This window comes from Chromobacterium sinusclupearum, from assembly GCF_002902845.1.
In the GTDB taxonomy this organism is placed as follows: Bacteria; Pseudomonadota; Gammaproteobacteria; order Burkholderiales; family Chromobacteriaceae; genus Chromobacterium; species Chromobacterium sinusclupearum.
Window position 1 is genome coordinate 1 of record NZ_PPTF01000013.1, and the last position, 47,025, is coordinate 47,025.

Annotated in this window: 63 protein-coding genes; 34 read left to right on the plus strand and 29 right to left on the minus strand. The window is 58.4% G+C overall.

Going from position 1 to position 47,025, the window contains the following annotated elements; translation table 11 throughout:
* Positions 1–139 precede the first annotated feature (139 nt).
* From C2134_RS02755 to C2134_RS02850, 20 genes are all read right to left on the minus strand, one after another.
* Positions 140–1,312: a tyrosine-type recombinase/integrase gene (locus C2134_RS02755; protein ID WP_103317379.1), complete on the minus strand. Its 1,173-nt coding sequence runs from the start codon at positions 1,310–1,312 to the stop codon at positions 140–142.
* 750 nt (positions 1,313–2,062) lie between these two features.
* The gene (locus tag C2134_RS02770; protein WP_199179863.1) at positions 2,063–2,371 is read right to left on the minus strand and encodes a hypothetical protein; all 309 of its coding nucleotides are present in this window, start codon (positions 2,369–2,371) and stop codon (positions 2,063–2,065) included.
* Entirely contained in the window at positions 2,368–3,468 is a 1,101-nt protein-coding gene (locus tag C2134_RS02775) for a hypothetical protein (RefSeq protein WP_103317386.1), read from the minus strand. The genes C2134_RS02770 and C2134_RS02775 overlap by 4 nt, the downstream gene beginning before the upstream one ends.
* Positions 3,461–3,718, minus strand: a complete 258-nt coding sequence (locus C2134_RS02780) for a hypothetical protein (protein WP_103317388.1) — start codon at positions 3,716–3,718, stop codon at positions 3,461–3,463. The genes C2134_RS02775 and C2134_RS02780 overlap by 8 nt, the downstream gene beginning before the upstream one ends.
* A gap of 2 nt (positions 3,719–3,720) precedes the next feature.
* Positions 3,721–4,050 (minus strand): hypothetical protein, encoded by a 330-nt coding sequence (locus tag C2134_RS02785; protein ID WP_103317389.1) that lies wholly within the window; start codon positions 4,048–4,050, stop codon positions 3,721–3,723.
* Positions 4,051–4,052: 2 nt separating this feature from the next.
* Entirely contained in the window at positions 4,053–4,334 is a 282-nt protein-coding gene (locus C2134_RS02790) for a hypothetical protein (protein ID WP_103317391.1), read from the minus strand.
* A gap of 25 nt (positions 4,335–4,359) precedes the next feature.
* Positions 4,360–5,058: a DUF2786 domain-containing protein gene (locus C2134_RS02795; protein ID WP_103317392.1), complete on the minus strand. Its 699-nt coding sequence runs from the start codon at positions 5,056–5,058 to the stop codon at positions 4,360–4,362.
* Between the two features lie 2 nt (positions 5,059–5,060).
* Positions 5,061–5,330, minus strand: coding sequence for a hypothetical protein (locus C2134_RS02800; RefSeq protein ID WP_103317394.1), 270 nt, complete (start codon positions 5,328–5,330; stop codon positions 5,061–5,063).
* A complete protein-coding gene (locus tag C2134_RS02805) occupies positions 5,327–5,677 on the minus strand; it encodes a hypothetical protein (RefSeq protein ID WP_146042077.1) in 351 nt (116 codons plus the stop codon). Before C2134_RS02805 ends, C2134_RS02800 begins: the two co-directional genes overlap by 4 nt.
* Positions 5,677–5,805 (minus strand): hypothetical protein, encoded by a 129-nt coding sequence (locus tag C2134_RS22035; protein WP_255408066.1) that lies wholly within the window; start codon positions 5,803–5,805, stop codon positions 5,677–5,679. The genes C2134_RS02805 and C2134_RS22035 overlap by 1 nt, the downstream gene beginning before the upstream one ends.
* Positions 5,802–6,113, minus strand: coding sequence for a hypothetical protein (locus C2134_RS02810; RefSeq protein WP_103317397.1), 312 nt, complete (start codon positions 6,111–6,113; stop codon positions 5,802–5,804). Before C2134_RS02810 ends, C2134_RS22035 begins: the two co-directional genes overlap by 4 nt.
* Complete coding sequence (locus C2134_RS02815) at positions 6,110–6,382, minus strand: hypothetical protein (protein WP_103317399.1); 273 nt, start codon at positions 6,380–6,382, stop codon at positions 6,110–6,112. Before C2134_RS02815 ends, C2134_RS02810 begins: the two co-directional genes overlap by 4 nt.
* Complete coding sequence (locus tag C2134_RS02820) at positions 6,379–7,131, minus strand: P-loop NTPase family protein (protein ID WP_103317401.1); 753 nt, start codon at positions 7,129–7,131, stop codon at positions 6,379–6,381. The genes C2134_RS02815 and C2134_RS02820 overlap by 4 nt, the downstream gene beginning before the upstream one ends.
* A gap of 4 nt (positions 7,132–7,135) precedes the next feature.
* On the minus strand, positions 7,136–7,528 hold the full coding sequence (locus C2134_RS02825) for a hypothetical protein (protein ID WP_103317403.1): 393 nt from the start codon (positions 7,526–7,528) through the stop codon (positions 7,136–7,138).
* A 64-nt stretch (positions 7,529–7,592) separates the two neighbouring features.
* Positions 7,593–7,721 carry a hypothetical protein gene (locus tag C2134_RS22040; protein WP_255408067.1) on the minus strand — a complete coding sequence of 43 codons (129 nt, stop codon included), beginning with the start codon at positions 7,719–7,721 and terminating at the stop codon, positions 7,593–7,595.
* 74 nt (positions 7,722–7,795) lie between these two features.
* On the minus strand, positions 7,796–7,981 hold the full coding sequence (locus tag C2134_RS02830; RefSeq protein WP_103317405.1) for a hypothetical protein: 186 nt from the start codon (positions 7,979–7,981) through the stop codon (positions 7,796–7,798).
* A 645-nt stretch (positions 7,982–8,626) separates the two neighbouring features.
* The gene (locus C2134_RS02835; protein WP_103317406.1) at positions 8,627–9,145 is read right to left on the minus strand and encodes a hypothetical protein; all 519 of its coding nucleotides are present in this window, start codon (positions 9,143–9,145) and stop codon (positions 8,627–8,629) included.
* Positions 9,142–9,924 (minus strand): hypothetical protein, encoded by a 783-nt coding sequence (locus C2134_RS02840; protein ID WP_146042078.1) that lies wholly within the window; start codon positions 9,922–9,924, stop codon positions 9,142–9,144. Before C2134_RS02840 ends, C2134_RS02835 begins: the two co-directional genes overlap by 4 nt.
* On the minus strand, positions 9,921–10,253 hold the full coding sequence (locus C2134_RS02845; RefSeq protein WP_103317410.1) for a hypothetical protein: 333 nt from the start codon (positions 10,251–10,253) through the stop codon (positions 9,921–9,923). Before C2134_RS02845 ends, C2134_RS02840 begins: the two co-directional genes overlap by 4 nt.
* A 47-nt stretch (positions 10,254–10,300) precedes the next feature.
* Entirely contained in the window at positions 10,301–10,828 is a 528-nt protein-coding gene (locus C2134_RS02850; protein ID WP_103317412.1) for a helix-turn-helix domain-containing protein, read from the minus strand.
* Positions 10,829–10,864: 36 nt separating this feature from the next.
* On the opposite strand from C2134_RS02850, the gene C2134_RS22145 reads away from it, so the two are divergent.
* The 33 genes from C2134_RS22145 (at position 10,865) to C2134_RS03000 (ending at position 39,887) form a co-directional block, all read left to right on the plus strand.
* Positions 10,865–11,071 (plus strand): Cro/CI family transcriptional regulator, encoded by a 207-nt coding sequence (locus tag C2134_RS22145; protein WP_146042079.1) that lies wholly within the window; start codon positions 10,865–10,867, stop codon positions 11,069–11,071.
* Between the two features lie 109 nt (positions 11,072–11,180).
* The gene (locus tag C2134_RS02855; protein ID WP_103317414.1) at positions 11,181–11,780 is read left to right on the plus strand and encodes a toxin YdaT family protein; all 600 of its coding nucleotides are present in this window, start codon (positions 11,181–11,183) and stop codon (positions 11,778–11,780) included.
* Between the two features lie 113 nt (positions 11,781–11,893).
* On the plus strand, positions 11,894–12,157 hold the full coding sequence (locus tag C2134_RS02860) for a hypothetical protein (RefSeq protein ID WP_103317416.1): 264 nt from the start codon (positions 11,894–11,896) through the stop codon (positions 12,155–12,157).
* The gene (locus tag C2134_RS02865) at positions 12,151–13,044 is read left to right on the plus strand and encodes a hypothetical protein (protein ID WP_103317417.1); all 894 of its coding nucleotides are present in this window, start codon (positions 12,151–12,153) and stop codon (positions 13,042–13,044) included. Before C2134_RS02860 ends, C2134_RS02865 begins: the two co-directional genes overlap by 7 nt.
* Positions 13,031–13,690 carry a hypothetical protein gene (locus C2134_RS02870; protein WP_146042080.1) on the plus strand — a complete coding sequence of 220 codons (660 nt, stop codon included), beginning with the start codon at positions 13,031–13,033 and terminating at the stop codon, positions 13,688–13,690. Before C2134_RS02865 ends, C2134_RS02870 begins: the two co-directional genes overlap by 14 nt.
* A 71-nt stretch (positions 13,691–13,761) precedes the next feature.
* A complete protein-coding gene (locus tag C2134_RS21105) occupies positions 13,762–14,259 on the plus strand; it encodes a hypothetical protein (protein WP_146042081.1) in 498 nt (165 codons plus the stop codon).
* 151 nt (positions 14,260–14,410) lie between these two features.
* Complete coding sequence (locus C2134_RS02875) at positions 14,411–15,148, plus strand: hypothetical protein (RefSeq protein WP_103317421.1); 738 nt, start codon at positions 14,411–14,413, stop codon at positions 15,146–15,148.
* 137 nt (positions 15,149–15,285) lie between these two features.
* A complete protein-coding gene (locus C2134_RS02880; RefSeq protein ID WP_103317422.1) occupies positions 15,286–15,939 on the plus strand; it encodes a hypothetical protein in 654 nt (217 codons plus the stop codon).
* Positions 15,940–15,949: 10 nt separating this feature from the next.
* Positions 15,950–17,959, plus strand: a complete 2,010-nt coding sequence (locus C2134_RS02885; protein WP_103317423.1) for a phage terminase large subunit family protein — start codon at positions 15,950–15,952, stop codon at positions 17,957–17,959.
* Positions 17,956–18,177 (plus strand): phage head-tail joining protein, encoded by a 222-nt coding sequence (locus C2134_RS02890; RefSeq protein WP_043621522.1) that lies wholly within the window; start codon positions 17,956–17,958, stop codon positions 18,175–18,177. The genes C2134_RS02885 and C2134_RS02890 overlap by 4 nt, the downstream gene beginning before the upstream one ends.
* Positions 18,178–18,180: 3 nt before the next feature.
* Positions 18,181–19,716 carry a phage portal protein gene (locus C2134_RS02895; RefSeq protein WP_103317425.1) on the plus strand — a complete coding sequence of 512 codons (1,536 nt, stop codon included), beginning with the start codon at positions 18,181–18,183 and terminating at the stop codon, positions 19,714–19,716.
* Entirely contained in the window at positions 19,709–21,745 is a 2,037-nt protein-coding gene (locus C2134_RS02900; RefSeq protein WP_103317427.1) for a prohead protease/major capsid protein fusion protein, read from the plus strand. Before C2134_RS02895 ends, C2134_RS02900 begins: the two co-directional genes overlap by 8 nt.
* A gap of 48 nt (positions 21,746–21,793) precedes the next feature.
* A complete protein-coding gene (locus C2134_RS02905) occupies positions 21,794–22,138 on the plus strand; it encodes a DUF2190 family protein (RefSeq protein ID WP_103317428.1) in 345 nt (114 codons plus the stop codon).
* A complete protein-coding gene (locus tag C2134_RS02910; protein ID WP_103317430.1) occupies positions 22,138–22,458 on the plus strand; it encodes a hypothetical protein in 321 nt (106 codons plus the stop codon). The genes C2134_RS02905 and C2134_RS02910 overlap by 1 nt, the downstream gene beginning before the upstream one ends.
* Positions 22,455–22,874: a hypothetical protein gene (locus tag C2134_RS02915; protein WP_103317432.1), complete on the plus strand. Its 420-nt coding sequence runs from the start codon at positions 22,455–22,457 to the stop codon at positions 22,872–22,874. Before C2134_RS02910 ends, C2134_RS02915 begins: the two co-directional genes overlap by 4 nt.
* Before the next feature lie 9 nt (positions 22,875–22,883).
* A complete protein-coding gene (locus C2134_RS02920; RefSeq protein ID WP_103317434.1) occupies positions 22,884–23,636 on the plus strand; it encodes a phage tail tube protein in 753 nt (250 codons plus the stop codon).
* A 58-nt stretch (positions 23,637–23,694) separates the two neighbouring features.
* Entirely contained in the window at positions 23,695–24,057 is a 363-nt protein-coding gene (locus C2134_RS02925) for a hypothetical protein (protein ID WP_103317435.1), read from the plus strand.
* A gap of 59 nt (positions 24,058–24,116) precedes the next feature.
* A complete protein-coding gene (locus tag C2134_RS21450; protein ID WP_158248682.1) occupies positions 24,117–24,491 on the plus strand; it encodes a hypothetical protein in 375 nt (124 codons plus the stop codon).
* Between the two features lie 17 nt (positions 24,492–24,508).
* Complete coding sequence (locus C2134_RS21455) at positions 24,509–24,748, plus strand: DUF1799 domain-containing protein (RefSeq protein WP_043621547.1); 240 nt, start codon at positions 24,509–24,511, stop codon at positions 24,746–24,748.
* A 3-nt stretch (positions 24,749–24,751) separates the two neighbouring features.
* The gene (locus C2134_RS02935; protein WP_103317438.1) at positions 24,752–28,396 is read left to right on the plus strand and encodes a phage tail tape measure protein; all 3,645 of its coding nucleotides are present in this window, start codon (positions 24,752–24,754) and stop codon (positions 28,394–28,396) included.
* 2 nt (positions 28,397–28,398) lie between these two features.
* Complete coding sequence (locus C2134_RS02940) at positions 28,399–28,758, plus strand: hypothetical protein (RefSeq protein ID WP_103317440.1); 360 nt, start codon at positions 28,399–28,401, stop codon at positions 28,756–28,758.
* A 76-nt stretch (positions 28,759–28,834) separates the two neighbouring features.
* Positions 28,835–29,326, plus strand: a complete 492-nt coding sequence (locus C2134_RS02945; protein WP_158248683.1) for a DUF6232 family protein — start codon at positions 28,835–28,837, stop codon at positions 29,324–29,326.
* A gap of 62 nt (positions 29,327–29,388) precedes the next feature.
* The gene (locus C2134_RS02950; protein WP_103317443.1) at positions 29,389–29,865 is read left to right on the plus strand and encodes a DUF1833 family protein; all 477 of its coding nucleotides are present in this window, start codon (positions 29,389–29,391) and stop codon (positions 29,863–29,865) included.
* A gap of 13 nt (positions 29,866–29,878) precedes the next feature.
* Complete coding sequence (locus C2134_RS02955) at positions 29,879–30,262, plus strand: hypothetical protein (protein WP_103317445.1); 384 nt, start codon at positions 29,879–29,881, stop codon at positions 30,260–30,262.
* Positions 30,253–34,764, plus strand: a complete 4,512-nt coding sequence (locus C2134_RS02960; RefSeq protein WP_103317446.1) for a host specificity factor TipJ family phage tail protein — start codon at positions 30,253–30,255, stop codon at positions 34,762–34,764. The genes C2134_RS02955 and C2134_RS02960 overlap by 10 nt, the downstream gene beginning before the upstream one ends.
* A 2-nt stretch (positions 34,765–34,766) precedes the next feature.
* Positions 34,767–35,126, plus strand: coding sequence for a hypothetical protein (locus C2134_RS02965; RefSeq protein WP_103317448.1), 360 nt, complete (start codon positions 34,767–34,769; stop codon positions 35,124–35,126).
* Complete coding sequence (locus C2134_RS02970) at positions 35,123–35,326, plus strand: hypothetical protein (RefSeq protein WP_146042082.1); 204 nt, start codon at positions 35,123–35,125, stop codon at positions 35,324–35,326. The genes C2134_RS02965 and C2134_RS02970 overlap by 4 nt, the downstream gene beginning before the upstream one ends.
* On the plus strand, positions 35,313–37,961 hold the full coding sequence (locus tag C2134_RS02975) for a pyocin knob domain-containing protein (RefSeq protein WP_103317451.1): 2,649 nt from the start codon (positions 35,313–35,315) through the stop codon (positions 37,959–37,961). Before C2134_RS02970 ends, C2134_RS02975 begins: the two co-directional genes overlap by 14 nt.
* A gap of 17 nt (positions 37,962–37,978) precedes the next feature.
* Entirely contained in the window at positions 37,979–38,347 is a 369-nt protein-coding gene (locus C2134_RS02980; protein WP_103317453.1) for a hypothetical protein, read from the plus strand.
* On the plus strand, positions 38,344–38,634 hold the full coding sequence (locus C2134_RS02985) for a DUF5658 family protein (RefSeq protein WP_103317454.1): 291 nt from the start codon (positions 38,344–38,346) through the stop codon (positions 38,632–38,634). The genes C2134_RS02980 and C2134_RS02985 overlap by 4 nt, the downstream gene beginning before the upstream one ends.
* A gap of 18 nt (positions 38,635–38,652) precedes the next feature.
* Positions 38,653–38,931 (plus strand): phage holin family protein, encoded by a 279-nt coding sequence (locus tag C2134_RS02990; protein WP_103317456.1) that lies wholly within the window; start codon positions 38,653–38,655, stop codon positions 38,929–38,931.
* Positions 38,932–39,051: 120 nt separating this feature from the next.
* Positions 39,052–39,471 carry a glycoside hydrolase family 24 protein gene (locus tag C2134_RS02995; RefSeq protein ID WP_233196340.1) on the plus strand — a complete coding sequence of 140 codons (420 nt, stop codon included), beginning with the start codon at positions 39,052–39,054 and terminating at the stop codon, positions 39,469–39,471.
* Positions 39,468–39,887 (plus strand): hypothetical protein, encoded by a 420-nt coding sequence (locus C2134_RS03000; protein ID WP_103317460.1) that lies wholly within the window; start codon positions 39,468–39,470, stop codon positions 39,885–39,887. Before C2134_RS02995 ends, C2134_RS03000 begins: the two co-directional genes overlap by 4 nt.
* Before the next feature lie 97 nt (positions 39,888–39,984).
* Here C2134_RS03000 and C2134_RS03005 read toward each other — a convergent pair whose 3' ends face one another.
* From C2134_RS03005 to C2134_RS03035, 8 genes are read right to left on the minus strand one after another with little or no spacing between them, the layout of a single operon-like run.
* Entirely contained in the window at positions 39,985–40,953 is a 969-nt protein-coding gene (locus C2134_RS03005) for a DUF2971 domain-containing protein (RefSeq protein ID WP_103317461.1), read from the minus strand.
* A 49-nt stretch (positions 40,954–41,002) separates the two neighbouring features.
* Complete coding sequence (locus C2134_RS03010) at positions 41,003–41,299, minus strand: HigA family addiction module antitoxin (protein ID WP_103317463.1); 297 nt, start codon at positions 41,297–41,299, stop codon at positions 41,003–41,005.
* 51 nt (positions 41,300–41,350) lie between these two features.
* The gene (locus tag C2134_RS03015) at positions 41,351–41,629 is read right to left on the minus strand and encodes a type II toxin-antitoxin system RelE/ParE family toxin (protein WP_103317477.1); all 279 of its coding nucleotides are present in this window, start codon (positions 41,627–41,629) and stop codon (positions 41,351–41,353) included.
* A 31-nt stretch (positions 41,630–41,660) separates the two neighbouring features.
* Complete coding sequence (locus tag C2134_RS03020; protein WP_146042083.1) at positions 41,661–42,098, minus strand: hypothetical protein; 438 nt, start codon at positions 42,096–42,098, stop codon at positions 41,661–41,663.
* Between the two features lie 60 nt (positions 42,099–42,158).
* Positions 42,159–42,434, minus strand: a complete 276-nt coding sequence (locus tag C2134_RS21110; protein ID WP_146042084.1) for a hypothetical protein — start codon at positions 42,432–42,434, stop codon at positions 42,159–42,161.
* A gap of 30 nt (positions 42,435–42,464) precedes the next feature.
* The gene (locus C2134_RS03025; protein ID WP_146042085.1) at positions 42,465–43,247 is read right to left on the minus strand and encodes a hypothetical protein; all 783 of its coding nucleotides are present in this window, start codon (positions 43,245–43,247) and stop codon (positions 42,465–42,467) included.
* Positions 43,248–43,252: 5 nt separating this feature from the next.
* Positions 43,253–43,954: a hypothetical protein gene (locus tag C2134_RS21115; RefSeq protein ID WP_146042086.1), complete on the minus strand. Its 702-nt coding sequence runs from the start codon at positions 43,952–43,954 to the stop codon at positions 43,253–43,255.
* A gap of 5 nt (positions 43,955–43,959) precedes the next feature.
* On the minus strand, positions 43,960–44,307 hold the full coding sequence (locus C2134_RS03035) for a DUF2345 domain-containing protein (RefSeq protein WP_103317470.1): 348 nt from the start codon (positions 44,305–44,307) through the stop codon (positions 43,960–43,962).
* Positions 44,308–44,365: 58 nt separating this feature from the next.
* Here C2134_RS03035 and C2134_RS03040 point away from each other — a divergent pair, with 58 nt between their 5' ends.
* Entirely contained in the window at positions 44,366–44,992 is a 627-nt protein-coding gene (locus C2134_RS03040) for a hypothetical protein (RefSeq protein ID WP_103317472.1), read from the plus strand.
* Between the two features lie 350 nt (positions 44,993–45,342).
* On the opposite strand, the gene C2134_RS21120 is transcribed toward C2134_RS03040, so the two are convergent.
* Positions 45,343–46,413, minus strand: coding sequence for a hypothetical protein (locus C2134_RS21120; protein ID WP_146042087.1), 1,071 nt, complete (start codon positions 46,411–46,413; stop codon positions 45,343–45,345).
* Positions 46,414–47,025: the final 612 nt, after the last annotated feature.

Below are 47,025 nucleotides of genomic sequence, written 5' to 3' on the forward strand. Positions count from 1 at the left end.
TCTGCATGGGGTGCAGAGGGTCGGAAGTTCGAATCTTCTCACCCCGACCAACAAAGCACAGTAATTTCAAGCATTTAGAGCCAGCGTTAGCTGGCTTTTTTATTGTCTTTTGTCGTTGATATTAGAAGAACTTCTAATATCATGCGCTTGTCTCCTTGGTTTTCGCCTTCTTTTTCTCCTTTGGAAGCTGCAACTGCACCTCGCTGACGGGTGTTTCCCTTAGCTTGATGTACGCTTCGGTCATGGCTTCGTCTGTATGGGCTGCGCCGATGGAAATTTGTTTGAGCGAGTAGCCGATTGCCTTGGCGTCGGTCATCGCCTTGGCTCTCAAGTCCTTCAGCGTGGCATTGCTGACGCCAGCGCGCTTGCATCCGCGTTCCCATGCGGTGCCAATGCCGTGGGCGGTGTAGGGCTCTCCGCGCTTGTTGCATATCACATATTCAGACTGCGCAATGCTTGGATATTTGTTCAGTGGCCAGGCCCGCTTGGCATTTTGTAGAACTTGCCAAACTTGCGGTGTCATCGGAACAAAAACCCTAGCGCCAGAAGATTTCTCAGTTTTGGTTGGCATGAATAAAATGCCATGCTCGCTGATGTCGCGCCATTTCAGTAGTCTAATCTCAGTGGTTCTTTGATAAAGCAGGTAGCAGAGGTCTACATAGCACTGCACTATTTGTCCACTACTATTGATTCTTCCATCTTTGCCAAATAAGAGTCCATCTCTAATGGCATGATATTCTTCGTCAGTAATATATCGCATGCGGCGTTTGACTTTTTCAATTGACACCTCTCTGACGGGGTTGTCGTTTCGATAGCCTTTCCTGCATGCCCAGCGGAAGAAATCTGATAGGCGGGAGTGATAAACCTCTGCCATGCGCCGCCCTTCCCATTGGTCAAGAAAGTCTGCTACGTCAACAGGCATGACTTCTCTGACATTAAATTCATGAAAGCCAGATTCGATTACTGTAGAATAGTTTAGTAACTGCTTGTTTCCAGTTTCATGGATTTTAACTCTAGCTGGTTCGGTTGGTTTTTCTGAATCGCGCTTTGCAATAACGCTCCCCATGTATTTTCTAAACGCTTGCGGAAAGTCTCCCTCATCCCCTTTTCTGTGGTTATGATCAAGAATTATTTGGGCAAGTCTTCGAGCTTCTGTTTCTCCATCTTTTATGGGGCATAGGCTATGCCATTTTTTGGCTTTGCCATCTTCAGGGTTGATTAGGCTTTCTGATGCGTATAAATAATATCGTTTTCCTTTGGGGTATATCCGAGAATTTGTCAATCCCTTGTTCTTTTGTCTTGGTCGGCTCATTTTCTTCTCGGTCGGATGCTGGGGCGAGTAGTCTTTGGATTGATATCATTCGATGGCTGTAGCAGGCCGCATTTCTTATTTAGTAAAGCTTGGTATGTTTGTTCGGTCATGATGGGGCCTGCATTGTCGCATGGGACTTCTACCCCGAAATGGCGCCTAAACCATCGTGCTTGTGCTGTTTTAGTTTGCAATCCGGTAAGGATTCGAAGTTGATTTTGATCCATTCGAATGCCTAACATTTTATGATTTTCCCTTTTTAAAAAATTAGGCCACTGTGCGGGTGGCCTGTAGTCGTTTGAGCTGGCTGCGCAAGTTATGGATCGCGCGCCTGTCGCTGGGGCTGGTTGGTATGCCTGTTCGCCGCCCGTTTGGGAGAATCAGGACGGCGTGTTTGCGCCCTGGTCTCAGCAACCCGCCGGTGGCGAGGATTGGCGCGATCAGTGCCATGACTTCCTTGTTCATCGGGTTGGCTCCTGTTCTTCTGCTCCCTGGTTTATCCACTTGTCTATGCATGACAGGCATAATCGATACTCGCCCCAGAATGAGCTATCTACCCTGGCGCGCTCGTGACGGTAGCGTTGTCCAGGCTCAATGTGATGGTCTTGCTTGCCCGTGAGAGTGAAGCAGAGGTGCCGCTTTCTGGCAGTCCTAATTTTGACGGTGCGGAGGATTATTTCCGCCTCGTCGCCCTGGAACGGGTCGTATGCAAGGTAATCCGCGTCGGAATATTTTTGCTGAATCGGGAGCTGGTCAGGGGGTGGCATGGTCTTTCCTCATAAGTTGAATGAGGATGGTCTGATTGGGGTGGCGGTAATTCAGAAGCCATGGCGGCGTTTTTACGACTCGTCCATTGTCGGTTACAAGCACGCGCGTTCCAATTTCTGGCATGTTCGGGTAATGCTCGTCGTATTCGTTGAGCAGTGCCGCCAGGCGCCCTTGCCACTCGTCCGGCATTGCTTCCAGAAGCACGCGCGGGATTGTGAGCCAGCTGGCGCGGCCAATGCTGAACCATTCGGCCAGCGCATTGTGCCCCTCAAGGTGTTGATGACCATCCATCATTCGCCTCCTTGCGCCGGCTGCGGCGCGGCCATTCGGTCCGCGCGCTCAATTTCGGCGACGAGCAGCGCGGCGGCGTTGATCCAGTTGCGGCGCTTATCCTGGCTGGGCTTCCACCATGTTTCATCCCATGGCCAAGGAGGTGGCGGGTCTCCTGCAGGATATGCAAGGGTGTGCATGGCGTAGCAGCCGGCAGCGCAAGCTAGGACGTATTCGCCGTATTGGTCATCATGCGCCGGTGTCCAGCCCTCGACCTCGATCTGCCGGCGGCGCTCGGCGGCTATCTCCTCGATCACGGATGGCAGCTGCCGGGCCGGCTGCGGCGCGGCGGAGAGTATGGTGCTCAGACCGCGCAAGACTTCCTCCAAGCCGCAAGAACATTGAATGTGTTTACCATCTTCGTCCAGGTCGAAGATGGCGCAAGTTACTCCATGTTCGCCAACGTCCCGTATGAAGCGATGTGCCTTTCCTGCCACGTCGCGCCACTCGTCAGACAGAACCGGCGAGGGCTGCGGCGCGTCACCATATACTAGCGGACGGATGGTGACGTCACCGCCGCGGCTTATCCAATGTGCTGCTTGTTCCGCGGCGGCAGTTTTGTGCCGGGTAATGGTTTTATGCTGGCCATGAGAGGGGTTGTTTGTGGCTACCTCATATGCCACTGCCTCGCCGTTCTGCTCGGAGGCTTGCTGCGCGGAGATGCCCAGCGCCCGCATTGCCAGCTCGAAGAACTTGTCGAAGAACTTCGGCGTCAGGTCGGCATAGTCTGGGCGCTCGTCCATCGGGAAGCCGATGACCTCATCCAGATAGCTTGTCAGCGCCTGGGTGCCATCGTGGACTGCCTGGTAGTCGTCTTCATGATGGCGGCGCACCAGATCGGGATCGCAGCCGCGAATAGCGGCGATGATGTGCCGACACAGCAGATCATGGTTGTGCGCCTTCATCGCGCCATCGCGTCGGCCCTTGGCATTGCTCATCAGGTAGTGGACGCAGTCGCGCTCCATGCCGACGAACAGCGCCCGCTTGAAAAGGGTCCACGCCGACACGATGACAGCGCGCTCGGCATCCGCCAGTTGGGTAAGGGTTTGTACTTCAGCCATTGTTGACACTCTCCAAATAGACTGCGTTCATTGCTGCTGCGTAGCCGTCTGAGTAGCCGCGCAATCCGGCCATTTGCTCCGGCGTGAAGTCCAGGCCGTCTACTCGGTTGGTTACGAGCTGCATGATTGCGAAGCTCCACTCGGTTTTTGTCTCGACAGCGTGTGTTTTCAGCATGTACTCGTCTGCTGCGCCTCTGAATTCCTCATTCAATTTGGCGTGCATTTTTTCCAATTTGCTCTGTCTTGCCATGGTCACTCCTCTGCTTTCTGGCGCGCGGCGATCATCATGTCGGCGTAGGCCCAGCGCCAGGCTATGTAGCGGCCGATGTCGCGCTGTCGGTCCCATTGCTCAGCGGCCGTTCGTGCGCGGGCCATGTGATCAGCCAGAGCTGCCACTTCGGGGTGGACGTCCTTCACGTCCAACCAGTCGCCAAGGCCTTCCAGCTGCTGGCGCAGTTCCTCGCTATTCAGCTCGAACTTGCTGGGGATGCTCGGGCGCTCGCGGTCCGGCTTCCATTCAAACCAGGCAGGGATATCTGCCGGCGCCTGGGCTGCAAAGTAATCGCGCAGTTCTGTGGTCATGGTCAAAACTCCGTGGTGGCGAACAGTTGGGGGAACGTCTCACTGGCATCGACCAGCTGCTGCAGGCGTTGGCGGAAGCTGATGGTTGGGCTGCGCCTGTCGTCGTCGATATGGAACTGCTTGGCGTCCAATTCCTGCGCGTTCAGCTCCTGCACATTCTCGAAATCCTCCGGCAAGGCGATTTCCCCGTAAAACTGGATCGCGTCCTCTTTGCAGCGCGCTGCGACCCAATCGCAGTCGTTCATTTCGAACACGTAGACGCCGTTGATGTGGTTTTTTGTCAAGGTTCACTCCTCGCCCTGGCGGGCATTAGTTGGCGCCAAGCAATGCTTGCGGTGGCGTTGATGTGCCGTGCATGGCGTGGTGCAGCTTGACCCTTTCGCCGGCCTCTCTGCCTGCTCGATATGCGGCGTGGTCTTGGCTTGAAAAGTCTCGACCTTCGTTGCGGTCGCGGCCGGCCAATTCCTCGATATCGCTGTATTGCTTGCGCATGTAAGCCCCCAGGGCGTCGCTCTTTCTCTCTGGCGCGATTTGTTTGGCTGTCTGATACACCATCCTTACCCAGCCATCGCAGAACAGATCCGCGCGGCGGGTTTTGCTTGCCCTCCGTAAGTAGCGGCATTGTTCTTCAATGAAGCGCAGGCGCTGTGATTTCAGCTGTCTGAGAAGAACGGTGAAAGCGTATTTTGCAATCTCGGCGCTGACCTCTTCTCCGACAAAAGTCCATTGCCCTTGGGATGTGCGGGATGGGAAAAACAGGATTTCGCAGCCGAAGGCTTCCGCCATGGCCATGGCCAGCCCGCTTTCGTAGTCTGCTGGCCTTCTCTTGGCGCTGGCTTTGGCGTGGATTTCCTTGATTTCGGCGATCTGGATATCGCTATCCGTTACGCCGAACTTGTTCATGAGCACCCTGGCTTGCTTGAGGGCGGTTGCTGCCTCGTGTTCATTGGCGCTTTTTGAAAGCGCGAGGCATTTCCTGATCTTCGAGATTGCGGATTTCTTGTCCATCTTTACTCCAGCGGCAGCGCGCCTTGATCCGGCGCCCCTGGTGCAATCAGGTCGCGGGCCTCGGCGATGATGGTTTGATGGGATGGCGAGTCGGCGACACACATTGACACGCCATCGGGGAATGAAAAGCCGCCATTACGGCGGCGGTGTACGCGCTGGCCGGCGAGGTGTTTCCAATCGCCTTCGGCGCCGATGACGAAAATCGTGTCAAAGGGCAGCGCGCGGGCGTCTTGGGCTGCTGCGGCCAGCTGCTCGCTGGTGCCTGGCGTCATGAGGCATGTTGCGGGTAGCTGTGCATCACGCCATCCAGCTGCAGCGCGTTCGGACTGTTGTTGAACACGAAAACCGTGGGGTGCTTGTTGGATGTGCTGGTGCGAAGGCCGCGGCGTCGAGCCAGCTCCTCAAGCTCGTTCAGTCGTATGCCTGCGACGATGGCCTTGATGTGTGCGCAGGGTTCTGGCGTCGATGCCAGGTAGACCATCTGTCGTTCGACGGCGGATCGGGGGTGGTTGTTGATGTCGTGCAGCAGTTCCACGAACTCGGCGCAGTCGCGCTTGATCTGCTCTTGCGCGTCCTGTATCGCGCAGGCCTGGCTGGTGATGGTGGCGAGAATATCCATCATGCCCCCTTGATATGGCGGCAGCGCCTGCCGCGCTGCGCTGGTTGTTGTGGTTGCCCTGCGGCTATTGCTACGCCGGCCAGCGTGGCCTTGCTAATCACCACGCCCAGCAGAATCGGCAAAATCATTGGCTTCTCCAGTAAACGGCGGGGCTGTTGATCCTGTCGCCTGTGCGCCTGGTGCTGATCATGTGGAGCAGCATCAGCTTGCGGACGACGCGCCGGCCTTGGGAGGCGTTCAGCTTGCCGCCTGTCAGATCCAGCAGCTGCTGGAATGAGTAATGCTTGCGCGGCTGCATGCCCTGGTAGATCAGTTTTTGCATCTCGCTAAGCTGATCCGTGGCCGGATTGGAGATCCTGCAGCTGGCCAGCAGCTCAGCCATTCCGGCCAGTGGCGGGATGGCGTGACGCGGTGGTGTGCTGATGGTTGGCGTCATCGCGGTATCTCCATCGCTTGTACGTCGCCGTTGGCGATCAGCAGCCGGGCGGACAATTTCAGCAGTGCGATATAGCTGTCCGGGTCATTCAGCCGTAGCTCGGTTTCGGTGGCGTTGATCAGGGCTGATTGCACCAGCTGGCCAGGTGTGATGGCGGTGCCGTCATCCAGCGTCAGCTGCATCAAGGCGGTTTCGCGGGCGAAGTCGCGCAGGGTCCGCTCGATGGCGGGTGCTGCGCGCTGGCCGATAATTTCGGTCTGGATGGTCATGCGGTGGCCTCTTCATGGCGGATGGCGGTGGCGACGCTGTCGAGTATCTGGTTCCAGACACGCAGGACGCGGAAGCCAGGCATGCCGGCGAACTTGGGATGCGCCATCGCCTCTTCGTACGTCAGGCCCAGCTCTTTCATTTCGGCCAAGTCGCGGCCGGTGGTGGCGGCGTCGTGGCGCGGCATGGTGATCGTGCCTCTGATGCGGTGGGCGCGGTCCTGGAAAATGGTGGTGTCCACCAGCGCCTTGCCGTTCTTCGCTACCGGGCCGAAATGTTCGTTCATCCAGATCACGGCCGGGGCATCTACCAGATCCATCATCATCACCATGCCGCTGGTGGTGTCCGTCAGTTCGTCGCCGCCGGCCACGATGATGTGCAGCAGCACGTCCACGCCATTCATGCGCAGGAATTCGACGGCGCCGGAGGTGGCCAGGTAGTTCATCAGCGGCAGGAAGCCATTGCTGCCTACGTCGATCACGGCGTCGTGGTCGCTTTCGATCAGTTGCGCGATCAGGTTGTCAAAGTTGCGCGGGTTGATCTGCATGCTCTCGTCCAGCAGCTCAATGGGGATCGCGCCCAGCGAGCGGGTGCGGCTGAGGGTGCGGTTTACGGCGTCGGTGTCGTAAGCCGCCGCCGTGCCCTTGAGGTGGCGCAGGGCTTGGGTCAGGTCGCTGGCGGCTTTGCTCTTGCCGACGCCGCCCTTGCCCTGGGTGATGATGTGGGCGGTGCGAGTGGTCTGGTTCTTCATTGTGCTATTTCCATTCAGGTGGGTTGTCGCGGGCCTGCTGCCATTGCTCTGCAATGCTGGACGGCTGGCGGATGGGTTGTTGTGTTCGCGCTGCTGCAGCCGGCGCTGCTGGCTGGCGTTGCGCTGGCGCGGGGGTTTGGGTCGTTTCATGTGATGCCTTTCTGAGCTGGCGGCGGGCGCGATATAGCGCGTTGCGCAGCTCGTCCAGCGTCATCTGGATGCCGGCGCCGGCCAGCGCGTTGAGGATGTCGGTCTGGCTGATGCCGCGGCGCATGGCGTCTTCAATGTCGGGCAGCAGCTGGCGGATGCGTGCCGCTTTGCTCTCGGCTGTAGGCTGCGGCCGCAGGCTGTTGAGCTGCTGCCGCGCCTGCTCATTACTGGCTAATGTGTTGCTCATTTGGCGCTAATGTCCTGCTCATGGCTTGCTCATTTCATGCTCATGAGCAGCGCGGGCAAAAAAATCAGCCAGGCAGTTTGATCACAAGGAAAACCGGCTGGCCGTTGCGAAAGTAGGGGGCTTTGATAATCCAGCCGCCCTCTCGCAGGTGCTTGGCGGCGTCGTCGGTCATATCTGTTATTTCCATGGACATGCTGTTTCTCCTGTCGGTTAGCGGTGAACCACTTGTCAGCGCCCTGGTGCAAGGCGCTGGGAGGTGGTGCCAGCTCAGTCCCATCCGTTGGCGGTGTCGGCGCGCAGATGCATGCGTTCGGCGCGGTCGTTGAGGCGTTGCCGTGTTCGGTTTTGCCGGGCCGCCAGCGTGGCGGGCATGACTGGCGGGACGACGGATCGCAGGAAGGCGTCACGGCTGCGAATGATGGCCGTGGCCGCTTGGGTGAGTGCTCGTTGCATGGTTTGCCTCGGGTTGTGTAATGGCAGTGCCCTCTGCCGGTCGGCGGTTTCAGAGGTGCGCGCGGTATTGATCGGCGCTGCCGGAAGGCTGGGCACTGCGATGGAGGCTCCGGTGGGGAAAAGGCTGCTCGCGACGCTGCTTTTCGTGGAGCCTCCATCGCAGTGCCGCCTGGTGGCGGTCTGCTTTCCATGCGGTGCGCTGCGGTGTTACGTGCAGGGCTGGCGCGTCGTCATCTGCGGTTTAAGGCCGGTGCCATCGTCTTTCGCTTTCGACTCGCTCTACTCGCTACCGGACGCGCATGGGCGCGCTGCATGGGGTTGTTGGTTGCCGCGTCGGAACGGACGCGGCTACGTGTTCGTGGGTTGTTAAAGAGCGATTAAGTGAGCTTAATTTATTCGATAAAAAAATTTCAGTCAACTTAAATTTTTAAAGTTGGCTTAACCTCCCACTTGCTGTTTAAGTGAGTGGCGAGCAACGTAGGTTTTATGAATCGGTTGACTTCTTTGTCTGTACTTAAGGACAGTTTAAGTATTTGTACTTAGGAACTTCTTTACGGACGTGGCGATAAAATCGCGGCATGACACAAAAGCAAAAAGCACCGCTCAGGGTGCCTTCGTCCGTGAAAATGCAAGTTAAGGAACTGATCAGGATTGCTTCGATGCCGCGTCGGGTGTCGGGGGTATTAGCGCCTCCCCGCGTTGGGAGTGTATGACTTGATCGTGTTCCGAAGAAAAGCCCACTTCCTCGTCATGCGGTAAGTGGGCTTTTTTTTTACGCAGCGTCAGGGCTGGGCCATGCCGCCATAAGTAGGTGAGAATTTCCGTTATGGTATTACCGGCACTTTCCCGCTCATTGCGCAGAGACATGCCCATGGGGGTGGAGAGCGCCCCGGTGGTGAGTCGATAGGCGAGGGCGTCAAGTTGGCTAGTCAGTATTTGCCGCTCAGCCTCCGGCCAGGCGGCTAGCATGTCGGCGCTGGGCAGGTTCCAGTAGAGCTTGTCGCCGATGCGCATCACCACGCCGACGCATTCCATATCGTCACTGGCAAGGTCGTACTGCCAGAATACCTGCCATGAGGTAGCCCGGATCAGCGGTTGCTGGTCCGTTTCCGGAGTGAGCCGCTTGCTGAGTTTGTCAGCCAGTTTCGACGCTTTTTTGCTCATGCGACCTTGCCTTTGATCCATTCCGGATCGCTTCGGGCTTCAATAAATCGGCAGGCTGCTTCCCGGTCTTTACGTTTGAGAAGGTCGCCCCACCAATCCATGATAGTGCCTTTCGTCTGCCGCCAGGCAGAGTCTGCGACGCGGTGGCTTTCTTCAATCGCCCGCGCGGCGGCTTTGTCGGGTACGCCGCCATAAGCCAGCTGCAGCAGCTTGTTGTGCAGGTAGCCTGCTGATTCCAGGCTTTCTGGCGTCCAGTCCTGTCCGCCTAGTATATCGGCATAGTCAATCAAGGCAAATTCATTGCCTTCTAGCCAGAGCAGGTTGCCGGCATTTGCATCGATGTTCTGCAGCCATTGATGAAACGCAATGGCATAGGGTAGCTGGTCCCACTGTTGCACGCGTTCCCGCCAGACGATGGCGTCCGCTTCGCTCACCAGCGTCAGTTTGCTGTCGTGCAGCTCCTCTGTTGCCCAGGTGGGATACAGATCGTCGTCACTGCCAGGCCATTTATGTTCCGGGAACAATTTACGGAGCTTGCGGACGTGCATCAGCAGGATGAAGGCGCGCGGGGCAGTGGTCAGCCCGCAGGCCTTGGCAAGCAAATAGCCGGCGACTTCGTTGGCAAGTGCTTTGTTGTCCGAGGGAAAGGCTTTGACGTAGGCCGTAAGAGTAGAGCCGTCCGGCGCTCGCAATTCGGCCCGATGTACGCAAGAGGAATAGCCGTCAATTCGCCGCGCTGCGTGCAAGTGATGGCCTGCACCGAGCAGGGTAATACTCATTGATTTTCAGACAATAAAAACAACAGATTGGCGATGGTAGCAGCCAGCGCAGGGCTTGGCGACGAGTTGATGAAATGTTCCAGGTTGTCGCGCAGCCGTCCCGGATCGGCCTGGTTTGGCGCCGGGTGGGGGGAGTCCATCCAGCCGCTGGCCAGGCCCAACGATTTCTCAATGTGCCGCGCGAATTGGTGCCCCATCCGGCCGCGGCCGCGCAGGTATCTGGATAGTTGGGATTCGTCTCGATCAAGGGCCGTGGCGAACGCTTGCTGGCTGGGGTAGTTGCCCGCAAGCGTCGTCAGGTTTTGGCGGCGAATGGCGAAGATATCCATGGCTGGATGCTGTCGCATCTAGGCTCAGGGAGGAATGACGCGGGAAGTCAATTCGCGTCAAGATCGCCGTTTTTATCGCTATCAGTTGGTTTGGGGTCGAGATTTAGCCCGCTTGGATTGCTCAATCGACTGCCAAGTTTCTTGGCTGTGTCCAGTCCTTGGACTCCCATGTCCCTAGCTTCAGGTGCGATGCCGAGCCGATTGGTGATCATGCGCAGGCTAGATATCAAGTTGGCATCAAGTGACTTGGCGAGCCAGGCGCGATAAAGATCGTCAAGAAGGGCTTGTAACTCATCTGGAAGGCCCGCTTGCGTGCTGGGAGTGTTCGGGGTCTTTGGGCCTGTGCCGAACATCAGCCACTCAGGGGCAACTTTCAATACCTTGGCAGCCTTTAGCAGGTTTTCCCCGGTAATGGTTTTCGTTGTGCTGTTGGTCCATTGCGTTATCGCCGCAGGCGCAACGCCAACGCGCTTGGCCAGGTCGCTGGGCTTCAGCTTCTGTTCGTCTAGGCACTGTTTCAGCCTGATATTCCAGGATTCCATGTAAGCCAGCTTAATTGAGGATTGAGTAAGCATGTTGAATCCTTTCTTTAAGTGTGCTTAAATGCGTCCATGGATCATATAGACATCATCAGAAATCTTGGGGGTGTTAGTGATGTTGCTTTGATTTGCGGCATCACGCCTTCCGCCGTTTCGCAGTGGAAAGAGTCGGGTATCCCGCGTCCTTGGCTCATGTTTTTTAAGGCGGCTTTCCCTTCTGAGTGCGGTTTGGATGCAGCACCAAATTTCCGTCAACCGCTGATGGCATCGAAGCCATGATTTCCCCACGTCCTGCGGTTGCTGCGCAGGGCGTCTTGGCCGGTCAGTCCGGCATTTTTTATTCGTTTGCCGGTGTCTCCCGGCTGAGCAAAATATAGCGAGGTTCCAAATGAATGGCATGCGGCATATTCCACATAAAACCTGGATCGGCGTGGTGCGCGATGCGGTCCAGCTATGGCGACAGCGCGAGCGTTGGACGCTGGAGGCGGTGGCGGATCAGATAGTGGCGCACTACTACGAATCCGGCGCGGATGGCGTTTGGTTGGTTGAGTTCCAGCGGACGGCATCTGGCCGTGATCCCATGCGCGCGCTCAAGACCAATGCAGAGCGCGTTGCACGTTGGTTGGACGACCAAACCAAAGACACATCGCTGCTGCCGGCAAACTTGCTGCCGGTTGTGCTGGGCGCGTTGCCTATGGACCTGCGCTTGGCCTGCGTCACTGAAATGATGGGGCCGCTGGGCTTTGATGTGGCGATTGCCAAGCCCGGCATTCCCGATGCTACGCATGCGGCATTGGTAGCTGCGGCGGCGAAGGAGGCGGGCGAAGCGGTGGCGGCATTCAGCTTGCTGGCTGACGGTATGAGTCAGCCGGTTCTGATGCGGGCGAAAGTGGAGCTGGAAGAGGGGCGCGCGGCCTTGTGCGACGCGATCAATCATGTTGACGGCCTGCTTACGGAAAAGCGCCATGAAACCCGTCTCCGTAGCTGACATGCTGCTGGCCCGCGCCGATTGGCGTGCGAGAGTGGCCAAATCCGAAGACAAGAGGACCGCGCGTCGTCGTTACCTGGACTTGTTGCTGCGAAGACTGGAGCTAGCTGCCGATGGTCGAGTGGATCAAGGAAAGCGGTGATGTCCGCCGCGATGCGGCCTACGTCGCTTTGCTGCCTACGTTGGCGATGCGTCGCAGGGAGTTGCAGCGCTTAGGCTTGGTTCATGGCGATGGACATCGCTGGAATGTAGAGCGTGCGGTTAAAGAAGATTGGGCGGGGCGCGAGGCTGGATTGCCGCCGCTGCCTTTGAGCGTGATGGACAATCCCCGACAGGCGGCCTTGTCGGCTGTGGGGGGTAAGGGGGGCTTATGGTAATTACGGATGCTGAGCTGGATGCGCTACAGGGCTTGCCATTGGGGGCGCAGATACTCTACTTGCGTGAGATTCGCCGGTATATGGATTACGCGACGGGTGTGACGGGTATAATGCGGCGCATCTCTTGGGATGGGTTGCGCGAAGTATTGGAGGTCGAGCCACGCCCGGGTATTGCGCGCTCGCTCCCTTCCAAGCAGCAAGTACGACGCTTGGCTGAATGGCTTGAGCGAGCGGGTCTTGTTCGTAATATTTCTGATATGGCGGGAAAGCAGTTGATTTTTCGCTTACCTTTGGCCATGTCGGATTCGTCCGTCCAAATAAAAGCCGACACAAACCCGACACAAACCCGACACAGCAAACCCGACACAAACCCGACACAGCTAGAACCCAATAACGACCATGGTTTCGGCGGTATTGGGGATGAAAAGCCGGCTGGCCATGGACATGTGGCTACCCCCGAAAAGCCGACACACATCCGTTATCCGTTATCCGGTGATATTGATGATGATACAGGCGCGGGAGAATGGCTTGAGGGAGAGGGCTGGCCTGCGGCACAGCAATCCAATGCGCAGCCGGATGGGTCTGCAGCCGTAGTGGCGATGTTCCGTGGGCTGCTGGGCGAAGACGCTATGCCATCCCGTCAGTTGATGGAGGCGTGCTCGACGGTGGCTGCCGTTGCGCAAATGCGGCCGGTGACGGAGGCGGAGCTGAAAGCCGCCATCCTGACGGCGCGTGGCCGTGGCGTGGTCAACATTGCGCCGTATGCGGCCAAGATCATTGAAAACGCCTCACTGGTCGCCGGCAAGGCGCGGCGACCTGGCGCTGCGATGGCAGGTGGGGATGCCGCAATGGCCTATCTGCAGGAGGTGTTCGGTGCGTGCGCATAGTGCATTGCCGGCGAGGCCTGCCGGCCAATCGGCGGTCAGCGAGTCGCGCCAGCTGGCGAACTATGTGCTGGCCAGGATGAAGGGATTGTTCCCGGATCGGTTGACGAAGAAATTGCCATCGATGGAGCTGGTGCAGCTGTTTGTGGCGACCCTGGCGGATGAAATGGAAAGGCGCGGCATTACGCGGGACATGGTGGAGGCTGGTTTGCGGCGCATTGCCTCAGAGTGCGAGTGGCCGCCGATTGATGTGCCGGTGTTTCTGCGGTTCTGCATGCCGGTGCGTGACTATGAGGCGGCATTCAGGGAAGCACAGCGGCTGGCGAGTATGCGCCACCAGAAAATGGGCGGACAGCCAGAAGATTGGAGCCACCCTGCAGTTTATTGGGCCGCCAGCCGATTCGGTTGGTTTGAAATGAGAAACTCCTCATGGCAGGCGGCATCGGCACGTTGGGTGGCAGTGCTGGATGAGGTATTGACGTGGCGACAGTGGCCGAAGATTGATCGCGTGGCGATTACGGTCGAGGGCGGTTTGCAGACAAAGGCGGTGCAACGGCGAGAATTGGCCAACATGCGCCAGATACTGGCCGGCGCTGTGGCTGGTGGAGCGGCGGCGCCGGGGTTTGAGCGCGATCGCGTGGTAGAATAGCGACTACAAAATAAGCCCGGCATGATCGGGCTAGGGGAATTCTCCGCAGCAAATCAAGGGGAGTTCACAAGATGTTCGATGTTGTTCGTAAGGCAGATTTTCCTGAGTACCTGTTCGATCGTTTCCGTAATTGGGGAGCGGTCCAGCGGGGGAGTTATCAGCCGGGCCGTGCCGGCGGATTGGAAGGGAAATACCGTTCGTGTCGTTGCGAGGGTTGCTATGAGGATGAGTCGCCATGCGGCTCATGCATTCGTGAGGCGCAATCTCAGCCGCTCCTGATGCTGGACACGGCGGATGCGGAATTGATTGAAGCTGCCTGGTCTATGTTGCCGGTATCTCGCGTGGAAAAAAAACTGCTGCGCGGGTATTTCTGCAACCGGACGTCAGAAAGCCGTTTGCTGAAGGATACGGGCGTGGACGGCCGGAAGTTCTGGTATCTCATGCTGCGTGGTGCCAAAGAAGTGGAGCAGCAGGCCCGAATCATCGCTTGCAGATCGAAAAGATCGTCGTTAGTATCTCGACCACAATCTGTTCAAACCGCCGCATGGCGTTCAGAAAAGGTGGCGTAGGCCACCTTTGTCGCGCCCGGAAGAAGCCCAAGCTCACGCTTGGGCTTTTTGTTTTTCAGCGGAATGAGTAGTTGTGGTTTCTTCTCTGTCAGGTGTGACGCGCTTTGACGCCCCGGCTTAACGGCTGGGGCGTTTCTTTTTGGAGGCGCATATGGGCGTGGTGAAGGTATCGGGCTATAGCCGGATCGGGCAGGAGATCGCTGGTCGGATTGAGCGGCCAACAGCCAAGGCGCTGACACGGACGGCGGCGGATGTGAAAGCCGCCGAGGTGGCAGAAATGAGCCGGGTGTTTGATCGGCCAACGCCCTACACCTTGCGAGGTGTCTACATGCGCGGGGCGTCTGTGGACAAGGGGCGTGACTATGCCGAGGTGTGGCTGAAGGACTTTGGCGGCAAGGGCGGGGCGGCTGCGGTGTACTTGAAGCCGCAGATCGAGGGCGGCGGACGTCCGCTCAAGCGGTTTGAGCGGGCATTGCAACGCGCCGGGGTGTTGCCGGCGGGCATGTATGCAGTGCCTGGTCGGGATGCTGACCGGGACGCCTACGGCAATATGTCCCGCGCTCAGATCGTGCAGATCCTCAGCTACTTCAATGGGCTTCATGACAGCACGCAATGGATGAGCGACAGGCGCAAGAAAACGCTGGCAAGGGATGGGAAGCGGGGGAAAGGCTTTACCTATTTCGTGCTGCACCAGCGGAAGAACAAGCTGCCGCCGGGCGTCTATAAGCGGCTGGACTATGGCCATGGCCAAGTGGTGATCCGCCCGGTGCTGATCTTTGTCCGTCAGCCAAGGTACACGGCCCGATATCGGTTTCACGATGTCGGCGGCCGGGTGGTGGCGGATCGCTTCCCCGTCCATCTGCGGGTGGCGTGGGGCAGCGGCCGGTAGGGCAACGGGTCCTTCCTGGGTGGGGGTGGCCTACGGGTGTTCGATCCCCGATACCGCGCCAGGCACTGAACTCCTGAGCTAACTAAACTGTTTAGCCTGTTTAGTCCTTAACTTTCAATTTTCTCTTTAAAAAACCCATGAAACCAGAGATCAAGAAAAGCGAGTTCGCCGCGCTGCTCGGGGTCTCGCGTGGCTACATTTCGCAGCTGGCAAAGGCCGATAGGCTAGTCCTATCGGCTGATGGCAACTTGGTTGTGGTCCAGCCCTCGCTGGAGTTGCTGGCGAATACCGCGTCAGCTGAGAAAGCTGGCGTTTCGGCGCGGCACGCGCTGGAGCGCTGGAAAGGCGGCGGCCATGGCATGACGGTTCAGGAGTCGGCGCAAGCCCTGCAGTCAACGGGCCAGGATATGGCGCCAGCCGTTGCGCCGCCGGCGCCGATGCCATCGGCCCGCGAGGTCAATCTCTTTGCTGGCGTGGACTTGAGCAACCCGATGGCCGCCTACAACGCGGCGCGGGCCTCGAACGAGATCAAGCGCGGGCACCAGATCGACATCGAGCTGGCCAAGGCTCGCGGCGCGCTCATATCCCACGATGTCACGGTGAAGCTTGTGGCCGACCTGGCCGCGTCAACGCGGGCGGCGTTTGAGCGCATCCCTGACCGGATAGGCATTCGGATTGCGGCAGAAACCGACCCGCATGTGGTTTACGCGCTTTTGGAGGAGGCAATAGACGAATGCTGCGAAACGCTCAGCAAGCAGACGGCGGAGCTGGCTAGCAAACTGACCCTTTGAGGAGATCACGATGGACATGAGCATCTACGAGCGCCAGGCGCTTGATGCAGTCACGTCCGCGTGGTCTGCAGCTTTCTCGCCGCGGGTGCGGATGCTGGTGAGCGAATGGGCGGACATGCATCGCGTGCTGACCAGCGCGGAAACCTCGATGCCCGGCCCATGGCGTACCGGCGTGGTGCCGTTCATCCGTGAAATCATGGACAGCCTCAGCGCCGGCAGCGGCGTCGAGACCGTGGTGTTCATGAAGCCGACGCAGGTTGCGGGCACCGAGAGCTTGATCAACTGGACCGGCTACAGCATCGACCAATCGCCGGGGCCGATGATGGTGGTGCAGCCGACCATCGAGCTGGCCGAGCTGTGGTCGAAACAGCGCCTGGCCAACATGATCAGCGGCAGCGAGACGCTGCGAGCCAAGATCCCGCCGGCGCGCAGCCGCGATGGCGGCAATACCACGCTGCTGAAGGAATACCCCGGCGGCGTGCTGCGGATGAGCGGCGCCAACTCCGCCATCAGCCTGCGCTCCATGCCAGTGGGCAAGCTGGGGCTGGATGAGGTGGACGCCTACCCGGACGATCTGGACGGCGAGGGCGACCCGATCGGCCTGGCGCTGGAGCGGACCAACAACTTTCCGCGCCGCAAAATCTATATGTGCTCGACGCCGACCGTGCGCGGCGCCAGCAATATCGAGAAGTGGTTCGAGCGCAGCGACCAGCGCCGCTACTACGTGCCATGCCCGCATTGCCTGCACAAGCAGCATTTGCGCCATCAGCAGTTCCGCTACAAGTTCGAGGAGGGGCGCGATGGCGACCCGGACGCGCTGACGGATGCCGTGTATGTCTGCGAGTCCTGCGAAGAGGAAATACCGGAGCATCACAAGACATGGATGCTGGAAAACGGCGAGTGGGTCGCCGCGTATCCAGACCGCAAAATCCGCGGCTATCACTTGAACAGCTATTACTCGCCGGTTGGCCTGGGGCGGACGTGGAAAGAGCGCGCGGTTCAGTTCGTGCGGGCCTCGAAAGACCCGGTAGAGCTGAAGCGATTCATCAACACGGCCTTGGCCGAAACCTGGGAGGATCGCGCCGCCAGCGTCAAGTTCAATGAGCTGATGCAACGGGTGAAGCCGTACCGGCAACGGATGATCCCTGCCAGCGTGCTGCTGCTGACCGCTGGCATCGATACCCAGGATGACCGGCTGGAATGCTACGTGTGGGGCTGGGGCCGCGATCAGCGTTGCCACTTGATCGACCGCATCATGCTGTATGGCGATCCGGCCGAGGTGGGGACGCCAGAACAGCCCAACGTCTGGCAGCGGCTGGCTGACGTGCTGAACGGCAGCTACCGCAATCTGTTTGGCGTGGACATGCACATCGAGGCCGCCGCGATCGATACGGCGGGCCACCGCAGCCAATACGCTTACCGCTTCGTCCGCAACTGGAAAGGGCGGACGCGCCTGTTTGCCGTGATCGGCCGGGCCAACAAGCCATTGATCAGCCGGCCCTCCTCTGTCGATGTAGAGGACGGCGGCGCCATGCTCAAGAACGGCCTTAAGCTGTGGACGGTTGGGGTGGATCACGCCAAATCGACGCTGTTCAGCTGGCTGATCGCTGACCGGCAAGCATTCGAGGAAGGGGGAGAGCTGTTCGTCAACTTCCCGGACGATTTGGACGAAGATTTCTTCCAGCAGCTGACGGCCGAGGTGTACGACTCGGTCAACCGCAAATGGAAGAAGCGGACAGGGCAGGTGCGCAACGAGGCGCTGGACTGCTGGAACTATGCCTACTTTGCAGCCTGCGCGCCGCCGTTGCGCATCCAGAATGCGCAGCCGGCGGATTGGGACCAGCGCGAGGCGGTGATGCAGCCGCGCGTGCTGGACCTGTTCGGCGCCAGCGGCGGCAATGCCGCTGCACCGCCTGCAGCCCAGCCAGAAACCGAAACACGCCCCGCCATGAGCGGGGCTTCTTCATCTCCGGCCGCTGATGGCGGCTGGCTGGACGATGTCAGAGAGGATTATTTATGACCACCTGGACGCTAGAAAACCTGCGCGCCTTGGAAGATGCGATCGCCAGCGGCGAGCTGGAAATCTACCGCGACGGCATGCGGGTGCAATACCGCTCGATCGCAGAGCTGCAGCGCGCCTATGACATGGTGCGCAGCCAGCTGGAACGGACAGGGCAGCTGCAAACGGCCGCTTCTTCTCTGCCGTCCGTCACCTATGCCGCATTCACTCGGGACTAAGCGATGAACTGGCTCGACAATCTGATCGGCGCAGTCATGCCAGAGCGCGCGGTTCGCCGTTGGCAGGCCCGCCAGGCGCTGGGAGAAATCCGGGCGTATGAGGGGGCCAAGCGCGGGCGCCGCACGGCTGGCTGGGTCACCAGCGGCAGTTCGGCCAACGCGGAAAACCAGATGGCGCTGCCCACGCTGCGCAATCGCAGCCGCGATCTGGTCCGCAATAACCCTTGGTGCAAGAAAGCGCTGGAGTCGTGGACCGGCAATGTGGTCGGCTCCGGCATCCGCTGCAACCTGGCCAGCCACAAGAAGCTGGGCAAGGCCTACAAGCGCTGGGCAAACAGCCGCAAATGTGATGCGGACGGCCATCTCAACCTGTACGGCCTGCAGGCGCTTGCCGCGCGGACCATGTGGGAAAGCGGCGAGGTGCTGGTGCGCGTGCGCTGGCGCCGGCCGCAGGACAAGCTCGCCATCCCCTTGCAGTTCCAGGTGCTGGAGCCGGACTACTTGGACAGCGACAAGACGCAGGATCTAGACAACGGCGGGTACATCCTGTCCGGCATCCAGTTCAGCGTGATTGGCCAGATTGAGGGCTATTGGCTGTTTGACCGCCATCCCGGCGAGATCGGCCGGCTGTCGCGCTCGCTGCAGTCCAAGTTCATTCCCGCTGAGGAGATCATCCATTGCTTCCGCAAGACGCGGCCCGGCCAGGTGCGCGGCGTGCCGGAGCTGGCGCCGGTGATCATGCGGGCGCGCGATCTGGACGACTACGAGGACGCCGAGCTGACGCGGAAAAAAGTCGAGGCTTGTTTCAGCGTCTTCATCACCAGCGGCGACAGCGGCAATAGCAGCATCGGCGCCGTGGAGCGGGAAGACAAGCCCGCCGGCCGCATGGTGGAAAAGATCGCGCCAGGCCTGATCAAGCGGCTGGGCATGGGCGAGTCGGTGTCGTTCGGCCAGCCCACGCCATCCGGCGGTTATCCGGATTACACCCGCGACCAGCGCCGCGCGTTGGCGGCCGGCGGCATGGTCACTTACGAGATGCTGACCGGCGACTACAGCCAGGTGAACTACAGCAGCTCGCGTGCCGGGCTGCTGGAGTTCCGCCGCAATGCCGAGGGCTGGCAGTGGCTGACCTTCATCCCTGGCCTGTGCGAACCGATGGTCGAGCTGTTTCTGAAAGCCGCCGCGCTGAAAGGCTTGGGCGAGCTGGAAGACGATTTCGAGCTGGACTTCACCACGCCGCGCTGGGATTGGGTGGACCCGGTCAAGGACATGATCGGCGAGCTGCTGGAAGTCGCCAGCGGCGCCAAGTCGTTGTCCGAGCTGGCACGCCGCCGCGGCGTCGATCCGCAAACCATGTGGCAGGAGCTGGCCAAGGACTACGCGGAGCTGGCCAAGCTCGGCATTCCGATCAATCTGAACAACCTGATCGCCATCGGCGCCGAGACCGACCCGCCAGATCCAGGCGACCCAGCAGACAGCAAGCAAACCAAGCCCCGCAAACGCGGGGTTTCGCATTCCAGGAGGAAAGAACATGCCTGATACCCGCACCCCGGCGGCGCCGGAGGTGATTACCCGCAATAGTCTGCCGCTGGTCAGCGCGCGGGCGGCGGTGTCCTCGGTCAATGTCGAGGCCCGCACGGTTGAGCTGGTCTGGTCTACCGGCGCCACGGTGCGCCGCTTTGACTGGAACCGCTGGCAACCCTTCGACGAGGAATTGTCGATGGAGCCGGGCGCGGTGCGGATGGGCCGCCTGACCGGCGGCGCCGCGCTGCTCAATACCCATTTCCAGCTGAGCCTGGAAGGGCAGATCGGCGTAGTCGAGGAGGCCCGGCTGCAGGACGGCGAGGGCTGGGCGCGTGTGCGTTTCAGCAAACGCGCCGATGTCGAGCCGTATTGGCAGGACGTGGTGGACGGCATCATCCGCAACGTCAGCGTGGGCTACATCGTCCACGCCTATCAGATCACCGAGGCGCCGGATGGCGGCGTGGCCCGCTATCTGGCCATCGACTGGGAGCCTTACGAAATCAGCCTGGTGCCGGTGCCGGCGGATGCCGACGCTGGCGTCCGCAGTGCCAGCCGCCCCGACAATGCGCCGGCCTATCCGGTGCGCTACCTGCAACCCGAACACGCTACACAACCCGAATCTGCCGGCGAGCCGGCATCTGAACCGGAAAACCGCAATCAACCCGAGGACAATCCCATGCCGCAAACCGAAGACAACCAAGCGACTGTTGCCGTAAACGAGAACGAGGTCCGCGCCGCCGCCATTCGGCAGGAAAACCAGCGCCAGGCGCAGATCCGCAAGTTGACCGATCTGTATCCGCAGTTTGGCGCCGATTTTGCCCGTTCCCTGCTGGACGACACCAACTGCACCATTGATCGCGCCCGCGAACTGGTGCTGGAGCGCCTGGCCGAGCAGAGCAGCCAGAACCAAACGCGCAGCCACGCCAACGTGCAGACGGTGCAGGATGAGACCGAGACCCGCCGCCGCGCCATGGGCGAGGCCATCTTCCAGCGCTCGTTTACCTCCAGCCAGCACAGCGCAGAAAACCGCGAGCTGGCCCGCCAGTTCCGCGGCATGAACCTGACTGACATGGCGCGTGAATGCGTGGAGCGCGCCGGCGGCAATGTGCGCGGCCTGACCCGCTCTGAAATCGTCGAGCTGGCGCTCAACAACAACCGCGCCGGCGGCATGCATACCACCAGCGATTTCCCGGTGATCCTGGCCAACGTGGCGAACCGCGCCATGATGCAGGGCTATCAGCTGGCGGGGCAGACGTTCTGGCCGCTGGTCCGCCGCGGCACGCTGGCCGACTTCAAGGAAAAATCCTTCCTGCAGCTTGGCAACCGTGTGGATCTGAAGGAAGTCACCGAAGCCGGCGAATTCGAGATCGGCACGCTGAACGATGCCGGCGCCGAACGCATGAAGCTGCGCACCTACGGCCGCATCATCAACATCAGCCGTCAGGTGATCATCAATGACGACTTGGGTGTGTTCAATGACCTGTCGTCCAACTTTGGCCGCTCCGCCGCCAACCTGGAAAGCAATCTGGTGTGGGGCCTGATCACCAACTCGCCCAAGCTGCGCGATGGCAAGCCGCTGTTCCATGCAGACCACCGCAATATCGGCGCGGGTGGCGCCATCAGCATCGAGGGGATTGATGCGCTGGACCAGCTGATCGGCATGCAAACCGAGCCGGGCACCGAGGAGGATCTGAATCTGTACGGCCAGTACATCCTGGCGCCGCGCAGCATGCGCCTGGCAGCGCAAAAGGCGATCGGCTTTGTCTCCGCCACCAAGGTGGACGATCTGAACCCGCTGGCAGGCCAGTACCAAGTGATCACCGAGCCGCGCCTGCAGCGCGCCGATCCCAAGTCCTGGTATTTGGCCGCAGGCCCGGAAGCTGCGCCGAGCATCGAGATTGCGTATCTGGATGGCCAGGAAGGTCTGTACACCTCGTATCAGGAAGGTTTCGAGGTCGATGGCGTGCAGGTCAAGGCGCGGCTCGATGTCGGCGTCGGCCTGATGGATTATCGCTGGATCGCCAAGAATCCGGGCGCCAAGTAAACCCGCACGGCCTGGCGGTTTGCCAGGCTGGCTCAACTGGAGAACAACATGCGAAACAAGATTTACAGCGGCGACACGCTGACCCTGCCGGCGCCGTATGACGTGGTGTCCGGTGCGCCGGTGCTGATCGGCAACCTGTTTTTGGTGGCGTCGGTGGACGCCAAGAAAGGCGAGCCGTTCAGCGGCGAAGCGGAAGGCGCTTTCTCGCTGCCCAAGGCGGTGGATGCGGTATTCGCCATCGGCGATCCGGTCTATTTCGACCCGGCCGGCCGCGTATGTGCCGCCAAGGCGGCGGGGGCGCATCTGGTGGGCGTGGCCATCGCTGCTGCCGGCAACGGCGCGGGCGCTGTCGCGGTGCGCTTGAACGGCGTCACCACCACGGTGGCGGCGTAATGCGCTCGGCGCGCGAGCGCTTGGCCAGCGCGGCGAGGCGGCTAGGCTCGCTGCGCCTGCAGGGCGAGTTGATCAAACTGGACGGCCGGGAGATTCCGGCCGTTTTTCATTGCAACGCTCAAAACGCCAGCGGGCTGGGCGGCATGGTGCTGGATGAACAGTCCAGCGCCTGGCTGATCATCCAGCCGGAAGACCTGCCGGCCGGCAAACTGACCGGCAGGCGGGTGGAGGCGGGCGGCCAAGCGTTTGAGGTGCGCGGCAAGCCCTTGCGGACCTCCGCCGGCGACTGGCGCATCGATCTGAAAGAGATCAAGCCATGAAGCGCCGCCACGATCTGCAAATGGCCGTGGCCGGTCTGATTCGGCCGCTGCTGAGTCCGGATGTCCTGTTCTGCATCGACCGGGAGGAGCCATTCGAGGCGGATCACTTGCCGGCGATCAACCTAAGCCGCTTGTCCGACTCGGTGAAGGAAGCCGCCGCGCAAGGCGGGATGGTCCAGCAGCGGCGCCAGCTGATGCTGAGCCTCGATCTCTACGCCGAGGGCGAATCCCGTTATGCGCTGCTGGATGTCATCGAGGGCGATATCTACCGCGCTCTGCTCACGCTGGGCGATGCGTGCCTGGGTCAGGGCGAGACCATCATGATAGGCGGCGCAGAGTTTGATCAGGAAACGCTGCTGGCTGTGGTTTGCGCCACCCGCATTCCCATCACCATCGACTACACCATTACCCTGTAAGGAATCGACATGCCGAAACTGTATACCTACAACGGCAAGGGCCAGCTGTACGTTGCCATCAAGGGCAGCGGCCGTTTTGTGCCGCTGTGCAATATCGAAAAGCTGGCATTCACGCCGCAGATGAAGGACGAGGAACTGCTCAACACGCAAACGCTGGCCGGCGGCCAGCTGGATGTGGTGACGGAGGTCACTGGCGTGGAAATCGCCATCGGCGGCATCAGCCAGTACAGCCCGGATGTGCTATCGCTGCTGCTCAAGGGCGCGTCTACCAATGTCGCGGCGGGCACGGCGACGGAGACCGTCAAAATCTACCGCAACTGCCTGGCGCCGGTATCCAAGCCGATTGACTGGTCCAAGCCGGTAACGGTCAAGGCCAGCGCCGGCGCCAAGGGCACGGTCAAGGACTTGACCGAGGGCACGCACTGGATGCGCAGCGGTGCCGGCATCCGCGTGCTGGACGTGGCCGCGTTGCTGGATGGCGACCCGGTAGACATCCAGTACACCTCGCTGGCCATCAGCCAGACCGAGGCGCTGACCACGCCCAACGTCGAAGTGGAGCTGCAGTTCGAGGGGCTGAACGCCGCGGACAGCGGCAATCCGGTGATCGTGCGCGCTTACCGTTGCCGTCTGGGCGCTGGCGGTTTGGACCTGTTGCAGTCCGATGGCTTCAGCAAGTCCGACCTTAGCGGCAAGCTGATGATGGACCCGAACCGTTTAGGCGTGGGGCTGAGCCAGTTCTTCACGGTGATGCAGGTTCAGTAATAGCAAAATGTCATTTCATGGTAGTCTATGCCTTCAATATGTTTAATGTGGACATTTTATGGCTACCATAAAAATTCATGCAGGTGACTTCCCGAAGGGTGATTGCCAATACTATTCGTCGATCATTTCATTCCCGTGGACGTGGGGGGATGGACTTTTTGGGAAGAAGTTAGATTTGCGAAAGGAATTGCAGCATGTAGAAGTGGCAAACGAAGAAAGTGTAAAAAAGTGGGGTGGCACTATTGGGTGGGGAGCAGTTGGTGGCGCTTTGCTTGGGCCGGTTGGTCTCTTGGCTGGTCTGTTGTTGGGTGGTAAGAAAAAAGAAGTGACCTTCATTGCAGTTATGAAGGATGGTAAAAAAATCTTAGCCACAACGGACAGTAAAACTTACACAAGTATTTTGTCATTGGCATTTAAGTAATTGGTTTTTCTTTTCAATTTAAGCCCGCCTTGATGGCGGGTTTTTTTATGGAGAATCACATGGCTTTTGTCGTGAAGCAAAACCCCACTATCCGCTGGCCGATCAGGGTGCAGCTGCTGGCCGATGGCGGCCTGACCGATAAGCACGAATTCATGGGTGTGTTCAACCGACTGCCGCCGGAACAGGTGGTGGCGCTGGCGCAAGAGGGCGTAAGCGAGGAGGCGTCCTTCCCGCAGTTGCTGCAGGCCAACGTGGACAAGTTTGCCCGCCTGCTGGTTGGCTGGGAGGGCGTAACCGATGCGGACGGTCAGCCGCTGCCGTTCAGTCTGGATCTGTTGCGCCAGTTGGTCACCGGGCCGGATGGCGCTGCGTTCAGTCGCGGCATCTGGGAGGCGATCAACGAGCTGACCTACGGCGCCCGCGAAAAAAACTGACCGAGATCGGGCGCGCGTTGGCTGGCGGCGCGTCCGATGTCGAGGTCTGGCCGGACTGTGTGCCGGCGCTGGAATTGGCGCTGGCCTGTCGCAGCCAGCTGCTGGTGGCGCCGATGGGCGGCGTGATGGGGCTGCGCTATGAGGGGGTAGAGGCGGCTATGAATATGCGCGGCGTGCCGCCGGACCAGCGCGCGGAATTGCTGCGCGACATTCAGGTAATCGAGATGGCCATGGTGGACGCCATGGCGCGGAGGTAAAGCATGGCTCAGCCCATCAGTTCCATTGTGATCGATATCCGGGCGGATACCGCCAGCATCCGCCGGGATATGAACCAACTGCAGTCCGCTGTCGATAGCGGGTTTTCGCGGATCGAGACGCGCGCCCGTTCCGGCGTGGATAGCATCGAGCGCATGTCTGCCTCGTTCAACAGGCTGAAATCTGTTGTGGGCGCCGTGGGTGGTTTCCTGCTGGCGGAGCGAGCCATCAGCGCGGTGGGCGAGGCGATGGCGCGCATCCCGCAGATGGGGGTGGAATTCGCCAACCAGATGGAAACCATGCAGGTCGGCATGGCTGGCACCCTGGCCAGCATGGCCACGCTGGATGGCAAGGCGCTGTCGATGAAGGATGCGCTGGCGCTGTCCGCCAAGCTGACCAGCCAGCTGGCGGACGATGCCGCCAAAACCGCGGCCAGCACCCAGGAGCTGGTCAGCGGCTTCAATGCCATGCTGGGGCCGGGCCTGCAGGCCAAGATGAGCATCGACCAGATCCGGCAGCTTTCCACCGTAGGCATCAACGCGGTGAAATCGCTTGGTTTGGAAGGCAGCCAGATCGTGCAGGAGATGCGGTCTATCCTGACCGGCAACATCACCAGCGATTCGCAGCTGGCGACGGCTTTGGGCATTACCAACAAGGACATTGCCAAGATCAAGCAGGATGGCGGCGACCTGTTTGATTACCTGATGAAGCGTCTGCAGGGCTTTGCCGAAAGCAGCGACTACTACTCCAAGACCATGGTCGGCCTGATGGACGCATCCAAGGAAATGGTGTCCAAGGCCGCGGCGGAAGGGATGGAGCCGTTGCGGGAGGCGGCGAAGGGCTGGCTGACCGATTTCAACGAGTCGTTGAGCAACGATGCCCAGCGGCGCCAGTTTGTGGAAGGCCTGCGCGAGATCAGCGGCGGAATGGTCAGCGTGGTCCGCTTTGCCGGCGATGCCGGCCGGGCGCTGTATGAATACCGGGGTGTCATCGAGTTGGTGGTGGGGGCGCTGGTGGCGCTGAAGGCGGCCCAAATGGCAGGCGCAGTTGGTTCAGCCGTAGGAAACCGGCTGACTCAACCCATCGGCAATATCATTGCATCGCAAGAGAAAGCGCAGCAGGCCCGGGTCGATGCAATGGCCGAGGCCAACGCCGCCGGCCTGGCCGAGCGCAGGGCGCAGGCTGACAGAGCCGCCGCGCTGGCCGAACTGGAGCGGGCGCGCGCCACGTCTGCCCGCACCGCGCAGACGGTGCTATCCCTGCAGGCGGATCGGGAAAAACTGGCGCTGGACGCGGCGCTGACTCAGGGCGCGGTGCGTCAGATTGAGCAGTCTGGAAGCCTGGCGACGGCCAAGGCCATGGTGGCGGAAGCCGACATGGCGGCCAAGGCGGCGGCACTGGAATTGTCCGCCGCCGAGCAAGCGCGCAGCGCGCAGACGGTGGGCAGCGCCGCTGCCTATGAGCGGCTGCAGCTGGCCCAGGCGGTCAGCACCAAGGCGGCTGCGGATCTGGCGGCGGCCAAAGCCATCGAGGCGGCCGAGCAGGATCGGCTGTCGCAGGCGCAGAGCCGCGCGCTGGCGATGGCCAATGCGCTCACGGAAGCGGATGCCCGGCTGGCGGCGGCTGAGGCGGCAGCGGCTGAAGCCGCATCCGCGCAAACGGCCGCGGTCGGTCGGGCGGCTGTCGCGGCGGAGGCGGCCAGTGTCGCGCAGCGCCAGCTTGCGGTAGCAACGCAACAGGCGAGCGTGGCATCCCAGGCGGCCGCCGTGGGGCTGAATGTGGCGCGTGGTGCTATGTCGTTGCTGGGTGGGCCGATTGGTGTCGCTACGATGGCCATCGGGGCATTGATCATCTACTGGAACGATGTCGCTGCCGCCGCCGGCAATGCTGCGGCCAAGCACGAGCAAGCCGCTAAACGCATTCAGCAGGCTGCGATAAAGGCCAGCATCCCCGCAATCAAGGATGAGATCGCCGCAGCGCAAAAGCTGGTGGATGAGTACGGCAAGAAGTACGACGACTATATCCACAAGGGCAAGGTCAATCCGCAGGCCACGGCCGAGCATCTGAAGCGGATCAGCGAGGCTACCACGCTGCGAGATGAGGCCAAGAAAGCGCTGGAGCAGGCCAAGCAGAAGCAGGCTGACGAAGCGCTGAAGTCTATCGACAAGTATTCCGGCGAGCGCCGCGATACTGCTGCCGGGCAGCAGGTGGTCAAGCCGAAATTCAACAACGCTCTGCAGAACTACCTGGAAGACGGCAAGCATAAGACCAAGGAGGAGAAGTACAAGCAGGCGCTGGAGGAGGAAAGCGCTGCATTCCGTGGGGCGGTGGACGGGCTGGATAAGGGTAGCGCCGAGTACCAAGACGCGCTGAAGCACCACAATGCGCGCATCGCTGAGATCAAGGAAGAGCACAGCAAAGGCGCGGAATCTGCCGCCAAGAAGGCCGCGCGCGAGGCCGCCAAGGAGATGGAGCAGGTCAGCGACCTGATCAACAAGAGCGCAGGCATCAGCCCGACCTACAACAACAAGCTGGCTGTGCTGCAGAAGGTATTCGGGGAAGGCAAGATCACGCTGGATCAATACCGCGCCGCGGTAGAAAAGCTGATCGCCACCGAGACGGATCTCGGCAAAGAGGCCGACAAGCTGGTCAAGCGCCAGAAGGAGGTGCTGGCCGGCCTGGACGCCCAGGCGCTGGAGCAGGCGCAGGTCAATCAGCGCGAATATGCAGGGCTGGGCCAGGGCGATCGCTTCCGCAAGGAAAGCGAGGCGCTGGACCAGATCAGCAAGCACGCGGTGGACGCCAAGAAGCGGCTGGCCGAAGACCTGGACCTGAATCTGATCGATCCTGCCGCCTATCAGCGCGCCCTGGACGCGATCGACGCCAGCACTGGCCGCATGGTGGCGGACCAGCGGGCGCACTTCGCCGCCATGCAGCAGGCCGCTGGCGACTGGTCGCTGGGCGCCAGCCGCGCGCTGGAAAACTACGCTGATCACGCCCGCGATGTGGCGGGGCAAACCGAGGAGATGTTCAGCCGCGCATTTGGCGGCATGGAGGATGCGCTGACCAAGTTTGTCATGACCGGCAAGCTGTCGTTCGCAGATTTCGCCAATAGCGTGATCGAGGATCTGATCCGCATCCAGATCCGCCAGAGTATGGCGGGTATGTTGGGCGGCGGGCTGAACAGCATGATGGCAGGCATGTTCCAGACCAGCGGCCCGGCGGCGCCAATCGTGGCGGGCACGTTGGGATTTTCGACGGGTGGTCCGGTTTTTGGCCCGGGTTCAGCAACCAGCGACAGTATCCCGGCCATGCTGTCGAACGGCGAGTTCGTGGTGCGCGCCGCGGCGGTGGATCACTATGGCCTCGGCACGCTGCATGCGCTCAATGCCAAAAAGCTGGCGACGGGCGGCGGGGTGGGGCGGGCGTCCGGCAATGCTGGGCGGTATGTGGCGCCGGATGCGCCGCAGGTGCCGGCCAGGGCCGCGCCTGAGTCGATCCGAGTGGAGCTGGTCAACAAGGGCGGCCAGCCGCTGCAGGCTACCAGCGCCCAGCCGCGGTTTGATGGGCGCGAGATGGTGATCAGCGTGGTGCTGGAGGATATCCGGCGCGGCGGGCCTATCCGCGAAGCAATCAAGAATGTGAGGTAAGCATGCCAATACCGCAATTCCCCGGCTATGCGCTGATGCTGGCCGAGGGCTACGCCGAGGAGGCGAACTACGGTGTTCAGCGCACTGAAATGGACGGCGGCCTGCCCAAGCAGCGCCGCCGTTTCTCTGTGCCGCTGGTCAGCCGGTCACTGACCGTGAAGTTGCGTAGCGACGCCGATCGGCTGCGTTTTGATGCCTGGCTGCGGGATGATCTGGCCGGCGGGGTGGAGTGGTTCAGCTTCCCCGATCCGGTGAGTGGCCAGGTCAAGCGAGGCCGGCTGACGGGCCAGCCGGCCTGCCGCTGGCAGCGCGATGGGCCGCAGAAGTGGAAGGCGCAGCTGCAAATTGAAACAGTCGGGTAGTGCATAGGACGAGATGGGTGTGTAGTGCTATTCTTATGGCATGCGCGTGTTTCTTCATGTCTACTTCGAGGCTAATATGATTTCTGTTGCTAATGAAATTGAGAAGTTAGTTGAACTGAAAGAGAGGGGTGTAATTTCTCAAGAAGACTTTGAGGTCCAAAAAAGGAGATTGCTTTCTGGTGATAATGTTTCGGAAGAGAAAATATTTTTCTCTGGTGATGGTGTTAAAATTACAACTACATTATTTTCATTGCCAAATAATACTAGCTTTGCAATGAGTGGTGTGACCGCTGTAAGATTACACAAGCAATCGCCTAGCAAGTCACTTCCATTACTACTCATCATTGTTGGATTTTTTTTCTTTTTTGCAGGGGTTAAGACTGGTGCCTCAAGCTTTGGTTCTGTTCTGATTACTATTGGTGTTGTCGTGGCTGCCTTGTCGAAGCCAACATATATTGTTGTGCTTAGTACGGCATCTGGTGAGACACAAGCTTTGAGAAGTAAAAATGAAAAGTGGATGTTGAGCGTGGTAGAGGCATTAAATGCCTGCATTGTTCGACGAGGATAATAAGTTATATTTTTTAGAAAATACCCGCTTCGGCGGGTTTTTGTTTTTCAGGAGACTGAAACATGGCCAGATCCTACTCCCAGCGCGCCCGCGAACAGCTCAATGCCACCAGCGCCGACGACATCATGTTGGTGCTGCTGGAAATCCGGCACCCGCAGCTGGCGGTGCCGGTGCGGGTGGTCAATGACACGCAAAACATCGTAGTCGAGGGCAATGAGTTCATCGCTTGCGCGTTTGACGTCACCCTGCCGGACGATTCAGACAATCAAGTTCCGCAGGCGCGGCTGGAGATCGACAACATCGGCCGCGAGCTGACGCAGTGGCTGGAGCAGTCCGGCGGCGGCGCCGGCGCAACCTGCCGCTTTATTCAGGTGATGCGGTCCACGCCCAATCTCATTGAGTACGACATCACGCTGGATCTGACCGGCTTGTCGATGGACCAGACCAAGGTTTCCGGCACGCTTGGCTATGTCGATTTCCTGAACCAGCCCGCCGTCACTGTCTATTACCGGCCGGAGACCGCGCCGGCCCTGTTCTGATTCGAGGTGTTCCATGCATTGGTCTGATCGCTATGTCGGCCTGGACTATGTGGCCGATACGGCTGACTGCGCCGTTTTGGCGTCCACCGTCGCGCGCGACGTGTTGGGGCGCGAGATCGAGCTGCCTGGCGAGCGGCGGCCGGGGCCGTTTGGGCGCAACGCGCTGATCCAGCAGCATCGACAGGAATTAGCCCGGCGCATCGATGAGCCGATGGAGGCTCAGCCGGTGCTGCTGATCAGCCGAGGCCGCGCGCAGCACATCGGGGTGATGTGCCGGCTGGCTGGGGAGTGGTGGGTATTGCACGCAGACGAGGCCGCGGGGTTCGTGCTGCGCCAGCGGCTGCGCGATTTGCCGCGGCAGGGATATCAAGTGGAGGGGTTTTACGAATGGCTGTGACAAAACCGAATCTGGTGCATTTGCCGCACCCGTTGACCACGGCAGGGCGGCGCGTGGTGTATGAGGACCATCTCCGCAACGAAACGCTGGGCGGCTATTTGCGCCGGCTGCAGATCGAGGTCGATCGCGGACCATTGGCGGTCTGCGTCAATGGCAAGCCGGTGGCGGACTGGCGCGGCTACCGTCTGCGCAGGGGCGATTATGTCGAGGTGCGGGCGGTGGTACAGGGTGGTGGCGGCGCCCGTAAGGTTTTACGCACGGTGGCCATGGTGGCATTGGTGGTCACGGCTGCGGCATTCGGCCCTGCTGTGGGCGGCTTCCTCGGCTTCTCCACTCAGATGGGCGCCATGGCGGCTGGCACGGGCTTGATCATGCTGGGCGGCTCGATGCTGGTCAATGCATTGCTGCCGCCGCCCATGCCGGAGATGCCGAATCTGACCGGCCGCGGCGATGCGTCGTTCAGCCAGAACTATGCCTTATCCGGGGCGCGCAACCGCGCCCGCGTGTTTGCGCCCATGCCGCTGGTGATTGGCCAGCGGCGGTTTGTGCCGGATGCGGGCGGCAACCCGTTTACCGAGTTCGCTGGCCAGGATCAGTATCTGTATCAGGTCTACCACTTCGGCCTGCAGCCTGATCTGCAGCTGTCCGATTTCCGGATTGGCGATACGCCGATCGGCAATTACCAAGGTGTCGAGGTCATGCACGCTGGGCAGGATGGCCGCCTGCCGCCGATTTTTGCCAACGTCAATACCGAAACCGGGCGCGAAGTGCGCAATGCCGATGGCTGGGTGGTGCGGACTTTGGCGCGGGATACCGTAGGGATCGGCGTGGATCTGCAGGGGGTGGCTTATTACGCCAATGACCGTGGCGAAATGGAGGCGCGAAGCGTCAAGGCGGAACTGCAGTACCGCCAATTGCCAGATGGCATGTGGCAGCCGTATGGGGGAGATCCGCGCGGCCAGTACACCCTGAACGGCAACAGCATCACGCCGGTGCGTCAGACGTTGATGCATGGTTTGCCGTCAGCGCAATACGAGATCCGAGTTCGCAAGACCAGCGGCGACATCAGCAGCTCACGCGAGCGCAATGAGTTTGCCCTCGCCGGTTTGCGCGCCTATCGCCAGGATACGACCAACTACGCCGGCCAGCGCCGCGTAGGTCTCAAGATCAAAGCCAGCAGCCAGCTCAACGGCGCGGTGGATGAGTTGAGCGCATACGCGGCGGCTAGCTGTCCGGTGTGGACCGGCTCTGCCTGGGTGACGCAGCAGACTACCAATCCGGCGTGGTGGTTCCTGTGGTGGGCGCGCGGCGCGTTCGATGGCCAAGGGCGCCGGATGTATGGCGGCGGCCTGCCGGATGCGCGGATTGACATCGAGGGGATCAAGGCCTGGGCGGCGTGGTGCGACGCCAAGAAGTTGTCTGTCGGCCTGGTGCTGGACCGCGCGTACAGCATTGCCGATGTGCTGACGTTGATCGCACGCTGCGGCCGTGGCCGCTACACCTGGCAATCTGGCCGTCTGGGCGTGATCTGGGATGCGGCCAATCTGCCGGTGGTGGCGGTGTTTGGCCCGGCCAACATCCGCGCTGGCTCGTTCCGGATCGAATACAGCAACGATCGCACGGCGGATGAGGTCATTGTCAATTTCTCAAATCGGGACAAGGGCTACGCCGTTGATCAGGTGCGAGTGCCAGTGCCTGGCGTGCTGACGCCGACCAATCCTGTCACGCTCGATTTCGTGGGCTGTTGCGATGCCGACATGGCGGGGCGAGAGGCCAATCTGATCGCCGCTTCGCAGCTGTATCACCGCCGGCGAGTTAGCTGGGAGACTGATTTCGAGGGCTTGGTGGCCACGCGCGGCGACGTGGTGCTGCTGAGCCACGACCTGGCCAGCTGGTCCTATTCGGGCCGGCTGCTGGGTGGCGGGCGTGGTCAGCTCAAGCTGGACCAAGTGGTGCCGCTGGGCGGGAGCGCCTGGGTCGGTATCCGTTTCCCGGATGGCCGTTATGCCACGTATCGGGTGAAGCCGGGCAGCGGCGCCAGCGATACGCTGCAGCTGCGCGACCTGATCCCGGCGTCCGACGCCGGCGGCCCGCTGCCGGTGCCGGATGAGTCGCCGGATGCCGTGCCGTATGACTGGCTGTGGTTTTACGATGCGGCTACCCAGCCAGGGCGGCGCGTCAAGATTGTGGATGTGAAGCCGGCCAGCGATGGCGTCAAATTCACCGCGATTGACGATCGGCCGGAGTATTACGCGGCCGAGGGCGGCCAGTTTGCCTCTGGCGGCGCGGCGCCCGGCCTGCCGCCGGCGCTGGGTTTCCTGCGGCTGTCCGAGTCCAGCCGGCTGACCGGCGATGGCCGGCGCGTGGCCGTGGTGACGGCGGTTTGGCCGCCGTTGCGCGGGGCCATCAACTACCAGCTCAAGTTCCGCCGCGCCGGCGGCGCTTGGGCGGCTGTGGTGGTGCCGGACGCGGCGTATAGCTGGGATGTGGACCCGCAGGATCTGGAAGTATCGGTGTCTGCGGTGCTGGCAGACGGCACGTTGTCGGCGCCGGCCGTTGCCGCGCTCAAGGTGCAAGGGCATGCGGTTCCGCCGCCGCGCGCTGCCGCGTTCCAGGCGATTGGCGAGCTGATGCAGATCACCCTGCGCTGGTCCTATCCCGAGCGTGCGGACCTGCGCGGCGTGCAGATCGATGCCAGCACCGATGGCAAGACGTGGTCGCGGCTGGTCGAACTGGCCTACCCGACCGTTGTCTGGACGCACCTGGGTCTGGCGATCGGCACCACGGTGCAATACCAGCTGCGGCTGGTGGATAGCTGGGGCAATGTGGGCGATCCGGTAGCGGCTTCCGCCACGGTGGTGAGGGACGTCAATATTCTGCTGGATGCCTTGCAGGGCGCTATCGACAAGGGGCAACTGGCGGATAGTTTGCGCCAGCCGCTGGAGCGTTTGCCGGAGCTGGATGCGCAAGTCCAGTCCGCGCAGCAGTTGGGATCGCAGGCGCTCAATGCGGCGATGCAGCGCGTTCTGGAAGCGGATTGGGTGGATGCCGAGAACAAGCAGCGTTTCGCGGTGGTGCGGCAGGACATCAGGAAGGTGCAGGACGATGCCCAGCAGGAAGTCGCGGCACGTCTGCAGCTGGCGGCCAAGCTGGATTCGACCCAAGCCGGGCTGGAGGATGAGAAAAAGGCCCGCGCCGATGCGGTCAGCGCGGTCGCCTCGTCGGTCGAGTCCCTGGCGGCCAAAACCGACAAATCCCTGGCCGGCGTGCGAGTGGAGATCAAGGCAGCGGCCGACCAAGCCGGCGCGGTGTCGGGCCGTTTGGAGGAGTTCAAGAGCCAGACGGCGCAAAACCTGTCCGGCGTCACCCAGCAGATCAAGAGCGCAACCGATGCGCAGTCGGCGACTGCCCAAAAACTGGAAAGCTACCAAGCGCAAACCGCGCAGCAGATTGCCGGCGTGCGCAACGATATCAGCGCTGCGACCGGCCCGGACAGCGCCCTGGTGCGCGATATGCAGCAGCGTATCGCCAAGGCCAGGGATGATGCCGTCGCCTCGGCCAATAGCCTGACCGAACAGCGTACCGGGCCGGGCAGCGCATTGTCGCAATCCATCCAGCAGCTGGGCAGCCGCGTGGGGACGAGCGAGACCACCATCCAGCAGCAAGCGCAGACCATCAACGGTCTGATGGGGCAATGGACGGTAAAAATCGACCGGGTGCAAAACGGCATCGCCTACTCCAGCGGGGTGGTGCTGAACAACGGCGCCAACGGCAGCGCGTTCGCGGTTCTGGCGGATAAGTTTTATGTCGCCCAGCCGGATGCCAGCGGCGCGCGCCAGGTGTTCACGGTCGGCTCCATCAATGGCCGGCCCGCCGTAGGCATTTCGGGCGATTTGATCGCGGATGGCACGATCTCGGGCCGCCGTGTCATCGCGTCCGAGTCCATCGACGCCGGCCAGATCAACAGTCGAGGCCTGACGATCAAGGATGGGTCCGGCAATGTCGTGGTCAGCATGGACGGCATGGGCGCCGGCTACATCAAGGGCAAGCTCAATGTCGGCCAGATCGACACCGAGGGGCTGCGCATCACCCGCAACGGTGCCACGGTGGTGGACGCCACGGGCATGGATGGCGCGTATATCCGCAATCTGATGGTGGACACGCTGCAGATCAAGGGCGAGGCCGTCACCAAGAACGATATCAGGACCGCCGGTTATAGCGGAAATGGTAACGCAGGCAACAATACCGTTGAGTTTTGGTTTTACTGCTCGGATAGCGGCAACCTGCTGGTTTATGGTGATCAGCCAACCTTGATGTATGGCACTACGCCAGTCGTTTCAACTTTGTTTGCTGATGATCGCAAGGTTCCGCTCAACAACAGCGGACTGATGTTGATGCCGGTTAGCGCGGGGCAATCGGTCAGGGTGCGTTTGCAAGTCCCGTTGTTCAGTCTGAGTGGCTATGTGTATGTGCGCTACGGTGCGATGCTTTTGCGGAGATAGAAATGAGCCGTATATCCATCATCGAGTACGACGAAGCGGGTTGTATCGTACAAGTTGGAATTGCCCCGCTTGAGAACGTGGAGCTGGAGTTCGCCATGGGCAAGGCATTGCTGCAGGGGGAGGCTGATCCGGCGCAGCATTATGTGAGGGATGGGGAGATATTGCTCCGCCCGGACAATCCGGCTCGGCTTGATGGGCTTACGCTGCATAGCCTCCCGGTGCCATGTCGAATCATCATCGATGGCCAGTCTTACGACTGCGCGGACGCAGAATGCGAGTTGTCGTTTGCCCATCCTGGCCGACACTCCATCACGGTCGAGGCCTGGCCTGCGCGTGCTGCGTCCTGGGAGGTCGAATCGTGATGCAGATCCACCATGTTGGCGATCATCGCCCGCTGCGCGCGGCGGAATACCCAGCAATAGGCGATCAGCTAGACGTGCTGTGGCGCTGGGCGGCGGCATTGCCGGCCGCGCTGCGCACGCCGGAGCTGGAGGCGATGCTGAGCCATATCGAAGCAGTCAAAACCAAATACGAGAAAGGGGGCGAGGATGCCAGTGGATAGCAGCTGGCTGCGCCAAGGCGCAGTCAATGTGAAGCAAGGCAGTGCGGATATCGTCGGCGTCGGGACGCTCTGGAATGGGCAAACCACTGCCGGCGATTTGTTTTTAGGGCCGGATGGCGCGTGGTATGAAGTGGCAGCGGCTGCGGCCGACACGTCGCTGCAGCTGCGTACGCCGTACAAGGGCGCGACGGCGGGCAATCAGCCTTATGCCATCGTCCGCAATTTCACCGCCCAGCCGTGGAGCGATACCGCGTCGCGGCTGTCGGAAATGGTCTTGCTGTGGCGCATGACGCTGAAGGGCTTCAACGATGTGCTGCGCAGCGATGCACCGACTGTCACGCTCTATGACGAGGCTGGGGCAGGTTTCCCGGTGATGTCGTGGAAGGCGGCAGACAAGGCCATCAAGGATGCGCTGGCGGGCATGGAGGCAGCGCGCAAGGTGGTGGTGGATGGTTCTGCTGATCTGCTGGCTTACCGCGATGCGGCCGGCGCGAGCGCCAAGGCGGCGAAGGCGAGCCAGGACGCGGCGGCGAACTCGGCCAAGGCGGCGGCGGCAAGCGCCACGGCGGCGGATGGCAGCAACAAGGCGGCTAAGGCCAGCCAGGACGCGGCAGCGGGATCGGCAGGCGCGGCGGCCGGCAGCGCGGCGGCAGCGGATGATAGCGCCAAGAGCGCCAAGGCCAGCCAGGATGCGGCAGCGGCCAGCGCCCAAGCAGGGGCGGGCAGCGCATCGGCTGCCGATGCCAGCGCCAAGGCGGCGAAAACCAGCCAAGACGCGGCGGCGAACTCGGCTAAGGCGTCAGCGTCGAGTGCAAGCGCGGCCGAAGCGAGCAACAAGGCGGCAAAGGCCAGCCAAAGCGCAGCGGCGGATTCTGCGTCTGCTGCGGCGGCCAGCGCGACGGCCTCCGACGCCAGCGCCAAGGCGGCGAAGGGGAGCCAGGATGCGGCGGCCGACTCGGCGTCTGCGGCGGCGGCCAGCGCTACGGCATCGGATAGCAGTGCCAAGGCGGCTGCGAACAGCGCAAAGGCTGCAGCCAACAGCGAGGCCAAGCTGAAAGACGCGGCGGCGGCGGTGGAGGCGGCCAAGCAGATTGCTACAACCAAGGCGGACAAGGCGACGACGCTCGCCGGCTACGGCATTGATGATGGTCCGCTGTGCGTCTTCCGTGGGGAGTTGCCTGGGCAGATTGATCTCAATGACTGCAGGCTGAATGGTTGGTATCGGCAGGCCGCAAATGCGAATGCGGCATCTGGCATGAATTATCCACCAGCCAAAGATGCCGGCGCGCTGACGGTCCAAACCGCTGGCAACATGACGTTCCAGCAGTACCAGACGTACAGCTACAGGAATACGCAGTTGTATTTCCGGAGCCTGTACAACGGGCAGTGGGGCGATTGGCGCAGGGTCTGGCACGATGCCAATTTCGATCCGGCCACCAAGGCGGATAAGGCCACCACGCTGGCCGGCTATGGCATTACCGACGCCCAGCCGCAAAGCGCCAACCTGGCCGCGCTTTCTAAGTTGGATGCCGTGGGCCTCTACGCCAGTACCGGAGCGGGTGGCGCAACCGTCAGGACGCTGACTGCTGGCCAGGGCATCAGCGTGGTGAATGGCGATGGGAAGGCGGGCAATCCTACAGTGTCCCTCTCTCCCGAGAGTGCGCAGGCCGTGAAGCGGGTCGCGGGGACCATTAAGTCGGTGTATGTGCCGGGTGATCGTGACACATTTTATCCGATTGGCGTAGTGCCCACGGATTCCACGATTTATGGCGGTTACGTGATGAAGCTCCGGGTATTCCGCCACGATGTGCATGCTGGAGAACCGAATCTCGGGTCATATAGCGCTGATATTTGGGCGCGCGTCAGCAGCTGGGGCCATGCCGTGGGAGAGGTTTTCTCGGTTATGCAGCGGCAAGGCAATGGCAACTATAACTGGGGGCTGGGGCGGGTGGAGCCACGAGGGCGAACTGCGCGGCTGATTCTTTGGTTGCGAGGTGGCATGACTCACATGCTGCAGCTGGAGGATATGGTGGCGGATCTGGATATTCTGATGCCTGGCAAAGATGGCAAGCTGCTAGCCATGGAGAATGCCCAATATGGCAATGAAGTCTGGGAGCCATTGAAGGGGGACGACAAGCAACCCTTGTTTAGCGCACTGAATGTTGAGGTTCGGCCGCAGGCTCCGTTGAAGTTCGAGTCGCTGGAGAAGGCTGACCAGATATTTGTGCCGCGACCGGCGACGAACGTGGCCGGGGCTAATGGTTATCTGATTCCGGGTGCGTATCGTGTCGAACTGGGTGGGCAGTCTGCGCTGTTGGCTGACATTCAGTGTGATGGCGGCAGTACCCCGCGCTTGCAGTTGATTGCGCTCTATGGGAATGAGTTGTGGTTTCGTACAGCGCGAGATCGTAATGAAAACTGGGATGGCGTCGGCTTCCAGCAAAACCGCATCTGGCACAGCGGTAATTTTGATCCTGGCGCACCGCGCATGGCCGCGCAGTTCACCCGAAGCACGCTTCCTGCTGCCGGCTCCATGCCTGGCGGTATCGCCTACATCACTGATGGCCCTAGCGGCCCGACCCATGTTTTCAGCAATGGCCAAAAATGGCGCGTCCCCGCGCTGACCGATCTGTAATCCATCCGAGGTGAAGAATGGAAAAATCCTATTTGTATGAGTTCCTGGTGCGCGGCACGCCAAGCGGCATCGCGGGCGCGCATGTGATCTATGCCGCCGATGCGAAAAACACGCTGACTGGCGAGGCGCGAACAGAGATTGGCGCGGCCCAGCCGGTGGCGCTGATCGCAGGCAAGCCGGGTTGTCCGATTGCCGATGTGGTCGGTGCGGTCAATGTGGCGGCGCTGGCCGAAATCGAGCAGCTGCGCGAACAGGTTCGGGCGCGTGATGCGGAGCTGGCCGAGGCAAAACAGCAGCTGCAGCGCCAGGCGGACGAACTGGCGGCGCTGAAGGCCAGGCCGGTCTATCCATCCATCGCGCCGGCTCCTGCTGGGGAATCGGCATGACGACGGCGCTGATCGTCCTTTGCGTCTTGCAGCAGTTGCTGGACGTGGCGACTACCTGGCATGTGATCCGCCGGGGCATCGGGCGCGAGGTCAATCCGTTGCTCAATGCGGTCATGGCGCGCATCGGCATCCTGCCGGCGCTGCTGCTGACCAAGCTGGCGCTACTGGCGGCCTGCTGGTGGTTACGGCCGCCATGGCCGGCCTATGCGCTGCTGGTGGCGATCTATCTGCCAGTGCTGATCAACAATTTCAAAGTTATCCAACAGGGCCGGGAAAACCGGCCCTGATTCATTTTGGGGAAGGGCATGCAGGAACACGAAAAAGGGATTTTGGCGCTGGTGGTAGTGGGCGCGTTTGTCGGCCTGGGCAAGTTGCTAGTCAGCAATGAGCAGATCACGGCACGCCTGGCAGTGGGCCGCGCCATCCTGGGCGGCGCCACGTCCAGCGTTGCCGGGGTCGCGCTGGCGCAGTTTCCAGATATGCCGCTGCCGGCGCTTGTTGGCGTAGGGGCGGGCCTGGGCATCCTGGGCGCGCAGTATCTGGAAGCCTGGTTGAAGCAGAAGGCCGACAAGATCGGCCGTTGAGCAAAAGCAGTTTTGAACACAAGCCCGCCTCGCGCGGGCTTTTGCTTTTATAGGGGGTAACACATGGCAAGGATTTCTGAGCAAGAAGCCGGCGGCCGCAACGTACTGGCGTTTCTGGACATGCTGGCATTCAGCGAGGGTACGGCCGGGCGAGGCGACGATGGTTACAACGTCGTCGTGGGCGGTGGGATGTTCGATAACGGGTTTGTCGATCATCCGCGCCGGCTGGTCGAGCTGCCGCGCCTGGGTATCAAATCGACGGCCGCCGGCCGTTACCAGCTGCTGGCGCGCTACTACGACGCTTATGCGCGGCTGCTAGGACTGTCCAATTTCGGGGCGATGAATCAGGACCGCATCGCCATCCAGCAAATCCGCGAATGCCGCGCGCTGGAGGATATCCGCGCCGGCCGATTGGCGGCGGCCGTGACGAAGTGTGCGCGAATTTGGGCGAGCCTGCCTGGCGCGGGCTATGGCCAACGGGAAAACCGGCTATCTGATCTGCAAAGTGCTTTTGTGAAGGCGGGCGGGGTGCTGGCATGAATGCGGGCATTTTACGGGCAGCTGGCGGCCTGCTGCTGGTTGCGGTGTGGGTTGGCTCGATGGCTTGGGCCTATGAGCAGGGCGGCCAGCGCGAGCGGCTGGAGTGGCAGCTGAAAGACGCCACGCGGGAGGCTGGCCAGACAAAAGCAGATTTCGATGCCTACCGGCAGGAGACTGAGCGGCTGCATGGCCTGTCGCAGATCATCGAAAGCAAATTGGACGCGCTACGGAATGCGCAGCCGAAAATCATTGAAAGGTATAACCGTGTTGTTGAGAAAAATCCTCTGCCCGCTGATTGCCGCCCTGGCCCTGACCGCCTGCGCGAACTCAATGCCGCCATCGAGGCCGCAAACGCCGCCATTGCCAGTCAACCTGGCCAGGCCTTGCGCGGCATTGAAGCCGGTGACGGTGGATAGTTGGGATGCTGTGGGGGCTGGATATATAGGCTTGGTGTTTCAGTATGGGGTGTGTGGTGTAGTTAAGTAAAGAAAGCCCTGCGAAAGCGGGGCTATTCTAGGTAATGATTCTGTATTCTGTTGGGCATAGTTGTGCTTGTTTAATTTTAAGTTGCGGAAGCCTTTTTTCCATTCTTTTTTTATTTATCTCCAGGATGTAATTTCTTGTCTCCTCCGATGCTTTTGCACCAATTATGACGCTTTTTAGGAAATTGTCGCCGAATGGTACGGATAGTCCGCATTGTCTACCAGTTATAAGTCGCCATTCATCCTCATATCGCCATGATTCGGCTTTCTGAAGAAGATTTAAGTCGAAATCATTTGACTGTACTTTAATCATTGGGTTGATTTGAGGTCGACTGTTACTGTACTCAACTTTGAATAGAAGATTCGATAGATGTAGTTCTTCGGTAAGGTCAAATTCCACGCATATGCCTTGATGGTTGAATGCGTAGTGCGACCACATGAGAATGTTTTCTGCATTTGTTGTGAAGCAGAATATTCCCATTTTTTCCATTGTTTTGCGAAGGCTTATAATTGTTTCGCTGATGAATTGTTCTCTGTTTACTAATACTTCTTTTAGGCGTTTATTAACTGCGGCTTTTAGTTTGTTTCCGCGCAGATTTTGTAGTCTTTGGAACGATCCCGTTATTGAAGAGTGTATCTCTTTCCCGGTGGCATCTGTTTTGTAGCTAGGGAATACGTCGAAAGGGTCGTTGAATTGTGTGTGAGATGAAAGATAAAGCTCGTGATTGATAAGGATTTTTTCTAGCCATTCTTTCCGTTTTAATATCTCTGTATTGTCTTTAAAGCAAAGTGGGGATGGAAAATATTTATAGATGTATGTTGGAATAGGAGGGGTTCTGGATTGAAAGAGTTTTTCCTTGTTTTCTCTTGAGAGCGCATTAAACCCGTCAATAATTTCCGCATCCCGCTTTGTTGGAATTAATGCATCTCTCGGTGTTGTAAGGCCATATGTTTGTATTTCTTGCAATAGTTCTTGGGATGGTTTTATTGTTGATGGCATGTCGAACTCCTCTTTTTGACGTAAGAAAAATTCCTCAGAGGTGAGAGTTTTAGGCGGCTTGCTTGTGCAGTTTTATGCGAATCAGAACTTCGGATACTTTGTCCTTGGCCTGCTCCATGTCGTAATGGCTTTGTAGATTAATCCAGAACTCAGGCTCAACACCAAAGAATGCGCCAAGGCGCAGTGCTGTATCCGGGGTAATCGCACGTTTTCCCTGGACAATTTCATTGATTCGTCTTGCTGGAACTTCAATCGCCTTCGCCAAAGCATACTGCGAGATGTTCATGGGTTGTAGCCAGTCAAGGTTTAGTATTTCGCCAGGGTGTGCCAGTGGTACTTCACGCATATTCAATTCTCCAATGGTCGAGAGCCGGGGATTGCTCCCCGGCTATGACTACTAATGGTAATCAACAATCTCTACGCAGGTTGCGTTTCCATCCTCAAACTTAAAGCATATGCGCCACTGGTCGTTAATGCGTATGCTGTATTGTCCGATTCGGTCGCCCTTGAGTGCTTCCAGTCTGTTGCCCGGCGGCACTTTCAAGGTTTCAATGGTTGTTGCTGCGTTCAGTTGCTGCAACTTCCTGATTGCCACGTTTTCGATGTTGACGAATCGCTTGACTCGCTTCCCTGAGAACAGCGATTCAGTGTCTGAACACTTGAACGAAGTAATCATGTGCAAATAGTAACGCAAGGCGTTATTAACGTCAAGCGTTACTATTTTTGATCAAGCGAGGCATGCGCGGACTGTGGCGGGCGAGGTCATCTGTCGCGGGGATTGTGATGATATAAACTCTGGGACGTGGCTCGACTTTGTGGCCGATCATCTGCGGGCTGGAGATTGCTGCGCCTTGAATGACAAATCCGTCTGCTATGTTGATCCAATGCTCTTTGTCTTCGCTGTCTAGCAGTAGAAAGGCGCGGGCGGGTATTTTCACCGGCTTGGGATGGAAGCGCGCCCACTTGCGGGCGCGTATGTCTTCCAGCGGCAACAGGCCGCCGCTTGGCGTGCTTGTGGTCCATGCAACGCCAGGCCTGCCCCATTGGCACCATTCAACCGAGCCATCGCGCATCAGGACAGGCAGTATGGGGTGTTGGTCGGCCCAGCGGATGGGCTGGCCATTAAACTCTATGCCGGCACACATACCATGCATCCACATAGGATATCATGGTCGATTGTCCGTCAATTGTATGTCTTTGGGCTGTCATGCTTTGGTTCTGCCTTGGCATTTTGACAGCCTTACGGTTCTAATTCCGCTTCCATCTTCCTGTTGAAGATCATGGTGTGCTTCGCTGGCATTGTATATTTCGCCCTCAATTTCAAATTGTACTACCCAAGGAAATACTTCCTTTGCGCTTTCAGATGGCATGTAAAGTTTACTAGCGTTTATCTGGTGGTCAGGATTGTGGGTTATTCTAATTGCTTTGATTTTTACTTTTCTCTGACCGTTATCATTTATGGCGGTTACGATCATTTCCATATTACTCTCCTTGTCACTTGTTAAATTACATTATTCACCTGGTAGACTAAATGTAGGTGCATCATCGCGTTTTATATATAAAGAAAACCAGTTCTTTGGGTACTCTGTATTGCTGTCGTATTCCTTTTTAAGAACGCCGAACACTAAAGTCAACGGGGTCGAGTTTCTAGTGGTGGAAAATTGATAAAAAGCTGCAATTCGGGCGTTTTCAGCTAAAAACTTGCCATGGTCTCGTTCGGGCGATAGGTCTGGCTTTATCAGGTTTGATTCTATGTCTGAGAGTGTGAATTTTTGGACGAACTTTAGATTCAGTGCCTTGTAGTCATTGCTGTTGAAATTGGTGAGCGCTGTGGTTTTGCTACTAACATCCATTTCTATATTGCTGTACGACCATGGGGATTCATCATCTTTCCGGTTCATGGCGCTGTAGAATTCACCATAAATACCGTTTGCAGTTGTTGTTTTATTTTTGATTATATAGGTGTATGTCAAATAGCCGCGCTGGATGGGTTGAAGAGGCAATTTTGGCGTGTGCAGTTCCAAAACTAAATTTGGATCTGTTTTGTCAATCGGTGAAGCGCTATCTTTGCTGGTTAGTGCTGCAATGTTTATGTCTACAAAGTGCAGCAGTTCCTTTTTGTCTTGCTGGGATAGGGTGAAATTTTTTCTATCCATTTCAGAGAAAAGATTGTATCCAGTCTGGATGCTGTCCTTTGTTTTGCTAACCTTTTTCTCATCGCTATGAGTCATCTTTAAAATCCAAATTGTTATCAGAACAATAAGAAGTAACAGGGGAGTTGTTTTACGCAGCATGATGCTTAGTCCCCGCCCAACCATGTTGATGGATTAAGGGTTGGATCGTCCTCTGCCTTGCCTGTGTTGCTATTTGACATGATGCGTTGCCATTTCTTTTCTTTGGCCGCTAGTTGTATTTCCGAACCTTTATACTTCGTGCTGATATCATCATAGAATGCATAGGGATTGACAACATCCTCCATGACGACACCCTTCCCAATAAAGCTCCCGCCTCTTGGAACATTAGGCCATCCTGCAGTAATGATATCCCTTGCACTTCTGGCGCAAGTAAAGTTGTGGAAAATGTTGTAGTAGCGTTTTCCAGCTAGAACATCGGCGCGGTACTCTTTCCCCTTTGAAAGCATTTGGTCATGTTGCGCTTTACTGATGTTGAATCTGAAAAGACGAGTAGCCCCAGGTATTTTATATTCTGGAGTACCTAGCCCATAGGCTCGTTCTCTTGTTGATGCTCCAGGGTGCGGGCCTAAGCTATAAAAAAATGTAATCTTGCCATTTTTGGTTAGATACATGAAGGTATGCCCAGGGTCTTCCAGGACATAGTGGACTTTTCGCATTCCGTTCGGGGCGACATAGACCTCACGATATGCATTAGGGTCATTGACTTCAAATCCTATGATAAGATTAAAGAAGTCTTCCTGATGCTCGGCGACTGCATTCTGATCCTTCGGCTTCGTCTTTGCTGTTGTTTGTTTTGCTTCTGCCATATTAATTAATCTTCCAAACTATTTCCAAGTGCATCATGATCTAGACGCACCGACAAATCATTTGGTGTGCTGGTATGTATCCGTTGAGTCCTGCCTTTGTTGTCTGTTATGCCTTTGATCGTCTGGCCCTTGCCATCCTTGATGATATAGGGTTTATTCTTCTGGATATTTCCTTCGGCGTCCTTCACTACGAATGAAAGACTGTTATAGTCCGCCGATGGCATGCCTTGCATATTCATGCCGATTTGCGCCGGCCCTGAGAGCGCGATATTCTGCCCACGGATGCTAACTTGTCCAGGACAATGAATTTCAATATTGCCCCCTGCTATTCTGATGTAACCGCCGCCTGACATTTTGCCCTCCAGGGTAGGATAGTTCGGATTAGAAAATCAAATACATCATTCGATCAGCATGACATTCATCATTGCAATGCAGGCCGAAGACAGCCTTATCGTGTCGGCCGACAACACGACGGTCGCGTTCAGCAATCGCACAGCCTTCAGGCGGAACATCGCCTCGAAGAAGCTCCTCGACTGGCCAGGCGGCGTATTCACCGGCACCGGCGAGTATGGCGTCGTTCAGCGCACGCTGGAACACCTTATCCGCGGCGCCGCCCTATCGTCACTGCCGGCGCTGCTGGCGCACGAAAAGGCGTATCGGCGCCAGGAGGCCGGCCCGAACGAGCAGATCGACATCACACGGTTGATCCTGTCAGCGCCCACGCCAGAAGGCCCGCGGCTGCACATCGTCACGGATGACGCCATCGAGCAGATCGGCCCAGGCGAGCTGCTGATGTTCTTCCCCCTCGACTATGACTTCTTCGCGGCCTCGTCAGAGGCAATCCGTGACCTGAACGCTGCGCTCTGCCCCCAATCTGTTTTTGCCACGCCTGATGAGTGGATCGGCTTCTATGCCGAGAAGTTCGCGCATATCTACGCGCTGCAGAGCCAGAACAACGAGCTGATCAGCAGGAGCTTCAATATCCACTTTCAGACCGAAGAGCAGTCGCTGATGTTCTTCGCTGAGAATCCAGCCTAACGCACCGCCGCTGTGGTCGGTCAGATCGCCGAGTCGGATATGAAGTTGTCGCTAAAGAAAAATTCACACAATAGCAGCATGATGGGGGCTTGCCAGCTGGCTGATGGTGTAGGTCTATAAGGATAGTCTGGTCGACAAGAATATTTCAGACATCCTGCAGTACGCAACACGTAATGCAGGATTCTCGAAGGTGGGCTTTGCTTGGTGCTTGCACTTTCTCATGGGGGAAATAGTGCTTGGAGTGTGTTTTGGCGCAAAGTTAAAAATAATTCAATTTAAGTTTTTTTATATTTGATGTCACCAATTCATTATCGGGAGATTGTTACCAAACACTATTGATAGTGAAAGATTTATAAAAAATATATAACAAGAATGGTAAAAGTAAAGAGAAGGGAAAGAGTAATCAGTAAGAGTTTCCTTTCATTTTTTAGTTGACCAATTTCTCCTTGAAGTTGGGATTCTGTTTTTTGAAAGGTGGTCATTTTTTCAAGAAGATTAGAGCTTAAATTTTCATTTTCACTTTTTATCTTTTGATATAAATTACTCTGGGTTGAAATTTTATTTTCCAATGATTGATATGCGGCATTTTGGGTGAGGGTCTCATTGGTTAATAGTTCAATTTTGTTGTTTAGTTGTTGAATTTCTTTCTCCTTTGTTTTGATAATGTTTTGTTGTTCTTCTACCAAGTCTTCAAGGTATTCGATGGAGCTGGGATTGCTAATGGCCATGGCTTTTAAAAATCCTTTATCACTTTCTATGATTCTTTTGACTCTCTTGAAGTATTCTTCAATATCTTTGTCTGTTGCTTGTTCTTCTGGAATGGTGAATTTAAAAATATCCGGTATAGTTATCTCAATGGTTGGTAGCCTTTCGGCATTCAATCTGGCTTTTTTTTCTTTGTGTACTGCATTCGTTCTATGTACTTCAATATAAACCTCCCCAGACCACTTTTTTTCTAGCGCGGAGTCTGAGCGGAATTTTCTATATGCATCTATTCTATATTCATTTTTTCCTATTGTTACTTCGGTCTCTCCTTCGTAAAATTCAACCTTAAAGTTTCCCATTCCTGGTATTACTAAGGTTGTCTCTTTAATGAGTAGGAGCGCATCTTTAAATAGGCGATGAGCAAGAGATTCTCCACCGCCATCGTTTCCATTTGGATTGCCAGTTGGATTGCCAGCCCCATTTTTATAGTAAAATAAAGGTTTGCCATTTTTCGATACTCTGTGGCGCATTGGTTTTCTTGGCCAATCAGAGCTGTAATAATCAATATCAAATGGTTTGCCATTATTTTCTAGGTCGCGTTTTCTTTTTAACGCCTCTGCCGTAATCCACGCGCCGCCAGTTGGGTAGAGGTATGCCCAGGGATTTTCAACGGATTTAACTACTTTATCAAAGCGTTTGCTCTCGATGTGTGTCATTTGTCAAGTTATCCGCTATATATTGTATAAGGAGAGAACGAAAGATATTGTGTTCACGATATTATGATAAGTCAATATGAATATTGTTGACCTAAGTGTTCGAGTAACAAGTTTTATTTTTCATTATCTATTAAATTATTTTAAATTACTTTTACAGGATGACGATGGAATTTTCGTGTTGCAGTTGTGACTTGATGAAACAAGAGTCAAGAGTGATGTGTGGTTGGTGTGGGAGTGTGGTGTCTGTAGAAAAGGAAAAGCCCGCCAAGGGGCGGGCTTTGGGTGGCAGCTACGCAAGTGTGCATTTCGAACGGATGATGTAATGGGTGGCAAGAGCATCCAGACGGGGTGTGACTCGCGTCGCCGTATTGGTAAGAATACCGCAGTTGGGCTGTGATGGGGAAGGCGACTTAAGGGCTGTCGTAAGGGGGAGGAGTCTTCTAAAACTGCTATCGTCCTCCCTTGTACAGCAAGGGAAAAGCGCCGTGGTATCTACCCTTCAATATTAGACTCTCTATCTTGCAAAGCCTGAAAAAACAATGTATTGTGATTGTCTGCGGGTCTGCATGGGGTGCAGAGGGTCGGAAGTTCGAATCTTCTCACCCCGACCAA

What these genes read in the sequence shown, in the direction of transcription:
- C2134_RS02755 (WP_103317379.1), bottom strand. Translation starts at nt 1,312, where the DNA reads ATGAGCCGACCAAGACAAAAGAACAAGGGATTGACAAATTCTCGGATA.
- C2134_RS02770 (WP_199179863.1), bottom strand. Translation starts at nt 2,371, where the DNA reads ATGATGGATGGTCATCAACACCTTGAGGGGCACAATGCGCTGGCCGAA.
- C2134_RS02775 (WP_103317386.1), bottom strand. Translation starts at nt 3,468, where the DNA reads ATGGCTGAAGTACAAACCCTTACCCAACTGGCGGATGCCGAGCGCGCT.
- C2134_RS02780 (WP_103317388.1), bottom strand. Translation starts at nt 3,718, where the DNA reads ATGGCAAGACAGAGCAAATTGGAAAAAATGCACGCCAAATTGAATGAG.
- C2134_RS02785 (WP_103317389.1), bottom strand. Translation starts at nt 4,050, where the DNA reads ATGACCACAGAACTGCGCGATTACTTTGCAGCCCAGGCGCCGGCAGAT.
- C2134_RS02795 (WP_103317392.1), bottom strand. Translation starts at nt 5,058, where the DNA reads ATGGACAAGAAATCCGCAATCTCGAAGATCAGGAAATGCCTCGCGCTT.
- C2134_RS02800 (WP_103317394.1), bottom strand. Translation starts at nt 5,330, where the DNA reads ATGACGCCAGGCACCAGCGAGCAGCTGGCCGCAGCAGCCCAAGACGCC.
- C2134_RS02805 (WP_146042077.1), bottom strand. Translation starts at nt 5,677, where the DNA reads ATGGATATTCTCGCCACCATCACCAGCCAGGCCTGCGCGATACAGGAC.
- C2134_RS22035 (WP_255408066.1), bottom strand. Translation starts at nt 5,805, where the DNA reads ATGATTTTGCCGATTCTGCTGGGCGTGGTGATTAGCAAGGCCACGCTG.
- C2134_RS02810 (WP_103317397.1), bottom strand. Translation starts at nt 6,113, where the DNA reads ATGACGCCAACCATCAGCACACCACCGCGTCACGCCATCCCGCCACTG.
- C2134_RS02815 (WP_103317399.1), bottom strand. Translation starts at nt 6,382, where the DNA reads ATGACCATCCAGACCGAAATTATCGGCCAGCGCGCAGCACCCGCCATC.
- C2134_RS02820 (WP_103317401.1), bottom strand. Translation starts at nt 7,131, where the DNA reads ATGAAGAACCAGACCACTCGCACCGCCCACATCATCACCCAGGGCAAG.
- C2134_RS02825 (WP_103317403.1), bottom strand. Translation starts at nt 7,528, where the DNA reads ATGAGCAACACATTAGCCAGTAATGAGCAGGCGCGGCAGCAGCTCAAC.
- C2134_RS22040 (WP_255408067.1), bottom strand. Translation starts at nt 7,721, where the DNA reads ATGTCCATGGAAATAACAGATATGACCGACGACGCCGCCAAGCACCTG.
- C2134_RS02830 (WP_103317405.1), bottom strand. Translation starts at nt 7,981, where the DNA reads ATGCAACGAGCACTCACCCAAGCGGCCACGGCCATCATTCGCAGCCGT.
- C2134_RS02835 (WP_103317406.1), bottom strand. Translation starts at nt 9,145, where the DNA reads ATGAGCAAAAAAGCGTCGAAACTGGCTGACAAACTCAGCAAGCGGCTC.
- C2134_RS02840 (WP_146042078.1), bottom strand. Translation starts at nt 9,924, where the DNA reads ATGAGTATTACCCTGCTCGGTGCAGGCCATCACTTGCACGCAGCGCGG.
- C2134_RS02845 (WP_103317410.1), bottom strand. Translation starts at nt 10,253, where the DNA reads ATGGATATCTTCGCCATTCGCCGCCAAAACCTGACGACGCTTGCGGGC.
- C2134_RS02850 (WP_103317412.1), bottom strand. Translation starts at nt 10,828, where the DNA reads ATGCTTACTCAATCCTCAATTAAGCTGGCTTACATGGAATCCTGGAAT.
- C2134_RS22145 (WP_146042079.1), top strand. Translation starts at nt 10,865, where the DNA reads ATGGATCATATAGACATCATCAGAAATCTTGGGGGTGTTAGTGATGTT.
- C2134_RS02855 (WP_103317414.1), top strand. Translation starts at nt 11,181, where the DNA reads ATGAATGGCATGCGGCATATTCCACATAAAACCTGGATCGGCGTGGTG.
- C2134_RS02860 (WP_103317416.1), top strand. Translation starts at nt 11,894, where the DNA reads ATGGTCGAGTGGATCAAGGAAAGCGGTGATGTCCGCCGCGATGCGGCC.
- C2134_RS02865 (WP_103317417.1), top strand. Translation starts at nt 12,151, where the DNA reads ATGGTAATTACGGATGCTGAGCTGGATGCGCTACAGGGCTTGCCATTG.
- C2134_RS21105 (WP_146042081.1), top strand. Translation starts at nt 13,762, where the DNA reads ATGTTCGATGTTGTTCGTAAGGCAGATTTTCCTGAGTACCTGTTCGAT.
- C2134_RS02875 (WP_103317421.1), top strand. Translation starts at nt 14,411, where the DNA reads ATGGGCGTGGTGAAGGTATCGGGCTATAGCCGGATCGGGCAGGAGATC.
- C2134_RS02880 (WP_103317422.1), top strand. Translation starts at nt 15,286, where the DNA reads ATGAAACCAGAGATCAAGAAAAGCGAGTTCGCCGCGCTGCTCGGGGTC.
- C2134_RS02885 (WP_103317423.1), top strand. Translation starts at nt 15,950, where the DNA reads ATGGACATGAGCATCTACGAGCGCCAGGCGCTTGATGCAGTCACGTCC.
- C2134_RS02890 (WP_043621522.1), top strand. Translation starts at nt 17,956, where the DNA reads ATGACCACCTGGACGCTAGAAAACCTGCGCGCCTTGGAAGATGCGATC.
- C2134_RS02895 (WP_103317425.1), top strand. Translation starts at nt 18,181, where the DNA reads ATGAACTGGCTCGACAATCTGATCGGCGCAGTCATGCCAGAGCGCGCG.
- C2134_RS02900 (WP_103317427.1), top strand. Translation starts at nt 19,709, where the DNA reads ATGCCTGATACCCGCACCCCGGCGGCGCCGGAGGTGATTACCCGCAAT.
- C2134_RS02905 (WP_103317428.1), top strand. Translation starts at nt 21,794, where the DNA reads ATGCGAAACAAGATTTACAGCGGCGACACGCTGACCCTGCCGGCGCCG.
- C2134_RS02910 (WP_103317430.1), top strand. Translation starts at nt 22,138, where the DNA reads ATGCGCTCGGCGCGCGAGCGCTTGGCCAGCGCGGCGAGGCGGCTAGGC.
- C2134_RS02915 (WP_103317432.1), top strand. Translation starts at nt 22,455, where the DNA reads ATGAAGCGCCGCCACGATCTGCAAATGGCCGTGGCCGGTCTGATTCGG.
- C2134_RS02920 (WP_103317434.1), top strand. Translation starts at nt 22,884, where the DNA reads ATGCCGAAACTGTATACCTACAACGGCAAGGGCCAGCTGTACGTTGCC.
- C2134_RS02925 (WP_103317435.1), top strand. Translation starts at nt 23,695, where the DNA reads ATGGCTACCATAAAAATTCATGCAGGTGACTTCCCGAAGGGTGATTGC.
- C2134_RS21450 (WP_158248682.1), top strand. Translation starts at nt 24,117, where the DNA reads ATGGCTTTTGTCGTGAAGCAAAACCCCACTATCCGCTGGCCGATCAGG.
- C2134_RS02935 (WP_103317438.1), top strand. Translation starts at nt 24,752, where the DNA reads ATGGCTCAGCCCATCAGTTCCATTGTGATCGATATCCGGGCGGATACC.
- C2134_RS02940 (WP_103317440.1), top strand. Translation starts at nt 28,399, where the DNA reads ATGCCAATACCGCAATTCCCCGGCTATGCGCTGATGCTGGCCGAGGGC.
- C2134_RS02945 (WP_158248683.1), top strand. Translation starts at nt 28,835, where the DNA reads ATGATTTCTGTTGCTAATGAAATTGAGAAGTTAGTTGAACTGAAAGAG.
- C2134_RS02950 (WP_103317443.1), top strand. Translation starts at nt 29,389, where the DNA reads ATGGCCAGATCCTACTCCCAGCGCGCCCGCGAACAGCTCAATGCCACC.
- C2134_RS02955 (WP_103317445.1), top strand. Translation starts at nt 29,879, where the DNA reads ATGCATTGGTCTGATCGCTATGTCGGCCTGGACTATGTGGCCGATACG.
- C2134_RS02960 (WP_103317446.1), top strand. Translation starts at nt 30,253, where the DNA reads ATGGCTGTGACAAAACCGAATCTGGTGCATTTGCCGCACCCGTTGACC.
- C2134_RS02965 (WP_103317448.1), top strand. Translation starts at nt 34,767, where the DNA reads ATGAGCCGTATATCCATCATCGAGTACGACGAAGCGGGTTGTATCGTA.
- C2134_RS02975 (WP_103317451.1), top strand. Translation starts at nt 35,313, where the DNA reads ATGCCAGTGGATAGCAGCTGGCTGCGCCAAGGCGCAGTCAATGTGAAG.
- C2134_RS02980 (WP_103317453.1), top strand. Translation starts at nt 37,979, where the DNA reads ATGGAAAAATCCTATTTGTATGAGTTCCTGGTGCGCGGCACGCCAAGC.
- C2134_RS02985 (WP_103317454.1), top strand. Translation starts at nt 38,344, where the DNA reads ATGACGACGGCGCTGATCGTCCTTTGCGTCTTGCAGCAGTTGCTGGAC.
- C2134_RS02990 (WP_103317456.1), top strand. Translation starts at nt 38,653, where the DNA reads ATGCAGGAACACGAAAAAGGGATTTTGGCGCTGGTGGTAGTGGGCGCG.
- C2134_RS02995 (WP_233196340.1), top strand. Translation starts at nt 39,052, where the DNA reads ATGCTGGCATTCAGCGAGGGTACGGCCGGGCGAGGCGACGATGGTTAC.
- C2134_RS03000 (WP_103317460.1), top strand. Translation starts at nt 39,468, where the DNA reads ATGAATGCGGGCATTTTACGGGCAGCTGGCGGCCTGCTGCTGGTTGCG.
- C2134_RS03005 (WP_103317461.1), bottom strand. Translation starts at nt 40,953, where the DNA reads ATGCCATCAACAATAAAACCATCCCAAGAACTATTGCAAGAAATACAA.
- C2134_RS03010 (WP_103317463.1), bottom strand. Translation starts at nt 41,299, where the DNA reads ATGCGTGAAGTACCACTGGCACACCCTGGCGAAATACTAAACCTTGAC.
- C2134_RS03015 (WP_103317477.1), bottom strand. Translation starts at nt 41,629, where the DNA reads ATGATTACTTCGTTCAAGTGTTCAGACACTGAATCGCTGTTCTCAGGG.
- C2134_RS03020 (WP_146042083.1), bottom strand. Translation starts at nt 42,098, where the DNA reads ATGTGTGCCGGCATAGAGTTTAATGGCCAGCCCATCCGCTGGGCCGAC.
- C2134_RS21110 (WP_146042084.1), bottom strand. Translation starts at nt 42,434, where the DNA reads ATGGAAATGATCGTAACCGCCATAAATGATAACGGTCAGAGAAAAGTA.
- C2134_RS03025 (WP_146042085.1), bottom strand. Translation starts at nt 43,247, where the DNA reads ATGCTGCGTAAAACAACTCCCCTGTTACTTCTTATTGTTCTGATAACA.
- C2134_RS21115 (WP_146042086.1), bottom strand. Translation starts at nt 43,954, where the DNA reads ATGGCAGAAGCAAAACAAACAACAGCAAAGACGAAGCCGAAGGATCAG.
- C2134_RS03035 (WP_103317470.1), bottom strand. Translation starts at nt 44,307, where the DNA reads ATGTCAGGCGGCGGTTACATCAGAATAGCAGGGGGCAATATTGAAATT.
- C2134_RS03040 (WP_103317472.1), top strand. Translation starts at nt 44,366, where the DNA reads ATGACATTCATCATTGCAATGCAGGCCGAAGACAGCCTTATCGTGTCG.
- C2134_RS21120 (WP_146042087.1), bottom strand. Translation starts at nt 46,413, where the DNA reads ATGACACACATCGAGAGCAAACGCTTTGATAAAGTAGTTAAATCCGTT.